Below are 57,671 nucleotides of genomic sequence, written 5' to 3'. Positions count from 1 at the left end.
AACAATTACACCCGCAAAAAAGACCAAGCATACCCAGCACATGATAATACCTAACGGCATTTTGTAGGTGGAATTGGCATGCAACTTAGGCCGCGTTTTCCGATATTTAAGATAAGAGCACAGGATGATGCTCCAGATAAACATGAACAGAATGGCGGAAACCGTTGTGACCAGCGTAAACACGGTCATCACATTCGGAATCAGGTAAATCAGCACAACGCCACTGAGCAGACAGATGCAAGAGAACAGTAGTCCTGTTGCAGGGACAGCGCGTTTTGACAGATGTGCAAAGGCCGCAGGTGCATCGCCCTGTTTTGCCAATCCGAACAGCATCCGGCTGGTAGAGAATACGCCGCTGTTGGCGGAAGAGGCTGCCGAAGTCAGTACGACAAAATTGATCACGCTGGCGGCGGCGGGGAATCCGACCAATACGAACATCTCTACGAAGGGGCTACGGTCGGCGGCAATCGCGTTCCACGGCGTAACGGACATGATCATGATCAGCGAGAAGACGTAAAACATGATGATACGGATAGGTATGGCATTCATGGCTCGCGGCAGCACCACTTGAGGGTTTTTGGTTTCCGCGGCGGTAGTACCGACCAGTTCGATCCCGACGAAGGCAAAGACCGCTATCTGGAACCCGGCAAAAAATCCGCTTATCCCTTTCGGGAACATGCCACCGTGATCCCACAGGTTAGTGAAAGAGGCGACTGAACCTGATGGGGAAGGGAAGTGCATGAAAACCAACACCGCACCGAGGATAATCAGAGCGACAATTGCCACGATCTTGACCATGGCAAACCAGAACTCCATTTCTCCGAACAGTTTGACCGTCGCGAGATTAAGCGTGAGCAACAGCAGCACACACAATAAAGAAGACACCCATTGCGAAAGTTCGGGAAACCAGAACTGGGTATAGGCGCTGATGGCGACCACATCGGCGATGCCCGTCACCACCCAACAGAACCAGTAGGTCCATCCGGTGAAAAAGCCTGCCCAAGGTCCCAGCAGGTCAGCGGCAAAGTCGCTGAAGGATTTGTATTCGAGATTGGAGAGCAGTAATTCGCCCATTGCGCGCATAACGAAGAACAGCATAAACCCGATGATCATATAGACGAAGATGATCGAAGGGCCTGCCAGGCTGATGGTTTTACCCGACCCCATAAATAAACCGGTGCCGATAGCGCCACCGATAGCAATAAGCTGTATATGCCGGTTGGTCAGGTTGCGCCTTAGGCCTTCATCATGGCCTGAGGTAAGGTCGTCGACCTCTTTGACGTTATCTACCATGTGTTAAATTTCCTGTTTTTGTCGGTGATGTTGTGTTGAGCTCTTGAATGGCTCTCTGATGATAGCGATAGGTATATATAGATCCTGTTAAACCAACCTGGTAATGCCGCGCATGATACCGAGGACGTGGCATAGAGAAGGTGAACATTCGCACGTTTTACGTCTGTGTATTTTCTGTTCGAACAAGGCTGGCATACTAGGAATTGAGATGACGGATATAAACGTGGGCAAGACTAACAAAATCGGCTTTTGTCGACAATCGGATTTTCATGGTTGGGAGCGAAAAGAAAAAAATCGAATTAACCGTTTGACAGCGGCAGGCAACGGGAGAATAATCCACGGCGTTGGGTCGTTAGCTCAGTTGGTAGAGCAGTTGACTCTTAATCAATTGGTCGCAGGTTCGAACCCTGCACGACCCACCAACATTTCATACTGCTTTATTTCCCGCGATTTTATCCGCTATTTATAATAAATGATTTTCGGTGGAACGTTATTTATTGCTTTATTTATATCCATGAGTTGACATATTCACCTCTTATTTATGTACCGTTTATTCCTCTGTTGCCTGATTAAATAATCCTCCGGTTACTGAATTATTGTTTCTATGTTGTCATGGCTTGATGATTACGCACAAAGCGTTGTTTCTGTCGCGGCGTGGATCACTGACGGAGTGTCTTACGCATCCTGTTCTATGTAGACCTGCTATACTTTTCGCACTACGGCTTGCACGTTGTTAAGCGCTGTTTGCCTTGATGCATCGCGTAGCGCTCCAGATATGTCATGCAACAACTTCATTCAATCAGGAGGGGTTCATGGGGATAGAAAAACTCTTGGCAGTGGTTGAAACAAGCTATCAGGATCCGAATGCCGTAATCCCACTTTCGGCCCTCAGTCAGGTAATCCATGAGATTATCTGTACCGAACAGTCGTCGGAGTACAAGATTAATGGGTGTTACAGTGAGTTAAAGTCGCTGGTAGATGAAATCAAGCAACTTTCCCGAAAACGCCTGTTCGATAAGGTTTATGTTCTGGATTTGACGCACTATAAATCGATGGAACACGCGTTGTTGCTCAAATTGCAAACGCTGATGGGTGAACGTCAGGTCTGACATTGAGACGGTGTGCGGAGATAGAAACGGCCAGAAGGATCTGGCCTCCAGACTTAACCTGCTGTGGTTATTGGCGATAAGCGTGTTTAATCTGTTTCAGCGTGGTGGAAAAGACTTCTGCCTGCGCGGGATCGTCGAGTTGAGCGATCTGTTTTTCCATATTGATGATCACTTTTCCGGCATCTGCCTGACCGATGGCTTTTAGCAGGAGCGTAATCATTGCTTTTAAACAAGTTACTTCATCTGCCAGTGTTTCAACGGATTTGCCAGTAGAAAAATCTACGTTGCTCATGCGCTCTCCTTAACAAGCACAATAGTGTGGAACGCCTTATTCTGCGCTAAGCATGATGGCTCGTTTGCGCAGTGGGGCTTTGGAATGCGCGAGAGTATAACACAGTGCGTTACGCGGTGGTGTTGGATCGATTATGCCAGGGAAGTAATGATGCTTTTCTGTTCGCAGTGCAACTTTTTTATCTTTTTTAACTAACAAGGTTCGCATTATGTATTGTAAATGTTGCGAGGGATACATTTCATTTCAATTGTATCTGCCATCTTACCGGCATCTAAATGGGAATAAGGAATGACAGCGCGATGAAAAGAAAATGTAAGGGGTGTTTAAATTAACACATGTGTGCTTTTTATTGCCGTGTATAGCAACAGTCCAATACCACGCCAATGAACATTGCGTGCGCAATCCACTGAATAACGAATAAAACCACTCTCTTACCGCTGTAACATCAAATTTATGTGGCATGGCTGTGACTGATGTGTATCATGATGTTTTAGGTATTTTGTCGCTCTGATTCAGCGACATTGGGTTATTGTTGCTATATACGTCGATATACCCGTCATACTTCACGTTGCACGCGCGGTCGCTACGTCTGTTGCTCCCAATCACTGACTTGAGAAAGTGTCAGGATTAATGAACTTCGTTTCTGACGTTCACCTTTCGGCCACGTGCAGAGGCTGCTCGAATGTGTAACAAACATTCTTTCTCGTTTGTCGCTGTCCTGCAACGTGAATTATTTAGGGTATAAGCGTGAAATGTCGCTGTTTTATAATTTTTTCAAAAAATTGTCGCTTCCATCTGCGGTTGCGTGGCGTTCAGCGTTACACCCTTTTCGGAGAATAATTTTTGATTAGCGTTTTTCTTGTAGATGACCATGAACTGGTGCGAACAGGGATCAGGCACATTCTCGACGACACCAAAGGGCTAAAGGTAGTTGGCGAGGCGCACTGTGGTGAAGATGCGGTTAAATGGTGCCGTCAGCATCCTGTCGATGTCGTCTTGATGGACATGAACATGCCAGGGATCGGTGGACTTGAAGCCACGCGCAAGATAGCGCGTTTTGCGCCTGCAATTAAAATTATCATGCTAACCATTTACACCGAAAATCCATTACCTGCTAAAGTCATGCAGGCGGGTGCTGCGGGTTACCTCAGCAAAGGGGCTGCGCCGCAGGAAGTGATTTGTGCTATTCGCGCGGTGCATGCGGGTAGTCGTTATATTGCTTCTGATATTGCACAACGTATGGCATTGAGCCAGTTGGCTCCGCACACCGAAACCCCGCTGGCATGTTTGTCTGAACGTGAATTACAAATTATGATGATGATCACTCAGGGGCAAAAGGTCACGGAAATCTCCGAACGGTTAAGCCTGAGTCCGAAAACCGTAAACAGTTACCGTTACCGCATGTTTAGCAAACTGAATGTGAGTGGTGATGTTGAGTTGACTCATTTGGCTATCCGCCACGGATTGTTTAACGCGGAGCCGTCCATGAGCAGTGAATAACAGGCAGTGAGCGAAGGTTAAGCAGTGAGTGAACATTTCGATTCCCCCGCATTTTTGAAAACCGTCACCAGCCAGCCTGGTGTATACCGTATGTATGATGAGAGCAACACGGTCATCTATGTCGGGAAAGCAAAAGATCTAAAAAAGCGCCTCGCAAGTTACTTCCGCAGCAACGTTGCCAGCCGTAAGACGGAAGCGCTGGTGAAGGCTATTCACCAGATTGATGTCACCATCACCCATACCGAAACCGAAGCGCTGCTGCTTGAACACAACTATATCAAGCTTTATCAGCCGCGCTATAACGTATTGCTGCGTGATGATAAATCGTACCCGATGATCTTTCTCAGTGGCGATACTCACCCACGGTTAGCCGTCCATCGCGGTGCCAAGCACGCTAAAGGGGAGTATTTTGGCCCTTTTCCAAACGGCAATGCCGTGCGTGAAACGTTGGTGCTGCTGCAAAAGCTTTTCCCTATTCGCCAGTGTGAAAACAGCGTGTATCGAAACCGCTCGCGGCCTTGTCTCCAGTATCAGATTGGGCGCTGCCTTGGCCCCTGTGTTACCGGGCTGGTCAGTGAAGAAGGCTACCGCCAGCAGGTAGAATATGTGCGGCTTTTTCTCTCAGGTAAAGATCAGCAGGTGCTCAATCAACTGGTGGCGCGTATGGAAGCCGCTAGCCGCCAGTTGGATTTTGAAGAGGCGGCCCGTATTCGCGATCAGATTCAAGCGGTGCGTCGCGTCACCGAAAAGCAATTTGTTTCGGGCGATGGCGAAGATCTGGATGTGATAGGCGTTTCCTTCGATGCCGGTATGGCCTGTGTGCATGTGCTCTTTATTCGTCAAGGCAAAGTGCTGGGAAGCCGCAGCTATTTCCCCAAAATACCGGCCGGAACGGAACTGGCGGAAGTGGTTCAGACGTTTGTCGGTCAATTCTATCTGCAAGGCAGTTTGTCGCGCACGCTGCCGAGCGAAATCTTGTTGGATTTTGCGTTGCCAGAGAAAGAAGTATTGGCAGAATCGCTGTCTGAGGTCGCGGGGCGACGTATTCATATCCAAACTAAACCGCGCGGCGATCGCGCCCGCTATTTGAAACTGGCACGCACCAATGCGGCCACGGCATTGGTCACTAAACTCTCGCAGCAGTCCACTATCCACCAGCGCTTAAAGGCGTTAGCGGATGTACTTCATCTGGAAAACATCGGGCGGATGGAGTGTTTTGATATCAGCCATACCATGGGGGAGCAGACGGTAGCATCCTGCGTGGTGTTTGATGCCAATGGGCCGCTGCGTTCGGAGTATCGCCGTTACAATATCACTGGCATCACGCCGGGGGATGACTACGCGGCCATGAATCAGGTTCTGAAACGTCGCTATGGTAAAGCGTTAGAAGAGAGCAAAATTCCCGATGTGATTGTTATCGATGGTGGAAAGGGGCAATTAGGGCAGGCGCTCGCGGTGTTCGATGAGCTGGATGTGCCGTGGGATAAACGCAAACCGCTGCTGCTTGGCGTTGCCAAAGGGACAGAGCGCAAGGCGGGATTGGAAACGTTGTTTTTCGAAGCGACCGGGGAAGGGTTCGCCTTACCCGCGGATTCGCCAGCGTTGCACGTTATTCAGCATATTCGCGATGACTCGCACGACCACGCTATCGCCGGGCACCGCAAGAAACGGGCAAAAGTAAAAAACACCAGTTCGCTGGAGCTGATTGAAGGGGTGGGCCCAAAACGTCGTCAAATGCTGCTGAAATACCTGGGAGGAATGCAGCCACTGTTAAATGCCAGCATTGATGATATTGCGAATGTGCCAGGAATTTCGCATGCATTGGCAGAAAAAATCTTTCATGCATTGAAACACTAGGGACAATGTAGCAACATATCCACCAACCGATACCAGCCAAAGTAGCCAATCCCTATGCAATTGAACATACCAACATTGCTAACTCTGTTTCGTGTTGTCCTTATTCCCTTCTTTGTGCTGGCGTTTTATCTTCCTTTTAATTGGGCACCGCTGCTGTGCGCTTTTATTTTTGTGGTCGCGGCGGTGACTGACTGGTTTGATGGTTTTCTGGCGCGTCGTTTGAAGCAAACCACGCGCTTTGGCGCCTTTCTCGATCCTGTGGCTGACAAGGTGATGGTTGCAGTGGCGCTGGTGCTGGTGGCGGAGCATTACCATGCATGGTGGATAACCTTGCCAGCCGCCACGATGATTGCGCGAGAAATCATTATCTCCGCCCTGCGAGAATGGATGGCTGAGATTGGCAAACGCAGTCACGTCGCGGTTTCTTGGGTGGGTAAGGTGAAAACAACGGCGCAAATGCTGGCGTTGGTTGGACTTCTCTGGCGCCCTGAGCGTATGGTCGAAGGCGCGGGCATTATTGCGCTCTATATCGCCGCTGTGTTGACCTTTTGGTCCATGTTCCAGTATTTGAGTGCCGCGTGGCATGATTTGCTGGATTCCTGACCTCTGCGTCGTAAAAAAACAGCAATTGATGAGCGTTAAGGGATAATTTTATTGACTGGTCAGGGTAGGTCAGTAAAATGCTCGCCATGGACAGGTTGGTGGTCAACGCTAACCAAGTAAAAATGTCTATCGATTTTATACAGTGTCACGATGCCTACTATTTGTAGCATGATGCGGGAATAGCTCAGTTGGTAGAGCACGACCTTGCCAAGGTCGGGGTCGCGAGTTCGAGTCTCGTTTCCCGCTCCAACATTTAAAGAACCGAAAGGTTCTTTTTTTGTTTTTGTCTTATCACCGCGCCGTTCATCCCATTATTCTTTCACATCCCCTCGGGGAACTGCCCTCAGGGCTTGTCTTCTGCATCAGAAAAAATCTTGATCGTTGTCATCCTCGTTAGCTATACCCTCTTATTCTAGCCATCGTAGTTTCGAGGGGCTTTCTTTATAAAACGGCAAAAGGAATTGACATGATGGATAAGAACTTGCGGTTTGCCTGCGGCAAATCTGTTGGCAAACCGAGCAATAGCGAGGATTTCGTGGCTCGAGAGCGGCGTAACTTTATTAAAGCCGGATTAGCAGCTACCGCTGCTGTGGTGTTACCCGGTTTTGCCACCAGCGCTATTGGCGCGGTTCAACCTCGGGTAAAAAACGTGCTTATCATCAATGCACATCAGACTTATTCTGGTCTCAGCGAAGGCGCGCTGAATCGAGAGTATGTAGCGTTGATTAAGGATGAAATGGATAAAAAGGGATACCACATTCAGCAAACCTATATCGAAAAGGGCTACAACATTAACGAAGAAGTTCAGAAACACCTTTGGGCAGATATTATTATCACTCAGTCACCGGTGTTCTGGTTTGGTACCCCCTGGATTTACAAGAAATATGTTGATGAAGTCTTTACGGCAGGAATGCGTCAGCAAAGCTTTTTGATCGATGATGGGCGCATACCGAACGACCCGAGTAAACAATATGGATCGGGTGGCAAGCTGCACGGTAAAAAATTCCTGCTTTCGCTGACCATGAACACCCCTAAAGAGGCATTTGATGATCCAGCCCAACGGCTCTATGCTGGGCGCTCCCTGGAGGATTTGTTCTCCTCAACGACCTCCGTCTATAAATTTTGTGGCTTTGCCATATTGCCGGTGTTTGGCTCATTCGATGTAATTAAAGCGCCGCAGATAGCCGAGGATAAAGCTCGGCTTATACGCTATCTGGCGGAGTTGTAGCTCACGCGCAGGATAGCTGCGCGTGAGGTATTGTGAGGAGTGAATCAATAATAAGGGTTCACTCCTCGGTGCTTGCGTGTCAGCCAATTATGCTGTGCGCGCTGATAACATCAATTTAGAATTTATAGCTGATACCGCCATAAATTGTCCGACCTGACAGGAAATAGTCATTAGCGGTAGCCACATAATCGCGCTTTTCATTAGTGATATTGGTGACACCCACTTTCAGATCAACGTGTTTAATTGGCGTATAGGTCGCGCCCAGATCGACGGTATTGAACCCTCGGGTTTTCTTCGACTGCTTGTCGAGCAGATACTGATTGCCCGTGTATTGATAGGAGAGCGACGTAGCAAGGTTGTCCAGCACTTGCCACGTTAACTGAGTATTGACCGTATTTTTAGGCGTCTGTTTCAGGCGCATTTTGGTGCTGCGATCTTCCGCATCGACGATGGTCCAATTGGTGGCCCAATTGAGGTTTTCAGTCAGATCGACCCATACGGAGGTTTCAATGCCCCGGATGCGTGCTTTATCCACATTTTCATAGGTGAGCTGTGTCGCGACACGGTCCCAGGTTTGCACCTGAATCATATCCTTGATGTCGTTATTGAACAGAGTTAGGCCCGCACCGTAATGCTCAGCTTCATAGGCAGTGCCCAACTCATAGCTGACAGCGGTCTCTGCCTTCAGGTCAGGGTTCCCTACCGTTTGGCATTGTCCTCGACAGGCGGCAACGGCATAGCCTGGGTTAAATTGCGCGATGGTCGGTGCTTTGAATGCTTTGTTTACGCCCCCTTTGACCACCCAGTTATCGCTGAGGCTGTAGGTGGCGTAGGCGCGTGGGCTAAATTCTGTGCCGTAAATTTCGTGCGAGTCGACACGACCGCCAAACGTCAGTGCCAGATCGCCGAGTTTAAATTCATCCTGCAAGAAAAACGCTTTCTGGCTTACCGCCACGTTGCCATTTCGCAAGTTCAGGCTGTGTTGTAATTCGGTGTTCCGATACTCACCGCCAGCCGTGATCAAATGATCGCCAAGGTAGTCGGAGACTTGCCCATCCAGGGTTTTATTATCCTGAGTAATGTAGGCTTTGCCGTTGTTAAGCTGCGAGTTATCCATCAAATCGACGCTTTCGAAATAGGCTCGTAAGCGAGTATCAACGTACTCCCAATTGCCATTGTGCGTCAGGCCAAAGCCAATGCGTTCCATTTTTTGAATATTGTGTGCCGAGGCGCCGTAGTTATTCCACAGCACATCACGATCGTCTTTTGCGTAAGTGGTGTCGAATTCAATATTTTGCCGGTCATCGATAAGCCAGGTCAGATTGGTCAGAGCATTGAATGTATCGCGGGCTTCCAGCGCATCCGAGTTGGGGTTGACGGATTGATGGGTGCGCCAGGCATCACGTTTTCCCCCGTCAACGATCACGCTGCCGAGCAGTTTATTGTCCAACAGCGGGCCGCTGAGATAGCCGCTCAGGCGATTATGTCCGCCGCCATCGCCTTCCGTGGGGGCTTCAAAACCGTAACCTATCTCACCCGCTGCCGTTTCACCCGGCTGACGCAAGATCACGTTGACGACGCCGCCCAGCGCATCGGCGCCATACAGGGATGACATCGGGCCGCGAATGACTTCAATGCGATCGATCGCGGAGACGGGGATCGTGGAGAGATCGAAATCGTTACCCATGTTGCTGGCGAGCGCTTCACGCGAGTTGATGCGTCGGCCATTGAGCAGCAACAGCGTATAGTCGGATTTCATGCCACGGATTTTGATCTCTTTGCGGCCGTAGGTAGTTGAAGGATTAATGCTGATACCGGGCAGTTTTCTGACAGCATCGGAAACGTCGTTAACCGACATTTTTTCCAGTTCGGCACGGGTGACGACTGAAACGCTGGCCGGTGCGCTGAGCGTGGTGTGCTTTGTCTGGGTGGCGGTAACAACAAACGTTTCATTTGTTACATTTTCCGCGATTGCTCCAGTGGAGAGGGCGGTCAATCCGGTGGCGAAAAGGGTGCGATACAAGGTATTAAAAACCAAGCGGCGTGGTGCATATTGCTGCATGTTAAAAAACTCCGTGGTTAACGCGCTCAAAGAAAAAATGTTTTGATTTTTTTATCGTTTTAAATCATTAGGATAGTGGTATTAATGGCCGGTTTGCGAGTGATATGCATTAAGCAGCAATGCATCCATGCCTGATGCTGGCAGCATCAAAGCACGTGCATTTCGGTTGAAAATAACATCCATATTAAATGCATCTTTTGTAATTATTTGAAATAACATGACGTATCTTAACGGGCACTTACTTTTTTTGAAAGTAAATGATAACCATTTTTATTATCAAGTGAGTGAGCGATCACAGGGAGATGCTCAGCGTGAGGCTCTCTTATCGAGAGCCTTTGTTGGTGGGATCAGGCGGAGAACAGGGAAGGGTGGATTTGCTGGTGCTCATCCAGTCCGAGGCGTTGCAGAATATCTTGTCGCAGCAGGTATTTCTTGATCTTCCCTGATGCGGTGCGCGGTAAACTCTCGACGATCACCAGATGCTCGGGATACTTGTACTTTGCCACACGTTTACGGCTGAAAAAGGCAATAATGTCTTCAAGCGTCAGCGTGTGGTAAGGGACGTTAAGCACCACGTAGGCGCATGAGCGTTCACCCAAACGTTCATCGGGCATGGCGACCACCCCCGCATCGCGGATGCGCGGGTGTTGCATCAGAATATCCTCTACCTCACGGCTGCTGATATTTTCGCCGCCGCGCACGATGATATCTTTCTTGCGCCCGGTGATTTTGATGTAGCCGTCGGCATCGATGCGGCATAGGTCACCGCTGTAATACCAGCCATTTTCATCCAGTGCGCGCGCTGTCAATTCCGGTTCGTCCAGATAGCCCATAAACACATTCGGGCCGCGCGACGCTTCTTCGCCTTCTTCACCACACTCAACGGTATTGCGCGCTTTGTCGACCACTTTGATTTCAACGCCCGGCGCTGCCTGCCCGTCAGTGTTCACGATTCGGGATGTGGGATCGTCCAGCTTCACTACGGCGTGTGGTGAGCTTTCCGTTGAACCGTACACGCTGAGCAGTTTGATACCCATCTGCATACAATCACGGGTGATCTTTTTGGGGATCGTGGTGCCGCCGCACAGGAAAAAGCGCAGCGAGGATAAATCGTAAGGTTTTTGCTGTACACAGCACAGGAGGTCGTAGACAAACGGTGTCGCGCCCAGCACGCAGGTACAGCGCTCCTGCTGTAGCAGTTCAAGGCAGTCTACCGGATTGAAAATATCCAGCAGTACGCTACGTGCACCAATGATAAAGGGGGCAGTAACCCCGTGTAAAAAGCCGGTGGCATGGCCCAACGGCGCAGGCATCAAGATAGTATCCAGCCAGGTCAGGTTCAAGCGCGCACAGTAAGCGCGTTCGCTGGCAAGAATGTTGTTATGCGTCAGCATTACCCCTTTGGGCACCCCCTCAGTACCAGAGGTAAAAAGCACGGCCGCTAATGCATCGCCATGCACAGGGATCGGCGTCTCCAGTGGTGCAAAATCTTGCAATAGTTGACTGAGTGCCAGCGTAGTGGGAGTGGCGGGAGCCAGTTTATCCAAGGCCACTATTTGTCGCAGGTGAGGCAACTGAGCACGCAACGGGATAGCCCTGTCGACAGGCTGAGTATTCTTGAACAAAGTGGGGGCGAACAGCACTTTTGCCTGGCATTTATTGAGGATCCATACCAGCTCGGTTTCACGGTAGGCCGGGAGTAGCGGTACGGATACCGCGCCCACCTTCAGACAGGCCAGATAGATAACCGTAAACTCGCACCATCCCGGGAGTTGAAAAGCGACGCGATCGCCGGGTTCGATTCCGCAGGTGAGTAAAAAGCGTGCAAGGCTGCTTGCTGCGCGGTCTAGCGCCGCGTAAGTGTAAGATGTCCCTTGATGGTCAATGACGGCAACCTTGTCCGGCATGGCGCGTTGTGTTTGATGCCAATAGTCAGCGAGTGAAGCGTCTCCCCAGAATCCTTGCTGACGGTATAACGCCCGACGTTCAGCGTTAAATGCTATTGAAACGGTCATGTATTTTGTCTCAGTGTTTGGCGGCCGCCAGTACGGCCGTTTATCACTTATGCGGAGGGATCAACCAAAGCGGAATTCGATACCGAACGTACCCTGCGGGTATTCCCATTGTTCCAGAATGGTTTCACCGCACAGTACCCGGCAGGTACCGCACTCCAGACAACCGGCTGAGTCGAAATGGATATTCCCTGCCTCATCCTGCTTGTAGAGCCCTGCTGGACAGGCTTTGAGTAATTTACGAAACTCTGCCATATCAGGGTTGTCGGCCAGAATAATGTGTGGGTGGCCTTCATCCACGTGGAACTTATTGACGCCCAGTTTGACGTCGACGTTGACGCTGTTGTCGCTACTCATAGCGCTGTCGCTCCTTTGATGCCGTCTTTCAACAGGTTTATCAGGCCAACCTGTTTGGCGCGCTTCATGATTTTTGCTCGCACTGGCACGTTGGGGCCGCCATCAATGATGAACAGGTCGCTCATGATATCGGCCACCATGCGCGGGTACTGAGTGAACATGCGTGGGTTTTCCATCATGGCGGGCACTTTGCGATAATTGTGCATATCGCGCAGTACGAAGCTGTGTTCCAAGGTGCGTTTGTATTCCATCAGGCTGCTGGAAGAGAAGTCCTGGCGCTGCTTTGCGGCGATCGCAGTGTTGGCGGCTGCCTGTGCAGAGGCGATGGCCAGATCCATACCGCGCACGGTGTAACCCAGATTGAGGCACAGGCCGGCCGCATCGCCGACAATCATCACGCCGTCATCCACCAGGCTGGGTACCATTTCAAGTCCGCCTTCCGGCACCATGTGTGCCGAGTATTCCAGTAACGTTCCTCCCTGAATCAATGGGCGGATCGTCGGGTGTTGTTTAAAATCTTCCAGCATCTGCGGCACACTTTTGCTGGCGTGGGCTATATCGCCTAAACCGCAGACTAATCCAAGCGAGATTGAGTCTTTATTGGTGTAGAGAAAACCTCCGCCCATCAATCCGTTGGAAGGCGAACCGGCAAACAGCCAGGCGGCACCTTCTCCCGGCGCCAGGTTAAACCTGTCTTCGATTTGCGCTGCGGGCAGGGCAATCAACTCTTTCACGCCGACCGCATAGTGATGAGGCGACGGGGGCGGAACCATACCGACGGAGCGACCCAGCAGTGAGTTCACGCCATCCGCAAGGATCACCACGTTTGCCTCCAGCGCATCTTCGCCTGCCTGCACACCGGTGACTCTGTTGCCTTCGCGCAACAAGGCATCGACGCGTACGCCGGGAATAAACTGCACACCGGCTTCTTCGGCTTTCTCCATCAGCCAGGGATCGAACCGGTTACGCAACACGGTATAAGAGGCTTTGGCAGGGATATCCGGTTGTTCGCTGTGGTAATCCATCGTGACGGCGCTTTCATCGGTGAGAAAGGAAATTTTTTCTCGCGTGACTTTGCGTTCAACCGGAGCCTGTTGCGCAAACCCGGGCATAATGCTCTCTAGGCTGTGGGCGTAAAGGCGTCCGCCGGTCATATTTTTACTGCCCGCGCTGTTGCCGCGTTCGATGACTAATATATCAAGCCCAGCTTGTGCCATGACATAACCGGCGACGCAGCCCGCAACCCCGGCACCGACGACGATGGCATCAAATTTTTCTTCCGACATGGTTCCTGCTCCCTATCCCGCCACCGTGGCGTAGCGGGATACGTGCTGTTAACGAAAAGACCAACAAATGAAGGATTACCGGGTCAACTGCTCAACCAACGCCGGGATCACTTTGTAGATATCGCCGACCAAACCGTAGTCGGCGTATTTGAAGATCGGCGCATTCTTGTCTTTGTTAATGGCGACGATGATTTTTGCGCCGTTGCCGCCCACCATGTGCTGGATTTGGCCGGAGATCCCCAATGTCAGGTAAAGGTCAGATTTCAGCAGCACGCCAGAGACACCGATATAGCGCTCGCGCTCCATCCAGTGTTCCCCTTCAGCAATCGGGCGTGAGCAGCCGACTTCCGCGCCCAATACCGTTGCCAGGTCTTGAACCATGCGCAAGTCTTCTTGCGACACCAATCCGCGGCCCACGCCGACAACGCGTTTGGCTTTGCTCAAGTCGACACTACTTAACGATTTAGCGCGGCGTTCTATGCACAGGATTTCCTGACGCGGTGCAACATAGTTAGCCTGATAAACCGGGCAATCAGACGGTGTGGTGGCGGTCTCGGCTTCGATGGCGCCCGGTGCCAGCGTAACTATGGCAATTGGGCTATTGATCTTCTCTTTGCCAAACGCCAGGCCACCGTACATGCGATGTTCGGCATACAACGCCAGCTGTTCTACCGTCAGGGTGGTGACATCGTTGACGACGGCGGCATCGAGCAGCACGCTCAAGCGGGCTGCTAGCGCCTTACCACGCTTGGTGGCTGCCAGCAGGATCAGCGTGGTGGGATAATCCGCCGTTGCCGGCTTTTCTATCAGGGATGCCAGCGTTTCGGCGTAGTTTTCGATACGCTGCTGCGCCGTTTTGCCCAGCACGTAGAGTCCCTGTGCGCCGAGTGGTTTAACGGCGGCAACCTGCGTGTCATCTTGCACGACAGCATAAACCTGCTGTCCCCACTGGCGTGCGCCCGTCATTAATTCGCTGTAGCGCTCAACATTATCGCTGAACACCCATACATTGGTTAATTGACTCATGATGATATTCTCCGGGTTAGTTCAGCGCTTTTTTCAGGTGTTCGGCCAGTTCGGCGATCGCTTCCGGCGAATCGCTTTCCAGAATGATGTGTTTACGCTCCGCCTGTGGTGGTACGCAGATCTGCGTCAGCTCGGTGTGGGGGGCTGTGCGCTGCCAACTGATATCTTCCGCTTTCCATTGCGTTACCGGTTTTTTCCCGGCACCCAGAATGGCCTTCATCGACGGAATTTTTAGCGCATTAATATCTGATGTCACGCAGAGCACGGCGGGCAGCGGCAGCTCAAGAATTTCCACTTCCTCTTCCAATGTGCGCTCCACGCGCACCCGGTTATCGAGCAGTTCTACCTGGCTTACGGCATTGAGGGTAGGCAGTTGCAACATTTCACCGACCAACAGCCCAACCTGCTGCGCATAGAGATCGCCGGAGCCTTCGCCGAACAGCAGCAGATCGAAGCCAATCTTACGGGCCGCAGCTGCTAGCACTTGTGCAGTATCTTTGGGTAGCGCGTTGTCTAACTGTGCATCCTGTACCAGGAACAGTTCATTGGGGCCGCGCGACAGCACATCTTTGCGTACTTTGGTGTTGTCCAGCAGGCTGCCGCCGACGCTCAGCGCGGCAACGTGCCCATCAGCGCCGGCCAACTGGGTGGCGGCTTCGATGGCATTCAAATCAAACTGACTGATTTTTGCATCGGCGCGGTCAAAATTGAGCGTACGTTGGGCGGTAACCACAATGTCTTGCTCTTCGGGCACCAGCTTGAAGCAGGTTATTATTTTCATGGCGTCTCCTATTGGTCGCTCGCAGGCGGGCATCGAAAAATAATATCGATGTGCCTCAGAGAGATATAAAAATTTGATGGGAGTAGTGTGCGGGGGATAGGGGTGAAAAACGACATGATAATATGTTTTAGTTACCAACAATCTTGCAAAAAAATTGTGCGCAACGGCAGATAAATATATTTCATGGCATCTTGCTTATGTGACATCCCCTTTAAACGTTACGCAGAAATCGGCTACTGCATATTCACACTGAAAACACAGGGTGAAAATAAGTTGTGATGCACATCATAAATGCGAGGCTTTTTTTTAATTGGAATTATTAACACGCTCATTGAATAAAGAGAATATCAGTGAATTGTGAATGTGATGTTTTGTGTATGTAGGCAATGCGTGTTTTAAATGAGAAAAAATACACAGTGTAATGCGTTAAAAAAATGTGCTTTTCAGGCTAAACAATCGGGCGGTGTAATCTTGCATGATATGCAAACAATCTTGTTTTGCGCGGTTAAAAACGTGATATACAGTACAGGTCGTTGCGCTACTTTACCCCTAAATAATTGGCTCACACCTTACTGTTCTCCGTGGAGGTTGTCATGTATCAGCGCTGGTTTGACAATAATACCGATACCTTGTTTGAAAAGGGAATGACGCCCAAATTGTCCCGCTTTGTGATCAGCGATGACCCAAACTGGGAGTCCGGTCACCATGTACATGATGCGGAAACGGAGCTGATCTATGTGAAAAGTGGCGTAGCTCGGCTTATCATCGATTCGTCCAATTATGTTGCACAGACCGGCGATATTGTGGTGGTCGAACGTGGCCGATTGCATGCCGTCGCCTCCGATAATGCGTCCCCGGCAACCACCTATACCTGTGCTGTTTACGGATTTAAATTTCGCGACAGGGATGAGAATCAGATCATGCAGGCCAATTCTTGCCCGGTGGTTTCAGTGGTGAAAGGAAAAGAGGTAATAAAAAGTATCTTTCACGAACTGGGGGTGATGTTACCACAGCAAAAAAACCTTTTATCCTCACCGGTCTACGATGCTTTCGGTTATGCTTTGACGGCGTTGTTTTATGAAAACTTTAAAAATGCCTACCGTTCTGAACCCGGTTATATTCGCAAAGAAGTGTTGGTGAAAGATATTTTGGTTTATCTCAATAATAATTATCGGGAAAAGATAACCCTGGATCAGCTCGCTAAAAAATTCCGCGCCAGCGTCAGCTACATTTGTCATGAATTTACCAAGGAATATCATATCTCTCCGATCAACTATGTGATTAAGCGCCGGATCACCGAAGCAAAATTTTCGCTGACCAACACCGAATCCAGTTTGAACGAGATTGCCATCCGCGTGGGGTATGACAATGTCGATCACTTTGCCAAATTATTCATGCGCCACGTTGGCTGTTCACCGAGCGAGTACCGCAAGCAGTTTAAAAATAGTCTGAATGGATTGGAGTATATAACGGAGTTTGGTGAGCGTTCAGAATTGCTGCTGTGATGCGGATAGCCGGTTAAGGCTCCCAAGTGAACGGGAGCCTTAACCCGTCAGTTATTTACTTTGATAATCTTTCAGGATCTGCCGTCCGGCAATATAAATCATGATTTCATCAGTACCGCCGCCAATCCTTTCGCAGCGCACGTCACGCCAGAAACGGGATACGCGTGCATCATCCGTATAACCCAGTCCACCCATGATCTGAATGGCATCATCGATCACTTCCAGTGCGGTGCGCGCGCAATAGAGTTTGCACAACGCGGCACTGGTGCGTAATGACAGCTCCTGATCCGCCTGCCAGGCACACTTCAGCACCATATTACGCATGTTCTCGATTTTGATGGCCATCAGCGCCAGCTTCTCCTGGATCATCTGGTTATGGCCAATCGGTTTGCCAAAAGCGATACGCTGGTTGGCATAACGGGCGGCATCTTCAAAGGCGCACTCGGCAAAACCGGTACTGCGCGCGGCATTGATCAGGCGTTCCATTTCGAAATTGTACATCACGTTCAGAAAGCCCATGCCTTCTTCACCCACCATGTCACTCTCTTCGACTTCGACGTTATCGAGATAGACTTCGCAGGTGGTCAGCATATGCCAGCCAATTTTGTGCAATGGATTGATTTTTATTCCGGGTTTGTCCGATTCCACCCACCACAGGGTAAAGGCTTTTTTCGGATCCTGTGGTTCAGGATCGCGCGCCAGCACCAGCATATAAGGGTACTCTTTGGCACCGGTGATAAAGGTTTTTTGCCCGTTGAGATACACCTTACCGTTTTTACGCGTGTAGCTGGTGGTCGCACTGCTGTTGTCCGAGCCTGCGCCCGGCTCGGTGAGGGCCAGCGAATAGGCCGGATCGCCGGTTGCCAGCGTGCTTTCCGCGGTTTTGCGCAATTGCTCGGCAGAACCAAAACGACGCATGCTGTGGATGCACTGACCGTTAGTGATCAGGAACGCCGGGGCGCCATTTTTAGATACTTCCATCAGCGCCAGCATTTGGGTGACATAGTCCGCCGGAATGCCGCCAAATTCTTCCGGCACGCCCAGCAGGGAAATGCCGTTATCGGCCAGCGCCCGCATAAATTCTTTCGGATAGGTACCGGTCTGATCGCAGGTTCTGAAATACTCTTCCGGGAAATCACTGGTGATCAATTCCCGAATACTGGCAAGCAGCAGTTCTTGCTCTTCGGTTAAGGCAAAGTCCATCGTTGTTACTCCTGTTATTGTTCAGCGTCTGGCAATACAAAGCCCATCACGGCATCGAAAAAGAGGCGTGTATCCATCAGTGTTAAGTCAGGCGAAATGACCGGGGTAAAGTCCATCTGTGCCAGAATGTCTTTTTCCAAATCGACGCCGGGTGCGATCTCAACCAGGTGCAAACCGTCTGCTTTTAGGGTGAAGACGGCGCGTTCGGTGATGTAACGCACGTCCAAGCCGCGTTCGAGCGCAATTTTTCCGCTGAACGTGATTTCAGGGATTTCCTGAATGAATTTTTTGACTTTCCCTTCCTGCACGATCGTCAGCTTGCCGTCGCCGACGTCAGTTTTTAAGCTGCCTGCCGTTAGGGTGCCGCAGAAGATGATCTTTTTCGAGGTGGCGCTGATGTCGATAAACCCGCCGGTGCCCATGATTTTTCCGTTGAATTTATGCACACCAACGTTGCCGTGTCGGTCGATTTCAGCAAAGCTCAGGTAACACACATCCAACCCACCGCCGTGGTAAAAATCGAACTGAGACGTCATGTCCAGAATGGCGCGGGTATTGACGTTGGCGCCGAAGGCCACGCCTTGTGTGGTGATCCCGCCGATAGGGCCGGTTTCCACCGTTAGCACAAAGTCATCGGCACAGCCCTCTTCGCGCGCTACCAGACCGATGTCGTCGGCGATACCAACACCTACGTTACCGACTGCACCCTTGCGCATTTCGAACAGCGCGCGGCGTGCCACCAGTTTGCGTTGGTTAAGGGGGATGGCCATTTTGGTGCTGTCATCCAGCACAAAATCACCGGAGATAAAGCGGTTGACGGGCGCTCCGCCGTACAGTTGGGTTTGCGTTGAATCCACCACCACAATGTCGACCAGATAGCCAGGAATACGCACGGATTTAGGATGCAGCGTGGCTTTTTTGACCATCTTCTGCACTTGCATCATCACGATACCGCCGTTGTTGTGTACCGCTTGCGCAATCACCAGCGCATCGAGATACATCACTTCATCTTCGAAAGAGGCGTACCCTTCGCTGTCGCAGGTGGTCGCGCGGATAAAGGCGACATTCGGGGCTATGGCCTTGTAGAACAGGTATTCCTGATTATCGATTTCGACCAGCTTGATCAGGTCGTCTTTGGTGACTTCATTCAGCTTGCCGCCCTGTTGACGCGGATCGAAAAAGGTACCAATACCGATATTGCTTAAAATGCCCGGCTGGTGAGCGGCAGAGGCGCGAATAGCTTGCGTCAGCACCCCTTGCGGGTAGTTGTAGGAGACGATCTTGTTCTGTTCTGCCAGATCGGAAATTCGAGGTGATTGTCCCCAGTGGCCGCACAGCGCCCATTTCACCAGACCTTCCTGTGCCAGTGGACTGATGCCGCGCTCGGCGCGATCGCCTAGCCCGGTTGGGCTGATCAGCGACAGGTCGCGCGGTGACTGCGTGGTTTTGTAGCGGTCGGCGAGGGCGGTGATCAGTGAGGTGGCTTCCAGAATGCCACCGCCAGCCCCCAATACGCACAGGGTGGCTTCATCGGGGATATAGTTAACGGCGTCCTGTGCGGAGAGCACCGGCACTCGGCCATTAATTCTTTTCGGTTTTTCCAGTTTCATTGCAACTCCTCGTGATAAGCAAATGAGCGTGTGCTGCTTTCAGCAGCGCAAACGGCTACAGCCGCGCCATCGCTATTCAGGATTGGTGTAATACCGTCAACACAGTGCGCAAATCTTTAACGGCAATTTGCCCTGGGGCAGAGGCCTTTTTCAGTGCGCCAAACGTGGCGGCTGAACCAAACAGCTCGCCGGAGAGACGGGAGATGACACCGGTTGTTGACATGGATATGGTGATGATCGGGCGGTCAGCGTGCTTCTCATGCATTTCCAGCGTGGCGGCCAGCAGGGTGAGCACATCGTCTTTGCTCTGCTGCATCAGGGCGATTTTCGGGATATCGGCACCCAATTCCTGCATTTTGCACAGGCGTTTGACGATCTCTTCTTTCGGTGGCGTTTTGTGGAAGTCGTGGTTGGACATGATGACCTTCACGCCGTGAGCATGCGCAAATGCCACGGTATCTTTCACCAGTGCATCACCGGTAAACAGCTCCAGATCGATCATGTTAACAAACCCGCTCTCCACGACTGCCTTGTTCAAGGCAATGTAGGCCTCGGCAGAGAGCACTTTTTCCCCGCCTTCTTGCTTGCTGCGGAAGGTAAACAGCAGGGGCTTGTCGGGGATGCAGTTACGCAGCGTGCGCACCGACTCCAGCACGCTGGCGATAGAGGACACGTCATCGAAATGATCGGCGGCCATTCCAGAACATCGACGTCACCGTCTTGATAATGGTGGGCTTCAGACTTGATGGCTGCGATGTCTTTGCCCATCAGCGAGACGATAATTTTTGGTGCGCCTTCGCCAAACACCCGATTTTTTACGGTTACGGTTTTCATGCTTTTCCTTTACGTCATCTTTTGCCACACGGTCTGATAAACGCGGCGTGAGGAATACGCCGCGTACCGACGTGTTTTAGGCGTTAAAGCCCATCACTTTTTTGATGTGTTCCAGCGGGAACTCTTTACCGGTCCAGAGCTTGAATTGCTCAGCCCCTTGCCACAGCAGCATGCCGTAGCCATCAATGGTCTTGCAGCCTGCATCCATGGCCATTTGCAGCATCTTGGTGATGTGCGGGTTGTAAACGCACTCGGTGACCAGCAGTTCAGGGCGTAGCATGGCAATATCGCTCACCACGCATTGGTCTTCGAGCGGCTTCATGCCGACTTTGGTGCCGTTGGTCAGAATGTCGGCGTGGGCAATGGCGTCGGCGAAGGCTTTTTGGTTCGCCAAATCACTGACGGTCACGGTGCAATCGGTGTTGTCATTCACGCGTTTGGCGAAGGCAAGTGCCTGTTCGTAGAATTCATCTTTGCGGTTGAACAGCTTGATCTCTTTAATGCCTTCAATCGCAGCCTGGGCACCAATGGCGGTTGATGCACCGCCCGAACCGACCAACACCATGGTTTTGCCTTGAATATCAAAACCGCTTTCTTTGATGGCACGAATATGCCCGGTGCCATCGGTGTTATAACCACGCAAATACCCGTTATCATTAACAATGGTATTAATCGCCCCCACCAATTTCGCAGCCGGTGTTAATTCATCCACATATTGGCAGGCTAATTGTTTATTTGGCATGGAAACGCCAGTGCCGCGCATTTTCAGCGCTTTCAGGCCTTCAATCGCTTTACCGAAGGTGGTGTTGTCCACCTCAAAGGCCATATAAGTGAAAGGCAAACCCGCTTTTTCCAACGCCTTGTTTTGCATTTCCGGCGAAAGGCTGTGTCTGATGGGATAAGCCATTAATCCAATCAGTTCATATTTTGCGGTAACATCCATTCTAAACTCCTTACACAAGGTAATAATAGGTGGTGCAGTTATTCAGGCAATAGGCGGGCGCATATCGCGCAAACGGTCGATTGCCGTTCTGTTCAGTTTTTAAAATCAATACTCACATTCTTGTGGCGTCGTTATTGAAAGAAACGTTCGCCGAACCGTAAATCGGTTTGCGGGATTTTGAACACTTTGTAGTAGCGAATAAAAACCACGATGGCAGTAACAAAAGCCAGCAGGGCAAAAGCAATGTCCAGCAAAATAATGTATTGCAGACCGATTTTTGACAGGTATCCAGTGATGAGCGGAATTAAGAAGTTAGCCAGGCCACCCATCATCATGTAAACGCTGGTGACTTTGGCTTTGCTTTTTGGGAAAAATTCGGACATGACTGAAACGCCGAGCTGCAATATCCCGCCTGCGGCTGAAAAGCCGATAACAAAGGCGCCCACATTACATACCAGCGGTGATGGGTAGAGATAAATAATCGTGGCAGTGATCACCGATACCCCGGTATTAAACACGTTGGCCCACACCGGGCGTACCATGCTTTTTAACAGCAGGGCGAATATAAATACGCACACCAGTGAACCCATGCTGTAATAGGAGATGGTTTTCAGCGCATCGGCTTCCGCCATACCGGCAAAGGCCATGGCGTATTTAGGCATCCAGACCACAATGACGTAAAAGGTGGAGAATGCGGCAACGCCAAAAATAATAGAGGCAACCCCTTCCAACCAGGCGAGCGGCTTGCTGTTCATTTGCGGCAGTTCTTTGGCAATGGTGGCATCCACCAACTGGCTGGGGAACTTGCTTTTTAGTAGCAGCAACGATACCAAGACGAAGAGAACACCGGGGATGATCATGGCATAGCCATACCAGATGTGACTGAGCAGCAGGTAGCTGACCAGCATCGGGTATAACATCTGGCCGAAGGAGATCATGGCTTTTAACAGAATGACTGCTGAACCTGACGTTTTGGGATAACACTCCATCAGTGCTGGATAGCCGCCGGTGTCCAATGCTGCATTGGCGACACCGACGCACACGGCTAGGCCGAAGGCGACAATCAGATTTGGGCTGGCGGGAATACCAAAGAAGAACAATATATATAAGCTGACGCCGAGCAAAATGACTGAGCGGCGACCAAATTTGTCAGAGATCACGCCAAAGAAGAGAATACTGACCAATCGGCCTAAGCCAATACCCGAAATCAGATAGGCAATACCCGCATTATCGGTACCAAATTTCTCCGCAAGGGATGTCATGTTTTGTGCCAGCGTAATAACGCTGACGCCATGTAAAAAATAACTGAGATAGATACCGACGACGGCTAATAAGAAGGGCGCATTGAAGGCCTTATTCTGGCTCATGCTTTTCTCCGCATTTCGTTAATGATTCTGCTTGTTGTTGATGTTTTTTATAACCAGGGATAGCGGTTTTCGTTTTTCCTGACCTTTTGTATTTCAATGAATGTCGATACTGCTTGAGATGTTTTTTATTCTCGTTATGTAATGTATTAAATGCGGATAATAATAAATACGTAATATGCCGTTTTAGTTGCCAACTTTATTGCTGTGCAATGTGAGGAAGTAGCGTAATTGGATGTTGATGAAATGTTTTTATTTCACAAGCTCCCTACAACAGCGCGATCCGGAAAAGGTGGTCTTGCATCACATTGTGTTTACGGTGAGTCGCTATTTTGTGATCTGACAGGCAGTATTATTTCCTCAATTTCTCGGGTGGCAGATATATGCTATAACGCAGTGTCATTCCTGTCCGATTTATGCTTTCACTCATTAACAATTGCGTTACGCTGCGCGTTTTTGTTGTGCTGACAGGCGTACCGCTTATATTGCACGGCACCGAAACAATGTTGCATTGGCCCGGTCTGACCGGCAGTTGCAACGGTAAAAGCGGGATATGCTGGCAGTAGGAATCTACCCATATCACTGCGTGCAAATGATGCCGTGATACCTTGCCAAGAGGTCGGTCATGAATTTAAAACAGCTCCACTACTTTAAACGCCTGGCTGAAAAGCAGCATTACACCGAAGCAGCATCAAGCCTGTTTATTACGCAGCCGTCGCTTAGCCACGCTATTGCAGAACTGGAGAAAGAGCTGGGTGTGATGCTGTTTGAAAAATCGGGCAGGAATGTACGTATTACCCATGCAGGTAAGCTTTTTTACCCTATGTGGACAATGCACTGCTTGAACTGGAGAATGGCCGACTGGCGCTGCGCCAGATGTGTGGCCAGCAGGATGACGTGATCAGTCTGGCATTTATCTACACCATGGGCGAAACCGTGGTACCGCGCCTGGTCGATCGTTTTGTCCATCAGCCCGGTAATGACAACAAACGCTTTTGCTTTTATCAGGGCACCACGTCAGCGCTGGTGGAAGATCTGAAGGCCGATAAATACGATATGGCTATTTGCTCGCTGGTGGCGGATGAGAATGAAATAGAGTTTTTGCCGTTGATAAGCCAGGAACTGGTGCTGGTTACCTCTTGCCAACACCCGCTGGCACAGCAAGCAAAGGAAGATATCTCGCTGGAAGAGGCCATCGCTTACCCATTTATCTTCTTTTCACGGAAAAGCGGGCTGAGTCAGTTTATCGATAAGATGTTCATGCAGAAAAAGCTGATCCCGGAAATTGCTTGTTACGTTGAAGAAGATACCGCGATGGTGGGATTGGTCAGTGTCAATTATGGCATTGCCGTGATGCCGCGCATCAGCACGCTCTCTCGTTCAGATCTGCATGTGATGCGTATTCGCGATCCTGGCCCAACGCGCTATATATATCTGGCTACACGTAAAGACAAAATGTTATCGGCGGCGGCACAGGGATTTAAAAAGTTTGTCTTCACCGCCTGCCAGACCCTGCAATTTTAGTGCTTAACGCCGCTGGAGCAAAAGCATAGCGGTGCGGCATCAGGATGGACGACGCAGCGCGCCGTCAACGTCCAGTTCATCCTCGGTCAGAAGGTTATCGCGCGTTTTCCGATTACGGTAGCCGATAAACAGCGCCAGCAAGAAACCGACGGCGGCAATCCCGGTATCAAACCACATAATGCTGGCAATGCTGGTTTGTGAAAGCCTGGCAGTGATAAGAGGGATCGTAAAGGTGGCGATACTGCCTGCGCTGTAGTAGATCGCGGTGGCTTTGCCTTTGGCATGGGGAAAGCGTACCGCCATCAGCGTCAGCCCCAGTTGCAGCACGCCCCCAGCAGCGGAGAAGCCAATCACGAAAGAAAACACGATAACGGTGTTTGGGCTGGGATACAGGCTCACGCCCAGCAGCGCCACCAACGAAATAAACGTGTAGAGCATCAGCAGCGAGGTGGAACTGACGGTTTTTCTCACTAAAACGGCGGAGATCACCACGCACAGCAGAGAGCCGACGGTGTAAATACTGAGCAGTTTGATTGACATGGTGTAACTCATGCCTGCGACAAACTGGCCGTATTGTGCCAGCCATTGGCTGATAAGGTAAAACGTTGCCATGGCGATATAGCCATATAGCGTATAACTGGTTAGATCCACCAACGAGCAGGCGTGTTGTGAGGTAGTGCGGACTACAGGGGCTTCGGCAGCCAAGGTTTCCCGCACCACTTTTCCCGGATGTGTCGGGAAAGGATAGCGGAACAGACAAATGCCGTTAAGCAGCATAATCCCTGCTGCGATGATAAACGACCAGCCAAACCACAGATCTGCCCATACCAACAGGCTGATGATCATAGGCAGCAGGAATTGCCCACTGGAGACAAAGGCCTTAATTAAAATGTTGGCCGTGCTGGGGGAAGAGGGGAAGGCTTCCATCAGCGATGGGTAGGTGCCGGAATCGAGGAAGCTGTTTGCCATCCCAGCGAGAAAGCCAAAGCAATAGGCGGCAGCAATGCTTTGCGAGCCGAGGATACCAAAGAAAAAACCGAGATAGCATACCATTCCCAGATACACGAACGGTTTACGGCCAAAACGGTCGGACAACATCCCTGCCAGCAGCAGCAAGCTCAGTCTGCCAATGCCCAGTGATGAAATGACGACAGACACCCCTGCGGCGTCGGTTTGCCACTGTTGCTCCAGATGCGGCATGTTCAGGCTGATTAATATCACGCCCATGCCATGCACCAGATAATTGAGATATAATCCGAAGGCGGTTGGTATATATTTGTTTTTCATAGTTAGCCTTGTGAGAAAACGCCTGGGTAAAAAGAAACCCTGTTGTTTTCTTGCCCCGATGCGTAATACCGGCCTTATCCTGGTATCCTGTCGTATTCGATTGACATAACCTACAGATTTACGTCCGGTTTTTAAGTTGTTTTGATGCTAACAATCCCTTCGGGAAATGAATAATTCCTTTTTTTTTATCAATTCATAGATTGTTTCTATCGGCAAACCCGATAAATGTTATTGATGTTAATTTTTATGCTGAAAACCCTGACATACCCTTCTATTTACTCAATGAAAAAGATACGGATATGTAACACCGGGCAGACGATGTGCTATAGATTAATTTCTCTTGAGGTAATGGTGATTTTCTCCCGCGTAATAAAGTGATTGATTTGTGATTTATCTCTCAATAGAGGGCTTGGGCGTGGTAAAAATAGATTTCTATTTATCATTTTGCTACAGATTATATCGGAACGCAGAGTGCGTAAATTTGTTGTAATACTTCGGTCTTATCTTTATTGGCATCAATGACGTAATGCGCACTTTCTTGATAAAGCGGATCGCGCTCTTTAATAATTCCGGTGATCTCTTCGGTAATAGACAGGCCGGTGAGAGAGGGGCGCTGACTGACCGCTGGGTTTGATTTCAGTCGAGCCACCACGGTGTCGGCAGAGGTGGCAAGGTAAAAGACAATGCCGTTATTTTTCATATAAAAACGGTTTTTTTCCGATATCACCATGCCGCCGCCCGTTGCTACCACGGCATCACTCAACATGACGTCTTCGAGAATCTGACTTTCGATTTCTCGGAAGCGATCCCAGCCATGTTCATCAACGATTTGCGCGATGGTTTTATTCGTTTGTTTTTGCACCAGATCGTCTGTGTCGATAAAATGTCGATGTAGCCGGGTTGCCAGCATCTTTCCAACGGTTGTTTTACCGGATGCGCGCGGGCCGACTAAAATAATCGAATGAGTCATCTATTATCCTTAACATAACCGTTCCAAGTTGTGTGCATAAAGTTCAGCGGCAACAGATTGGTATATTTTCCACTCAATATAATCACCTTCGGTATAGACGGTGCGAAAGTCAGCATAATCTGGGAAAAAACGCATAGTATTATTCCCGATGCGATTATTGATTTTTTCGATGATGGCATCGAGCCGTTGCTTACGTTTTTTGTTCATCAGCATTAAAGTGTCAATAATCTTTGAGGGTATTGGCTGCGATCCACTTTCCCATAAACGCCAGGTTTCGCTTTCAGTGCCGTTTGCAATATAGGTGGCCGCTTCATCAATACTCATAAAAAAGAGTTGACGTAACGCTTGTAGCTCTAAAGGGTTCATCATCATGCGACTCCACAACGCAAAGAATTATGCTGTCAGTAAATAACATTATTGCTTATTTATCGGCTTGATTACTGTCACACTATTTTGTGCAACATTGTTTATTTGCAGTGCCATACAGGTTGGCGTGATCTTTGCAGGACGAGCGCAGCCAGAGGAAGACCCGGTACTTGGCTGGTCGATGCTAGCGCGCGGTGAATGGACACGGGTGTTCTATCTGGCATAGACAGCTTTTAAAGAAATTCATCGCGCATTGCAGGCTCGATGATTGAACATGCGCTTAACCACGACAACGGTTACTGACAGCGACCGTGTCGACACTACTGTAATTGCTGGCGCAGTATCAATCCCAGTCGCCGAGTTTACGGGTGGTGGCGGATGTTGTACGCTTTGGCCGCTGTCCGACATTGCCGTTGAGCCAGGGTCATGATGTTACTGCGGTCTAGACTAGTGCATATTTGTCGACTAAACAGCCATTTTGCTGCTAAATGCAGCGAGAGTTGTAAATAATGAGCGTCCGTGGTGAGCTTTTGAGCGTTCGATTTTATCCTGGCGACAAAGGGCTTGCCATCAGCACGTAACCAGTCCATAATAGCGTCCATTCCTGAAACGGAAATGAAAAAATCTTATTTAATCAATAAGTTATAAGTAAGAATTTATTGATATGACCTAAAGTATCAGGTCGATAGGCAGAATAAAGGCGCGTTGGCAGAGTGGCCATGCAGCGGATTGCAAATCCGCCCACCTCGGTTCGACTCCGGGACGCGCCTCCAATTTTCGCCCGGGTGGTGAAATCGGTAGACACAAGGGATTTAAAATCCCTCGGCGTACGCGCTGTGCGGGTTCAAGTCCCGCCCCGGGCACCATCACCACATCAATGGACGTCAACAGACGTCTATTTTTTTGTCTAAAACCCACGGTTTTACTGGCTTTCCTTCATTCCTTACTCTCCCGACGTCAACACAATTCAACCTACATCAACTTGCTTATACGGGTACAATTGCGGGTATACTGCGGTATGGTAAATCCTTGTACCTTCAATAACGCTTTATTGAAGGAAAGTCACTATGGCACTCACGGACATCAAGGTACGTTCAGCAAAACCGGAAGAGAAGGCCTATAAACTCACCGACGGCAACGGTATGTTTCTTCTGGTCCATCCCAATGGATCAAAATACTGGCGCTTACGTTATCGTTCGGATGGCAAAGAAAATACGCTGGCATTAGGTGTCTACCCCGAGGTTTCACTCTCTGAAGCGCGTCAGAAACGCGATGAGGCTCGAAAACTTATTGCTGCTGGCGTTGATCCCAACGAGCATAAAAAGGCAGTCAAAACGCAACAACAGGATGATGAGCAAACTTTCGAAGTTGTGGCTCGTGCCTGGCATGCCGATAACAAGAAATGGTCGGGCTCACATGCCGAACGTATCCTGAAAAGTCTAAGCGACAATATTTTCCCCGCCATCGGTGGTACACATATCGCAGCGCTGAAAACTCGCGACTTGCTGACACCGATTAAAAGCGTTGAACGTTCAGGACGCTTGGAAGTGGCTAAGCGCCTAAAACAACGTGTGACTGCCATCATGACCTATGCGGTACAAAATGGCCTGATTGACTATAACCCGGCGCAGGATATGGCAGGGGCGATCATGCCCGGCAAAGTCGAACATCGCCCGGCATTAGAACTTGAACGTTTGCCTGAACTTCTTGGCCGTATAGATGGCTATAAAGGTCGTGAGTTTACCAAGTGGGTAATGAATCTTTCCCTACTGATCTTTATCCGTTCCAGTGAACTACGTTTTGCCTGTTGGCCGGAAATCGACTTCGAGCGTGCCTTATGGACGATTCCCTCTGAGCGTGAACCGATTCCCGGTGTGAAGTTCTCCGAACGTGGCTCAAAAATGCACACACCACACCTTGTTCCACTAAGCCGTCAGGCTGTGGAGATCCTTAAAAAGATTCGTGAGGTGAGTGGGCATTGTGAACTGGTTTTCATTGGCGATCATTCGTCGCGAAAACCTGTTAGCGAGGGAACGGTAAACAAAGCGCTGCAAACCATGGGCTACGACACCAAAACGGAAGTATGTGGTCACGGTTTTCGTACTATGGCCTGTAGTTCACTGATTGAGTCGGGGTTGTGGTCTCGGGATGCGGTGGAGCGACAGATGAGCCATCAGGAACGCAACGGCGTTCGGGCGGCGTACATTCATAAGGCGGAGCATCTCGACGAACGTAAGCTGATGCTGCAATGGTGGGCTGATTTTCTCGATGCGAACCGGGTGAGGGCGGTGAGTCCGTTTGATTTTGGGAAGTTACCTGCTGATTAGTAGGTAAATATGTGCAGGTTGTAACTCAGGTTGGACCGTGTACAGCTTGCACATTGCGATAAAAAAAATCATAAGCACGACACTGGATCTTGCCCCACATCTTTAACTGTAGGTAATAGTTTAAGGAATTTTAAGACTGGTGTAGATAACATGCTCATTTGTATAATATAGTTACATTTTTCTCTCCAAGACCAGATGGTTATGAGCGCAATCACATTACGTAAAGCGTTGGGTGTACTTGCGAAGTCATCTTCGTTTTCTGTAAGTACTGAGACTCATCGGAAAAAAGATATATTCGATGAATTAAAAGAACAACTCTTTGTTAAACAAGAGATTGAAGACGAGTTACAGCGTTACCTGGATATTGCGAAGCCTGGTGAGATCGTCTTTCTTTGCGGAAGTAGTGGGGATGGGAAATCCGAAATTTTAACCCGTTGTAAGTCAGAACCACGATATCAGCAGAGGTTTAGTTTCCATCTGGATGCTACGCACAGTTTTGCCCCTCGACAGTCAGCTATTGATGCATTGAATGATTTATTTGAAAATCATCATCAACAATCATACCCGCTTCTCATCGGTATCAACACTGGGATGCTCGCCAACTTTGCCAGAGAGGGTGCTGAGGATCATCAGGCTATCCGCTCTGCGATTGACTTATTCTTGTCAGAACAACAGAATGGGAATCGCCCTTACCGTAGCGGAAATTGTTCTTTTTTTGACTTCGAGCAGTATCCTAAGTTCAAGTTTGACGAAGATCGGCAATATTCACCCTTTATAAAAAACTTATTAAATCACTTAACAAGTGATGATGATAACAACCTTTTTTACACTATTTTTCAACGTGATGAGTTAACGCAGGATGATTTAAATACTGTTGCTAACTTCAAACTGCTCTGTATGCCTGGTGTTCAGAATGTCTTAATCACTCAACTCTTTAAAACCCGGTTAATTAAAGACCAGTTTGTTACCACAAGAACATTACTGGATTTTTTGCATCACCTGTTACTGGGGCCTGGCTACCTTTTTGATAACCTCTTCAATGGCGCAGAAAATGATCTGATTAAAAAGGTTTCTGATTTTGATCCCACCAGATTACATAACTATGAACTCGATCAATTCATTTTGCGCTATGAGCTTGGCCTTGTTGATCCCGATCTGGATGCTTTCCTGGCAACGCTTGAACATTTACATATTACGTTTGATCGCAAGTGCGTTAAGCCAGGTGATGCCGCCTCATTGATTCGACTCTTCTGGCTGCTACAACATGAGTCGCTGGGGAATAATTATCACCAGAAATTTCTGGCGTTCTTTAAAGAGTCATTGTTCGAAGATTATTCAGAAATCTGGCACTTACATAGAAATTACACAGCAGATCCGGAGCAAAAAAGATCACTGAATCGCTTTTACACCTCTGAACTTATCGCTGGGATCCAGCGCTATGCAAACCGTAAAGCACCGGAGTTGAGTAAGCATAAAGAAGAATTTTTTTTGGGGGAGTTTGGCGGGGTTAAAATAACTGCACCAGTAGCGCTGAAGCCTAACTGGAACGCTATCCGTAGTAAACATACTACTCATCCTACTGGCTTCGATGTTCATTTAAAAGTGGGTGAAGATCCATTACCCCCCATCCGTATCGGACTTAACCTATTCGAATTATTGAAAAAGTTAAATAATGATTATCGTCCGAATAAATACGATAAAAATGCTATTGTTCTATTAGACGAAATTATTGATTTAGTTTCTGATAAGATCAAGCTCAGTACTGAGATAAGATTTTATGATGGTATGCGCCGAGTTTATAGCGCAAGATTGGATGACGATATGATCTCTATTAGCGGAATGGAGGGGTAACAGAATGTATCCTATTTCAGAGATCTTGGAAGTAAGGAAAAATAATCCACAACCTAGCTATCTTCCTATACGAAATAAAAATAATAATATTAACTGGCAAATAGTGATTGGTTTGGTGCTAAGCTATTCCTTGAAACATAAAATCGAGGAGTCTTACGGGATTGAACAATTCAGAGATGATTGCAAAGCCCATTTTGAAAAAATAATCGACGAACCAGATTTCTGGGCCGTCTTGGAACGAATGTATTTTTCGAACCACGATATTTTTCGTGTTTCTCCTATGTTTTTATTGTTTCAATCCCAGTTTAACAATGAAAGAATAAACTCTGGTTCAGCAGCCGATAAGCGTCTTGGAGTTCTCTTCGCTAATTTGATGGGGGATTTTAATCTCAACTATCCAATGCCGGATAAACTGAATTTTATCGAAAAGCAACTTTTGAATAAGCTTGATGAAAAAGTATATGAGTTTTCTGGTGAAAGTCCATTTACCAAAGAACAACCTTATCTTCCCTTTATTGCGAAATGTTTTCAGTCCGATTTAGCATTTCTAGCGGAATATCCACAATATCTTCTACAGGAACTAGCCAATACTTTGCGATTGTATGCTTTTAGCTGGTGCGCTCAACTTGCGCTTAATCTAGATAATTGGCAAAAGGGGGAGCCGCAAAGCAAATCACTTTTTTTCATCCTTGACTCGGAAAAAGCCAGTGCAGAACGGGAAGGTGTGCAAACCTATGGTTATAAGCTTTTTGCTCGGCATAGTAAAAATCTTTTCCCGATGCTGTCTGCGCTGGAAGTTTTACAGTGGAATGATAAAAAGCACAAAGGGCAACCCAAACGCCCGCTATGGCAGGTTTATCAAGATTGTTTCAATTACTCAGATTCATCAAAGGTACTAAATTCGCTTAACAATTACTTGCAGGAGTTTATTGTCGCGCGCGAACTTCAGGTTTGTGAACGAGCTGCAAACTTGGATGAGGCCTTTAAGCAGCTAAAATCAGTTGCTGTTGGACAGTTTCAGAATAAAAGATCTGATAGAGCAAGGGTGAACCGAGATTACATTAATGAGCTTGAGAGCCAGATTTGTACTGATTTCATTCAGGTCCGTGGTCGGGCAGGGAAAGTGCTGGTGCTGAATCAGGATCGTCTTCTGTTACTGACCAATCTCACTGTGGGAAAAAATGACAAACTCCGCCTACATGAACTGCTGCGTGGTTTTGAACAGCGCGGTTTTTATCTGGACAATTAGTCGGCGCAAACGCTGGTGGCGTTTTATGAACGCATGGGAAATGTAGAGCGAATGAGTGATAGTGGAGACGCCGTGTATGTCCGTAAAACAGTATGAAACCTATCTGGCAGAAACCTTTATTGAATGGGTAGGTGGCATCATTCAGCCCGGCGAGCGCTACCAGTTCAAATCGCCCGATCCCGATAATGCCCTAAAACTGTGGGAAGCATTCGTCTCTCTGGCGGACAGCAATCAGTTGGAAATTGCGCCAGGGCAATATATTGATTGCCTCCCTTGCAATGGTGTTCAGCTTATTCCTGTACTGCACGGAGCCGAGGCCCCAGCATTCACAGAAAACTACATTTCTCATTTGCGCGATGAAGTTGCAGGGCGCAGCGGCGTTTTTGCCCAAACAGCGCTGTTGATTATTCACAACAGTATGCTCGATACCCTGATTAACAGCACGAAAGACGTGGCGGCACCGGATGCTATCTGGTACCCACAAACATTCAGTCATCAACTGGAAAAGCTCATTACTACTAATAGTAACCGTTCGGAATTGTCCCGCTGTTTGCTGGAGGATCAACTGGCGACGGTACTGGATGAAGGCGCGACCGTATTTGGTTTCTCGTCGCTGTATCGCTTGCTGGATGATGGCAATCTGGATTTCTCTGAGCTTCATCTGTTTAAAGATGATGAACTAATGAACTATAGCCAGAAGCAGCTACGCACCCGACTGAATGAAAACCGGAAATTATATCGCCAGATAGAAGATAGTGTTGAACGCTACAGTGGACAGCTGGAGAATGTGCTGCCTGAGTTTAGTACAAAATTCATTCAGGAGCATTTTTACGATAAAGATGACTGGCGTGAGCTCGATTTCTCCGACTATAGGAAAGAGAAAGAGCAGAATAGTGAACAAAAGCTGGTGCTGGAGAACGTCTCCGTCGAAAACGGTGAGGTTTGGCAACGGGCGAAAAGCGCCAGTAAGGCAGGCAAACGTGACATCAGTCTGTTGGTGCAGGTGCTGCCAGGGCAATCAAAGGCTGAGCTGGAGTTCAGTTTTCAGGGTAATGATCTTCAGGATAACCAGATAAAGATTGCCCATAATCGCCGGTTAAAGAAAGCACATTTCTGGCGCACCAGCCGGGCGGGAGGCAAGACTTCACGCATTATGGCATCGGTGCCTTTTGACGGGCATCCTTGCTTCTTTAGTCTCGAACTGACCAACCGCAATAATTCAGCTGAAGAGTATAAATTTCGCCTGTTGTTGGTCGAGCAGGGACAATTCTGGCTGAACGATATTCAGCACTGTTACCGCATTGAGCCAGGTAAAGAACAAATAACCCTGCAACTGGAAGATAACACGCTGCGTATTGCCGAGTCTGGCAACCTGACCTGTACGTTGAATGACGAGAGCGAAGACATAGACTGCCAGCATTATGCTCAGGTGAATTTTGAGACGTTGGCAAATCAAAGTGACCTGGTTCAGTTTGCGATCGTGTCTGGCGATTCCCGTCTGTCGTTTAACATAGAGGGACCGGGAGCAGAAGAGGGGCTAACGCTGCCACTGCTTTTTGACCAAAGCCGTTTCAACAAATTGTTTAAGGAAGAGGGCAATGCAACCTGGAACCGACTAAAAGGGCGCATCATACTCGATAATACTGAACATAAGGTCGTCGGTGTACGCCAGCAGTTGTTGATATTGGAAGCCTCATTAATTGAGCAACGTCTGCTGGGTACGGGAAGTGACGATAGCGAGTTTGCGTTGGATGAACTTCTTGCTAGCTACCCCGATCTCCATAACGCTTATGAGCAGTTATTTGCCTACTATCATCGTCGTAACACCCTGCCGAGTCTGGTGTCGTGGTCAGCGGAATATCGCGCACTGGTCAGCTACATTGTTACTACGTTTGAACAGTCACTCCAGCAAATAGGTCTGAGCAGAGCGCTGACAGCGCAAGAGAAACGTCTTCTGCATCTTGGGATCTGCCGCAATGATAGCCATGAGCGCCTCTCTCCGCTGCATCCTCTGGTGCTGGCCTACCACCTACAACTGGCAGAAACTATCGTTGCGGAGTCGGAACAGCACGATTCGGCATCATTTGCTGCACTACCGCCAATCACTCTTGATCGCTTGATGGTTTCCGGGTTAGTGCCATTTGTTTATCACAGTGAGCATGAATACGCGCAATTACAGCCGGTGGATGAAAACCGCTTCTGGATTGATGTGGTTCCCCAGCGGCAGGTCAGCCATGACTACGTTAAACGTCTGGTAAAAGACAAACTTAATGAGTTCACGGACGCTTACGCCCGGTTGTTCCAGAGCGCAGAAAACAGTGCGTTGATTATTAATGCCATTAATCAAGGGAACGCCAAAGAACTGTTTCTGGGATTAGTAGAATATTTTAAGCAAGAAAAAGAGCCAGCCCAACACCACAACTCATTCTTATCGCTATACAGGCAGCCATTCGAACCTCTTCTGTTGCCGCTTTGGAACTCGCAACAACATTGGCGGCCAGCGTTATCACCGCACTCGGCGGGATCGCCACTTGGGGAACCGTGTTCGTTGCGTCTCGCGCCCTTTCAGTTCTCGCTGGCCCCGTCGGTTTAGCGCTCAGTTCAGCCTGGATGCTGTCGGATATTGCGGGCCCGGCATACCGAGTCACGATCCCTGCCTGCATCGTTATCGCCTGGCTACGTCAGAAAAACCTTACCAAATATTAATTTATTCCGTGTATGCCAAAAAGGATGCACGGAATTTATACAGGAATTATCACTATGCCTGAACAGGGAAAACGTTACGACCGGCTCGCCAGTCGCCTGGCTATTTTAGTCAGCAGGCTCTTCATGGGGGAGTCTCTGTCAGTCAAACAACTGGCTTTAGAATTCAATGTCTCGGAAAGGACGATTCAGAGAGATTTACGACAGCGGTTACAGTATCTGGATACCGAATTAAAAGATGGATACTTGCGTCTTTCTGATGCGAGGGGGCCATTTCGTACCGATCACGATATCATTACGTTTGCACGTATCACCCATGTGGCACAATTTTTCCCTGCACTGGATAAAAAGTTACTTTCCGTTTTGCTGGATGCAGGACAGGACTCTCCCTATATCGTCTATAACGCACCGCCACGGAATGTCCCTTCTTTGTTCGGTGGTTTTTATGCCATTACTCAGGCTATTGTTAAAAATCGATTAATCAACTTTTTACATAATGGTCGCAGACAAATCGCGATTGCCCCCTATCGCCTTATTTACTTTGATGGGGAATGGTATCTGGCGACAGAAAAGCAAAACCACATAAAAGTATTTAATCTGGTGGCAATTACGGATGTAGCGATGACCATTAGTTCATTTAGTAAAAAGGAGGAAATGAGACGAATTTTTCAGGATAAACGATTCATTACAGCGTTACCACACTTTCAATATATCTGTGAGCTCATACGTGAATAAATGAGATGAACAATGAGTATAGTCAAACTCATTCACATTTATTAAATCACTACTTTACGCAATGAGATATTATACGCATTTTATAAGGAGTTATTGCATGAATCATTCAAAATGGTTGTTACCCGCATTGTCATTCCTCTTCTCTGGAATGGTGATCGGTGCGCAAATACCAGTACCAATAAAGGTAATGGCATATAACAATGTCCATGTGGCGGGAAATCGCTACGTTGATGTCGTTGTCACCGCTCAAACCGATACTGTTCGCATCAATAATATCAGTGTCAATCGTGGTAATTGCCGTATCGGAAATCTGAAATACTTCGGCACCAGTAATAAGGAAACCATTATTCCGGCAACACTGCGCTTTGGTGAATCAGTAAAAGTCCCTTTTTACAATAATTGTGTTGCCTCAGAAGTCCAGGTGGATACAGACAAAGGCGGTTGGACATTCACTTTTGATTGAAATAACACATCAATATCTCACTGAAATATAAGGATATGCCACATGAAATACTTAAAAGGTGCCGTATTGGCGATACTGTTGCTACCCTTAGGCAGTGCTGTTGCGGCTGAGTGGACATACTGGTCATTGCAGGGATATGCAGGCGTTCATCTGAGTAATGACGATAAGCATTATCTTGAAATCAGCTGTGAATTATACTCCTCAAAACCGCCTGTTTTACGTGTACAGGCAGGGTTTAGCGGTGATTATTTTCAGCTACAGGTTGATGGCATGATGTATCACAACCCTTTCACTCATTAGATCGGATAAAAACAGAATGGGAGGCATTACGTCAGGCGAAAGTCATTCGCGTCAGTGATGCGACTGGAAAGTCATACACATTTAATGTTACAGGAAATAAAGACTTCCCCCCCTTTGATTCTGAGTACTATCCCTGTGATAAGGAATGACTTTCAAATATTATCGATAAAGGTCAGGCATTATGTCATTACTTAAAATGTTAATTGCTGCATTAGGTAAAGTAATTACCTGGTATTCAGGTGCTCAAGCTCAGGATTTTGTGGCTGAGCACTTACGGCAGGCAGGTTATAATGACGAAGAAGTTGAAGCAGCCCGGGAGGCTGCTTTTTTATTGGTAGGTGCAATAACCACTACAATAATGAATTTTATTCTTCGTACTGTTTTTACTGCCTGAAATATGAAATCCATTCTTTCATTAATTATCATTTCAACAAGATGTGCCAGGGTCATTCACTCTGGCACATAAGGAGTTTTTATGCCCAAGTTGACCTCGCGCTTTGGCGCGGTAAATATTATTCGCCGTGACCGTCCATTAACCCGTGATGAACTGGCGCACACGGTTCCCAGTGTATTTAGTGAAGACAAGCATGGTTCGCGTAGCGAACGGTATACTTATATTCCCACCATTACCCTGTTGGATAACTTACAGCGTGAAGGTTTTCAGCCATTTTTTGCCTGCCAAACCCGTGTACGTGATCCGGAGAAACGGGAGCATACCAAGCACATGCTGCGCTTGCGCCGGGAAGGTCAAATTACGGGCAAACAGGTGCCAGAGATTATTTTACTGAATAGCCATGACGGATCCAGCAGCTATCAAATGTTGCCCGGTCTTTTTAGACAGGTTTGCCACAATGGTTTAATTTGTGGTGAATCCTTGGGTGAAGTCCGTGTTCCCCATAAGGGTGATGTGGTTGGCCGTGTTATTGAGGGGGCTTATGAGATATTAGATACATTTGAGCGTATTGATGAAAAACGTGATGCCATGCAGTCTTTACTATTACCACCACCGGCACAGACTTCCTTGGCTCAGGCTGCGTTAACCTACCGATTTGGTGAAGAGTATCAACCAGTGACAGAGGCTCAAATCCTGTCTCCTCGCCGCTGGCAGGACGAAAGCAACGATCTATGGACCACTTACCAGCGTATTCAGGAAAATTTGATAAAAGGTGGACTATCAGGCCGTACAGTACAAGGTAAACGAGCTAGAACCCGTGCTGTCAAAGGGATTGATGGTGACGTAAAACTTAACCGCGCCCTATGGATATTGGCCGAAAATATGCTGGAGCTGGCATCCTAATTTTCCTCCTTTTGTTTATTCTCCCTTATTACCTCACTTCAAGGACTTACCATGTCATGTAATTCATTGACAGGCAGCATTGCGTCCAAAGAGCAGCGCATTATCCAGATGGCGCTGTGCCTGCTGGAAAAGCGAGTGCGTAAAAATACACGCCAGTTCAAAACTTCAGAGGACACCAAACGCTGGTTACTGCTGGAACTCAGTAGCCTGGAGCGCGAAGTCTTTATGGTGCTATATCTGGATAACCAGCATCGCCTGATAGAAAAGGAAATTACCGCGCTGGGCGGTATCAACAGCACCGAAGTGCATCCGCGTGAAATCCTCAAAGCCTCACTGCGTCATAACGCCGCTGCCGTGATACTGGCACATAACCATCCTTCCGGCTGGGCCGAGCCCAGTCAGGCCGATCGCCATATCACCGATACACTGAAAAATTCCCTCTCACCGCTTGATATCAGAGTACTTGATCACCTGGTTATTGGCGGCACTGAGGTGGTGTCGTTCGCTGAACGTGGTTGGCTGTGATGCCCACATTTACCACCGTGTTTTTATAAGGAAGCTATCATGCCATCGTCTGATACCCTGGAATGGGGACTAAAACGCGCTATTACTCCACAGTTCGGAGCTAGGCTGGTTCAGGAAGGCCACTATCTTCATTATCTGGCAGACCGGGCCAGCGTTGTCGGTACGTTCAGCGAAACGGAAGCCCGTCATCTGGAACAGAGCTTTCCTGAACTGATTAAGCAGTTGGAACAGAAGCTACGCACGGGGGAACTGAATCCCCGTCAGCAGGGCTGCATCACGCTGCATTGCAACGAATGGACCTGTGAAGCCGATACGCTGGGCAGTTTTGGCTACGTGTATATTGCTATTTATCCCTCTTCGGCGGCAGCACAATAATCCGCAGCTTCTCTCCCCATTCTGAACATTTCCCTTATTTTATCGACCTAACCTGAAGCGAGTATTCCCATGCAAACATCACCTGCAATCCCATCACGGGAGGATCAGTCTTGCCCGTCACCTGTAGCCGTCTGGCAGCGACTTCTGGCCTATCTATTGGAAAAGCACTACGGACTCACGCTGAATGACACACCGTTCTGCGAGGAAAACGTGATTCAGGAGCATATCGATGCTGGTGTCACGCTGGTAAACGCCGTGAATTTTCTGGTGGAGCGTTACGAACTGGTACGCATCGATCGCAATGGCTTTAACTGGCAGGAGCAATCGCCGTTTCTCTCCGCCGTTGATGTTCTCCGCGCCAGACGTACAACGGGATTACTTAAGTCATAAAGGCTCAGAACTGCTTTCCAGTAATACCACACCAAACCTATTTCTCATTCTCCCCACTGCATAATGCACCAGCCCTTACCGGCTGGCGCATTTGCTTTTATCTATGGACTACAAACTATGCAAATTGAACCCGAGGTTTTGACCGAACACACCGAGCTGATTTGCTCGACCAATATCGAACGCATCGTCACCGGACGTGATGCCGCGCTGCAACAGATAGAACAACTCCTTAATCAGGTACGGGCGATCTCCACGCTAACAGCGACTATTGGCGGCGGTACAGTTGAAGACTGGGGACTGAAGCAGGGGCATCGCTACGATTGTTGGCTGACGGAAACGCCTGATAAAGCGATGCCTGCTATCACCCGTATGCTGGATCGCAATATCTGGCGTGACCTGATGCTGAAATCCGGCATGCTGTCGCTGATGGATGCCGAAGCACGTAGCCAGTGGCATAAAAATCTGGATGAAGGTGAGCTACCCGCCGTCAGTGAAGCCAATATTCTCAGCACCTTTGAGCAACTCCACCAAAGTAAGCAGGAGGTATTTGAGCGTGGGGTGACCAACGTCTTTAAGGGGCTGTCGTGGGATTACAAAACCAATCACCCTTGTTATTTCGGTAAGAAAGTCATTATCAATAATTTGGTGACATACAATCGTTGGGGCTTTGGTCTGAATTGGGGTTGGCGACGCGATCAACTGGCCGATCTGGAACGTATGCTGTATCTGCTGGATGGCAAACCGATCCCCGACAACCGAGGCGATTTAACCATCCGACTGATGGACCATATCCGCGATAACCCCCATCAGCAGGAATACGAAGATGAGTATTTTAGCGTCCGTTACTTTCAGAAAGGCACCGGACATCTCACCTTTAAACGCCCTGACTTGATCGAGCAGATGAACGATATTATCGCCAAACACTATCCGGGGATGTTGGCGGCAAGGTGAGTAACTCAATAACGCTGGCTGCGTATATCCCATTGACATATCCCATCAATACTCTATGCTTCCTATAGCACAAAGTTTATCCAAGGAGATCGCCATGGAAAAAACCACAGTATTCAAAAGCAACCGTAGCCAGGCAGTACGGCTTCCTAAAGCCGTTGCACTGCCCGATGATGTGAAGCAGGTTGATATCGTTGCGATTGGCCGCACGCGTATCATCACTCCGGCAGGGGAAAGCTGGGACAGTTGGTTCGAAGAACAAGGAGTAACACCTGACTTCATGATCACCAGAGAGCAACCGGATGATCAGATCAGGGAAGATTTCTGATGCTGAAATATCTACTCGATACCAATATCTGTATTTACACCATCAAGAACAAACCACAGGAAGTCCGGGACGCTTTTTATCGTCATTACGGGCAGTTTGCTATCAGCGCTATCACGCTGATGGAACTGATCTATGGCGCGGAGAAATCGGTAAATCCAGAAAAAAATCTGGCCGTGATAGAAGGGTTTTCTGCACGTCTGGAAGTGCAAACTTATGGCTTTGACGCTGCCGTACATACTGGTCAAATTCGTGCGGAACTGGCAAAACAAGGAACACCCATTGGCCCGTATGATGCTATGTTAGCCGGTCACGCGCGGTCCGCTGGTTTGATTCTGATAACGAACAATGTGCGTGAGTTTGAACGTGTGCCTGGATTACGTGTAGAAAACTGGGTCGGTAGTTCGGCTGACAATAGCCAGCCTTTGTAATATGCTGTCGAAGTTCAACAACTGGCGTCACTGCTTGGTATCGTAGCGAACGGCAGGATAGGGAATGAAACAATTTGGGTTGTGGGTACAAATGCGGGTACATGTGAGTTGGATTTTAAGGTAACGCCTTTAAATTCAACGATGATGTCATGTTTTTCAAGTCCCGCCCCGGCACCATCGTTTAAGTTAATAAAAACAATTAGTTATAAATATTATTACGCCACCGCAAGGTGGTTTTTTTGTTTTTTAAATTTCGCAGTGGCAGCAGAGTGGCGGCATCGGTTTTGCGTGGTTAAGCTCAGGGTTGGCAGAGCAGGGCGCATTATTAAGTCATCATGAACAATTCAAACAGCAAAAAGCTCTGCTATTGATTACAGAGCTTTTACGCACAAATCATATTACCTACTTGGGGACTCCTGCTCGAAGTGCTGAACATTGTTAAAGAAAAACCGGGGACCATTCACTCCAACTTGTGTTGCTAGTCATTCCGCCCTGTTGCAATTGGATGCGTACGTTATCAGTAAAAATGTCACCAGACCAACTACGCATTGAGCCAGAACCATTGCCTGTTAAATTGGTCAAAAAATAGTATTCTGCCAAATTTCTCATAGAAATATTTTCCCATGCAAGTATTTGATTTAATTGAGAAATTAAAAACCCCATTGGCCTGAAGTGTCCATCTTGCCTCTCATCATTGAGTATGTGACCGAGATATGCAGTATTTATTGTGAGAGCGTCTTGATGTATGGATACTGAGTGTTTCTGTCCTTCTGAAGGGGGAATGCTAGATTTTACGAATGCCATTTTACTAAATTGCCATGCGCCTAAGTCTGCAACACATAATAAGTCCAACGCATAGCGAGGGTGTGAAATTAGTTTTCTATCTTCACTTATAAGTTTGTTGATAATAATTTTCTCTGGTTCAGATTGTTCACCTTTCCAAGAGTGGGAATGAGCTAATAGTCCGTAAATAATGGGAGAGTGTAATTCCCTATAGGGTGTTCCTCCACGCGGCTTATAAAGATTTTTTATTTTTATACTATTTTCTATTACTTCAGTGATATGAGACGCTTTAAGCGTTGTTTTGCATTCAAATGCTGCTGCTACACCTGCTGCTAAAAATAATTTTTTATTTAACAACTTTGATGGATACGAAGCATGCAGGATAAGAATATCGATTTGAGGGCTAGTCTCACCATCTTGGCTAATAATTCTTCCTTTTGTAACGATATGATACTCTTGTGGGAGCCAATCCCTTAGGATTTCGGCCCAATTCTCTTCACCTTGATCTCCTGCTGTCCCTGGGTCTTCTGACACTCGTTTTTGAATTCGAGTATATTCACTTGCCATTTCAGCACTGATTTGATTCATAAAATCATGTAAATCATGAGTTTTTTTCATTGATTATGCCCTTTTTACTGTGAATGCATTGCTATGTTAATTATTTTTTTTGTGTACATTATAATTTGTTAATCTAAGTTATTGTATTTAGGATGTTATCATTAAAAATGCAAGGGTTAGCATCTGCTGTCGCTAAAGTCAATAATACATTTCAAAATATAATATTCTGATTGTGTGATAGGTCTTTTCAAAAAATAATATTCATTATCCCGATAAAAGGCCCCGCGATTTAACTCGAGGGGCCTTTCGTTACAGCGCCAAATTTAACTGATCCCGCATAGTGCGATGTTGGAAACGCATCCTGCGGGATAAAGTCAGGCGGCAAGGGCTCCTCTCGGGCGCGCTTAGACACCCGGTGTTCTACGGTGTTAAGCGTGGTAAAGGTTTCGCTGCATTCCTGATGTTGACACTGATGATACTGGCGGATAGTCATTTCGTTTAGGCGGCGACTGGTACGGGGGCGGGCTACTGCACCGCAAAATGGACAAGTGAACATAATGATCTCCCCTGCGGGAGTTGAACTCACGGTTATTCTATTCACTTTCTGCAATCCAGTCAGATATTTTCGCTTCCAATTCCAGACGCGTGGTAAAACCGCTGTCGCCAATCACATGCTCCTCACGTGAAATAATCCATTCCTGATTATCTATCTCCGCTTTAAAGCTGGTAACGGTGACGTGCATTTCCGGGTACAGATCAGCTCGGCCACGCGCCAGGGTGATAGAGAACTCGGCGGCTCCCCGCTGAAGCTGTTGCCATTTTGCTGCCGCTGCAGGTTTGGCGGCGGTTTCATTTTGGTAGGTTTTACGCAACACATACACGTTGCCGTCGGTCCCTTCCATGTATTCGCCCTCGTGGCTGCTGTTTTTCTCCTTTTTCGGTTTGGACTTGGTTCTGCGCCGTTTTACGCTGACTTTCTTTTTTTGCCAAAGTTGAGATCCAGCCAATAGGCGCGCACGCCACTGTAAGCATCACGATCCACAATCGCGCGGCCTCATCGACGCGTTGCCGCCACAGCAGTTCACGATAGGCGTTTTCCTGTAGCAGCTTGACCAGTGGCTCCGATTCCAGCGCGCAACGGCGGTGCGCTAGTCTTCCGGGTAGAGCGACAACAGCACCGCTTTGCGCTCGTTGTAGATGGTTTCGTAATCCGGTTCTTCCACCACAGCCGGGGCGGGAAGCTGGCTTAAATCAATGGTTGCCATGGTGTCAGCTCACAGGAACAGAAAGAGAAAAGGCGGGGCTATCGGTCAGCACGCCCACAAGATCGACGGCCAGCTTGCCGTCGTAGGTCGATTCGAGCGTGATGCCCGTCAGCGTGATGCGTGGCTCCCAGCGCAGCAGCGCCATGTAACACGCGGCCATCACCTGCAATTTCACCGCCGGGCTTTGCGGCTGGTCGATAAGGGCGGACAGCAGCGAACCGTAATCATTGTCCATCACGTGTGAGCCTATCGGTGTGATCAGAATGTCGCGCACGCTTTGGCGAATGTGCTCAAGGTCAGCCAGCGCGGTGCCGTTATCGTGGCTCATGCCGCTATCGCGCGCGGTCATAGTGGCGTTCCTGTGGTGCCGCCGCTGTCGCCAGGGTGTTTGTAGGTGTGCAACACTTTGCCATTGGACGACAGCGAACCGCCGGAATGCTGGATATTGCCGCGCATTTCTCCGCCTTGCTGTACTTCCAGCGTTCCGGTGATCAGCTTGTTGGTGCAGAGCACTTCCGGCGAATCCAGCGTGATGCGGGTAGCGGCTTTCACCAGTACCAGCGGCACGGTCGCAGTAAGGGTTTCAGAGGCGGTGACGTCGGCGGTTTTGATGCCGCTGACGGTCAGCGCGCCGTTTTCAGGTTCGTACTCGATCACCGCACCGTCGGAAAAACTGATATGCAATGCATCAGCAGAGGCCGACGGCGCCGGGTTGTCATCGGAATAGATGCCGGGCAGCACAAAGGCGGTATCCCGTTCGCCGCCGATAGACAGAATTAACACCTGCTCACCGATAGACGGGGCCCATCAGTCGCGGGAACGCCCGGCACGACGGGTCAGCCAGTTCAACCAGTCGGTTGTCATGTCTCCGGTTTGCACCCGGCACAGGGCATCTTTGGTGTTGACGTTGGTCACGACGCCGACACGGATCAGATTGCGCAGCAGACGCTGGATTTCGGTAAGGGTGGCTCGTGTTTTCATAGGGAAAGGATGCCGTAGGGAATTATTTTCGGCAATTAACTGTAGTGCGGTAGGGCCTGTTGACAATCATCGCCAAGAACCTGTTTTTTTGTAAAAGAATCTGTTTACATTCTGTCTTTTTTGGAAAAGCAGAATGCCAAGATTGATGCTCAGTGATGACCAATACGAACGGATTAGCCCGTTTTTGCCGGGAAAGGATTCGGATCCGGGACGAACAGCAGCAGATAATCGGCTTTTTGTCGAAGCGGTTTTATGGATCGCCCGAACTGGAAGCCCATGGAGAGATTTACCACCCGATTTCGGACTCTGGAACAGTGTGTACAAACGCTTTGCCAGATGGTCACGGGCAGAAATATGGCATTCCGTTTTTGCTGAACTTGCGGGCGATGCCGATTTCGAGGAAATCTTCATCGACAGCACTATCGTACGGGTTCATCAGCATGCAGCGGGCGCTCCCAAAAAAACGGTGACCAGTCGATTGGTCGTTCTCGCGGGGGATTGACAACCAAGATTCACGCTCTGGTTGATGGGCTGGGCATGCTTGCCCGTTTTAGTTTGACTGGTGGTCAAAAGAGCGACACCAGAGAAGCATTGCCTTTACTTGGTGAATTGAAACCTTCAAGCTTGGCTGCAGACAAAGCCTACGATACGAATGTGATTCTACAATATCTGGAGTCGGTAGGCATTCAGGCTGTCATCCCCAGCAAAGAGAATCGCCGTGAGCAACGCCCACTGGACAAACATCTTTACGCTTCACGCAATTTGATCGAACGTTTCTTTTGCCGTATCAAGCAATTTCGACGCGTAGCTACACGCTTCGACAAACTCTCAAAACGCTTCGCATCATTCGTTGCGCTCGCTGCTGCATTCGTCTGGCTGTGTTAATTGTCAACAGCCCCTAGTACTTAGCACAACAAAATGCACATTAAGACTATTCTTAGGCTCAATTATTTTTTATGCTGGAGATGCTTCTAAACATTTAAATTCTGGGATGAAAAATGGATGAAATTGAGTTTTACAAAGGTGGTAATGTAAGCATTACAAATGCAAGATTTTTAGTTGGCTCGACTACATACGCGATGAATGGCGTCACCTCCGTTAAGCGTGGCAAGACAGACCCTTCAAAAGCAGCACCTGTTATTGCTGGATTAATAGGTTTAGCAATGGTATTTGTTGCGACAACATTTTTGTTCAAAGCTATCGGCGTGGGATTATTCCTATTGGCTGTTGTATGGTTTAGATCAATTAAGCCTGAATACATTGTTGTTTTGAATAGTGCATCAGGTGAGTCTCAGGCGTTAAGCAGCCAAGATGTAAAGTATATTAATGATGTTATTAATGCGTTAAATGAAGCAATCATCCACCGCGGCTAGATTTGCTGTGCCCCATTTTCGGGGCACTTCTTAATGACGAAAGTGTTCAAGCACCAGCGTCTCAATCAGATTGCTCTCTTCCTGAATAAACCCCAGCAGCAGCCTTGCCTCATATTGCACATCATCACTGTTGCGGTTAGGCCGATCGCGCAGGCCATAGTGATGCACACGCGCCATGCGCTGCACTCGCTCGACAAACTCCACGCTGGCTGCATCGGCAGTGCTTTTGTAAGCACCTATGAGGACATGGGGCATGGCCCTGACTGATATGAAAGTGCGCACGGCAAAACCAGAAGAAAAACAGTATTCACTGACGGACAATGGTGGGATGCTTCTGTTAGTTCACCCCAATGGCTCAAAATACTGGCGGTTGCGTTTTCGCTTTGGCGGTAAGCAGCACCTTCTGGCGTTAGGGGTTTATCCTGATATCTCTCTGGCACAGGCGCGTCAAAACACGATGAAGCCAGGAAACTGGTTGCTGCGGGAATGGATCCCCGAGAGTATAGGAATGCGGTAAAGGCCAAGGAAGAATACGATGGCAAAAACTTCGAGGCCGTGGCCCGTGCCTGGCATGGCGACAACTAGAAATGTTACGAAAAAAAAGCACCATCACCACACTACACTCCTCTGGCAAGATACGCGGTACAAGCCGCATTGATTTCGTCCATCAGCGTTTTGGCCAAGGGGGTTAATCCTAACTGCTGTTTGTAGATCAGCGTATACTCGGCATCAGGCAGGGTTTCTTTGATAGGCACAATCGATACGATATCTTTGATGTGATCAACATTGAGAATTGCCTTGGGACCAATAAACAGATAATCCTCATTGGTCACCAACTGTTCACCAATTGTCATTGAGTCACCATAAATGATGCGAGAGTCAGCCGGCTTGCCGTTGGGGAAAATATGTTTTTCGAGCTCCTTGTAGTATCCCGTTCTGGAATTTGGGAAATACCATTTACACCCTTGCAATTGGATGAGTGTGGTGCTGCCCGCTAACGGATGCCCATGCCGTGCCATAATGCAAAATTCTGCTTTGATAGCATTCTCGATGAAAAACTCATTCATGGCTATTTCTGGTGAAGCAATGCCAAGGTAGAAGTCTATTCTCCCTAAGCGTAACGACGTGATCAGTTCAGATAATTGTCCTTCTATAATGGTGATCGTGGCATTCGGGTGTTCTTTTTGAAATTTGTTGATCAATGCGGGCATGATACTGAAGGCGGGCAAATGTGAGCAGCCAAACACAACGGAACCTTGTGATATTTGGCTAGCCTGGTGCAGTTCATCAACGGCCCTTTCCAGATCGTTAAGCAGCATCGCCACTCTGGGTTCAAAAATGCGGCCCATCTTGGTTAGCACCATGCCTTGAGGCCCTCGGGCTAACAGGGTAACGCCCAATATTCTTTCTAACTCCTGAATACTGCGTGTCATGGCCGGTTGCGTTTGAAACAGCGCTTGTGATGCCGTTCTGATGCTTCCATAGCGAATGATTGCCTGAAAATTCCGGAGTTGATTAATTTTGGGAAGCTCTTTCATGGGTCACCATCAGCAATATTGGACGCGTCTTTTCTAAGTTAGCCGGATTTTTGATGTTGGCAACAACACATTGAACAAACGGTTGTATTGACCATGTCAAGCTGAAGATGCGCCATTAAATACCATGGTTACGGACAAGCCATGGCCGGGTTTGCCGTCAATCATATCTTTTTTTAATCCGCAGTATAACCCTTGCGTAAAGCACTGTTGGTAGAGGACGGGAATTTGTACACTTGGCGAGGGGCGAAACTGTAGTGACCTGCATTTGAATAAAAAGTATTAACTATAATTGACGAAAAAAAGAGCGTTTTTGATTTCGGACATCGGTGTTGAAACCATTAAACCCAGTGATTGTAGTGAAGTAATTTTTATCACTAATAAGAAAATGGCATCATCAAAAATAAATGGTTATTAATCAGTCTAATCGTGTTTATTCTTTAAACGATCGTTCATGATGCAGTGCCTTGACGACTGCAATAACAGGGTAAGATGCGCGTGTTTTACCCCTTTTTGGTCTTCCTATAAAGTGTGGTTCAATGTAAATCTGTTTTTAATTTGAAAGCTTTTGTGTTTTTCTGTCAGGTTAAAATGAAGATATAGCATTAGTTTATCACTGATAAAAATAACTTCCTTTACCATGCTGTCTGGTGGGATTTATAGTGAATCCCGCAAGTCAATGTCGGTGTGGTTTTTTACTGTTTTATTTCTCTGGAAATCTATTAAAACACCCGGGTGACTAAATAAACGTTTTTCATGTTTATGGCTAACGTCTACTCCTTTGAATGAAAATATTTAACTCATCGTCATGTGAATATTCAGTCGATATTTAAATATCAGTAATGATGAATTATAACCAGTAAGGTATATGTAAATGAAAAAGATCGTTTTCTCCTCCATTGCTATCTCAATGATGTCTGCTGGCCCGGTACAGGCGGCGTCAACCGGCACCATCACTTTTAATGGACAACTGAATTCAAATACCTGTGATGTAGTGGTTGATGGCCAGTCTGCGGATGCTACCGTGGTGCTGCCGACTATTGGAACGAAACAGCTGTCTACCACCGGCCAAACGGCGGGGGATATGGGCTTTACCATGGCGCTGAATAACTGTGCGGGCACATTGGAAACCGCATCTGCATTCTTTGAAGCAGGGACTACGGTAGATTCTGTGACCGGGCGTTTGAATAACACCGGGACAGCATCCAACGTCAGCCTGCAATTGCTTGATGGTTCCAGCCCGTCTCGTGCGGTCATTGAAGCGGGTAACCAAAGTCAGGTTAACGGCAATACCTATGTCAATATCTCCTCGGGCAGCGCCAACCTGCCATATATCGTGCGCTACTTTGCAGAAGGTGCAACCACGGCGGGTACGGTTGTTAGCAACGTTGTCTACTCTATTCAGTATCAGTAATTGTTCACGGGAGGGGGAATGCCCTCCCAGTTTTCCGTCAGGAGTATCGTATGAAATATCCTTCTTTCAATCTTCAGCGGATGTGCTTACTTGCAACGGCGTTGTTTAGCATGACAGGGCAGGCCAGCGTCGTTATTAGCGGTACCCGGGTAATATATCCCGCTGATGCCAATGAAGTGAGTGTTAAAATCAATAATGGTGGCCCGTCGCCCGTATTGTTGCAAAGTTGGATCGATAACGGTGATGTCGATGCCAAACCTTCTGCCATTAGAGTGCCGTTTGTATTGACCCCGCCGATGAACCGCGTGGAGTCGGGTAAAGGGCAAACGCTGCGTATCAGCTATACCGGTGATACATTGCCATCTGACAGAGAATCGGTTTTTTGGCTGAACGTATTAGAAGTGCCAGCTAAATCTCAGGCAAAAAGCGAAGAGAACCGTTTGCAGATGGCTTTTCGTTCACGAATCAAACTGTTTTATCGCCCGGTGGGGCTGGAAGGTAATGCGAATGAGGCTGCAAAAGCCATTACCTGGAATGCTCAGGGGAATCGCATTCAAGCGACCAACCCAACGCCATATTATGTTTCTTTGGTCAATATTACTGTAAATGGCAAGAAACAGGATTATGCGATGGTTGCACCGCGCAGTACCATGATGTTGGAATTATCTGCCAGTGCCGGAAATAAGATTAGCGGTAGTTTTGTTAATGATTATGGGGCGGTGCATGGCTTTGAGTCTGTAGTGAAATAATATTCTCCGCGTAATAAATTTTAATTTATAGCCATCATCATTCAGGAAAAGGGTGTTGACAGGAATCATTATGTCAAAATATTTTCAAGCCGAACCCAACAATAAGTTGCTGCAATTGAGTGCGGCTATTATATCTGCACTATTTATGGGTAATGTTAGTGCTGAAATGAAACCTGGCATGCCTGTGGGGAACGCTAATGATTTGGAGTTTGATGCTTCTTTCCTGAATGTTGATAATGCTGCTTTGATCGATCTTAGCCGCTTCGCGACGGGTGCTTCAGTGTTGCCGGGGGTTTATAAAACGGCAGTCTATATTAATGAACAGTGGATCAGCAATGTAGATGTCGAGTTTAAAGCACATACAGATAAAACGGTATATCCGTGTCTTTCGATCGATTTGATGAAAAGCATTGCGTTTAATTATGAGAAATTGCCGTCGGATTTTTTCGGCTCACAGAATCTGGGCGAACAGTGTGTCGATTTGCAGCAAAAACTTCCTGAGGCACAGATTAATTATGACAGTAACGAGCAACGGCTAGATATCGTTATTCCGCAGATATACATGCAGAACACGGCACGCGGCACGGTGAGTCCGGAATTATGGGATGACGGTATCTCTGCGTTACTCATGGGTTATAACGTCAATGGCTACACCAGTGAATCGCAGGGTAAGACCTTTAATTCGTTATTTGCTGGGTTGAATGCCGGGCTCAACGTTGGCCCCTGGTATTTACGGCACAACGGCGCTTATACCCATATGGATAACGCGCCCAGTACATACAACAGCATCAATACTTACCTCCAGCGCGACATCCCAACGCTGAAAGCACAGATGCTGATGGGGCAATCAAATACGGTTGGGCAACTGTTCGATACGCTGCCCTTTACCGGTGCGCAGTTGATGACCGATGAGCGGATGTTACCGGAGTCCCAGCGCGGTTATGCCCCTGAGATTCGTGGTATCGCTCGCACCAATGCGCGGGTCACCGTGCGACAAGGTGGGCAGGTTTTGTATGAAACCACCGTCAGTCCCGGCGAGTTTCTGATCAATGACCTCTATCCCACTGGTTATGGTGGCGATCTGAATGTCACGGTGCGGGAGTCTGATGGCACTGAGCAACATTTCAGTGTGCCTTATGCGTCGGTGGCTCAGTTGCTACGCCCTGGCTCATCACGCTATGCGATCACTGGGGGAGAAGTGCGCAGCGATAATTTGCGCGATAAGCCATCGCTCTATCAGGCGACGTATCAACGCGGTTTGACTAACGCGATTACGGGGTATGGCGGCGTGCAAGCCAGTGAAAATTATTCCGCAGTGCAGTTAGGGGCTGCGGTAGGTACGCCGATAGGTGCGCTTGCGTTTGATGCTACTCAGGCGCGTACACGGTTGGATAATCCAGCCAGTGCGGAGAGTCAATACCGGGCGGGAGGCGCTTTTAATGGGCAAAACTATCGCGTGAGCTACAGTAAACTTATCAGTGAAACCAACAGCAACCTGTCGCTGGCGGCATACCGTTTTTCGACGGATGGTTACATGGATTTTATGATGGCGATGCGTACACGCAATGCGGCGGCTGAGGGATATTCACCAGAAGCGATCTCAAGAGCGAAGCATCGTGTTACGGTCACTGCCGGGCAAGGGCTGCCTGTGAATTGGGGACAGATATATTTCAGCGGTTCGTTGCAGAACTACTGGAATGACGCGGGCAGCGAAAAGCAGTATCAGATGGGCTATAACAATCGTTATAAAAATCTTTCTTACGGCGTGAGCGTTAATCGTAGCTTCTCCAGTCTGGGGGCCGCGCAGACGAACTACCTGTTGAGTTTCAGCATGCCCTTGGGCCGAAATGATGCTTCTCATACGCCCTATTTGCGTATGGATCTGTCTCACGACAGCAGCGGCCGTTATGGTCAGCAAGCAAGCGTGTCGGGCGCTGTGGGAGCCGATAATCCGCTGAGCTATGCGGTGACGGCGATGTATGCCAACCAGAATAGGGGATCCAGTGGGGCCGTGAGCGGTAACTACCGTAACGCGGCGACAGCGGTGAGTGGCGCCTACAGTACCGGCAAGGGATATCACAGTGCGTCTGCCGGGATGAACGGTACGGTTATTGGCCATGCGGGCGGCCTCACGTTCACGCCGTACACGTCGGATACCTTTGCATTGGTGGAAGCCAAAGGTGCAGAGGGTGCCAGCGTGTCATCGTATCCGGGCGTAAGTATTGATTCACGCGGCTATGCCGTAGTGCCGTACTTGAGCCCCTATCAGATGAATGAGATCAACATCGACCCCAAAGGTGCGTCAGCGAATCTGGAGCTGGATAGCACCAGTATGAAAGTAGCTCCGCATTCCGGTGCGGTGGTGAAGGTGAAATACAACGCCAAGAGCGGTACACCCATTTTGGTTAATGCCACCTATCAGGGAGAGCCCGTGCCTTTTGGTGCCGATATTTTTGATAGTCAAGGCAACAGCGTGGGTGCTGTCGGACAGGGCGGTCAGTTATATGCGCGTGTGTCACAAGACAAAGGGCAACTGCGCGTGAAATGGGGAGACGATCCTGATATGTCGTGTACGGTTGGCTACTTGCTGATGCCAATGGCGAAAGGAAAAGAACAGCGGCAGATTCAGCAATTCAATTCTGTGTGTAAATCTGCAGTGGCTTCTGCATAGCCAGAAGCCACATTGGCCAAAAGTAGCACAGCAACACGCGTTCATAACCGGTGATGGCAGTGACATGCTGCCTGCCCTTTTCGGTCGATGCCGGAAGTTGGAGAGACAGTATGAAATATTTGAACAACTCTTTTTTAACGCTGCTTGGCACGATGTTGCTTGCGATAGTCAGCAGCAACAGTTGGGCCGCAATATCTTGTGATTATAAAGCGGGATTTGGCACGTCTTCGATCAGCGTGCCGTTAAGCCCGCCGATCATATCGGCCGGTGCAGATATGCCGATAGGTACCATTATTTATCAGGGGCGTTGGATGAATGCACCCTCGGTAGAAATTGAGTGCCGATCGCCTGGTGGCGGCTTTCCCTTCAACTGTGCGGTTGGGATTGAACAAGCGTCACAGCCGCTGAGCGGATTGAATAGTGGCCCGTTTGCCGGAGCGGTGTATCAAACCAATATTCCAGGGATCGGGGTCGCGATATCACGTCATAGTGAAAGTGCTGCCGCAACGCTTGGGACATTTGGCTATCGTAACGATGACGTTATTTTCGGTAGCGATCCATATGGTGGTGTGACGCTGGGAGCCGCAACACGTTATATCTCGCTGATTAAAATTGGTCCGCTGACACCAGGAAGCTATGCTATCTCAGCATCCAGTTTCCCTGTGGCAAGTGATAATATGGTGAGTTCGCGTTCTGGAGAACAGATCCAAGGATTACCACTCCAATTAAACCGCGTCACCTTTACCGGAAATCTGACGGTAACGGCGCAAACCTGTACCACGCCGGACGTAAATGTTGCGATGGGAGCCTATGATATCCGACAACATTTCAGAGGTATCAATTCCGCGACGCCGTGGATTGATGCATCGATTTCTCTGCAAAACTGCCCGACATTCCATGGCTTTTATAATCAAACCAACACCACCACATTGATGGATTTTAATACCGGCAGTGCGGCTGCAACAGCATCCATCAATAACAGCATTGGTGTGCGATTGACGCCAACAACAGCAGTGAAAGATGCTGCCAATGGGATCATGGATATCGACTCATCGCTGCCCGGTGCGGCTTCAGGCGTCGGTATTCAGATCGGCTGGGGGGCGAATAATCAGACACCAACGCCGTTTAATTTCTCGTCGGAGCACGCCATGACGTTACTGAAAGACGGCAGCCCGACGATCCGGGTTCCGTTATCCGCACGCTATATTCAAACAGATACCGTTGCGACTGCCGGGAGAGCCGATGGTAAAGTGGTGTTTACCATTAATTATTACTAGCTGATGCTGCTCGGATACATACCCAGTAGAAATGCAATGCGACGGCTATAAACATCGCATGGCTTTCGCTAAGGTCCCTTTGCGGGATTTGAGTTTAGTGGCCACCTCCTTCGGTAAAGAAGGCCAGATATTCAGATGCGGTTTGGTTTTCGCTTCTATCTCGTTAATGGTGACTTGATAGTGACAGATATTGGCGGCTCGTGGGGTATCCTGATCCATGATAAATGCAGCAAATTCGCCAGTTTCCGGACGGTTGCCGGTGAAAATAACCTTCCAATAACCGCTGGGGATCTCAACGTCAGGGGCTGCTGGCAGCGTGGCTATCTTGCGCGTAAATAAAGGGCCGGTAACCACGTAAACGGGGGGCGGATTTGGGCGACTTGCCAGCAACCGTTCTTGCAATTCCAAACGGGCCCAGGGACTTTGGTTTAAGGCTGATCTCTGTGGCGTGATATTTGATAAATAGTTGAGTGCTTGCCAATCGGATGAACCAGCAAGCCCCGCGAGCGGTGCTTGATGCCCACGATCGATAGACAGTGCAGCATTTGCACCGGTGTAGGCCGCTGGGGCCAGCGTGTCCGATTCGGGTAGCACAGGGTCGCGCCTCCAGTTTCTGGTGCCGCCACTGGCAATACTGTCATGGGTGACTTTATAGGCTACCCAATTGGCGAACCGGGTATTGCGATTATTGTTTAATGTATAGGCTTCACGTATCACAGTTTGTTGGCTTCCCCCTACAGGACATCCCACCGCACAGTTATCAATCTCTGGTTCATCTTCCGATACGCTCATGGGTGAAAATGTGTTTGATGCTACCGGCTCAGGCTGTTTTGTTGTGGTACAGGCTGCGAGAAAGATGACTGGGAGCAGTCGAGAAAAGGTATATTTCATGGTGTCGTCCAAGTGCTGGCAACATGGGGATAGAGGGACAAAGGCGTTCCCATATACGTTTCGCTTAACGATAAGGTGACATGAGTTTTTTAAACGGCAGTTTAATATCCATCAATGCAATAAAAACAAATGATGATCTTGAGAGGGTTATTCCAGACGGAAATAGTTTTTGCGGCGACGCGCTCATAATGCCGTCACCGAAAGGGGGACTTCTAAATTGAGGTACTCATTTAGTTCGTTAGTCGATTAATCGTTGGGAGGGATGCGGAATCCTTTCAACGAAATAACAAACATCCCTGCTTTTTTGCTGATCTTTGCACCTTGTGCACACCATGCATCAGCGATTCTGAAAAAATCGTCAGTAGTCACAGAATAATCAAGAAGCACTTTGCTGGTGGTGCCGGACGCGAGTAACTTTTCAGCTTCACTCGTACTTTTGGCATGAATGGTTATCATTTTTTCATCTCCAGATGGCCGTGCCACTATTATGTGTATAAATGATGACACTATGATGACGAAGAGATGGGTAGCGCGAGAAATAAAAAAGCCAGCGCGTTGCTGGCTTGATAACGGCAGATTAATGGAGACGTTTAGCCGCGCAGGCGTGCTGCAACGGCGGCAACACGTGCCCCATACTGCTTTGCGGTCTCCAAATCACCGGAAGGAATATCATCTGCCGGGCCATCGGAAGGGGATTGCACCAGAAGGCCTACTGAGCCACCAAGGTTGTTAACATCCTCACGTGTCGCCGTTTTGGTGTTAGCGGGCAGTAAGCCCAGGCTCACCCACAGACCACCGTGTTGCGAAGCCAGTGTTTGCATCCAAATCAGGCTAACCTGCTTGTCGCCGTTCAGGCTGGCACTGTTGGTAAAACCGCCAAAAACCTTATCCTGCCAGGCACGAGTAAACCAGGCTTTAGAAGAGGCATCCGCGAATTTTTTAAACTGCCAGGGCACCGAACCCATATAGGTGGGAGCACCAAAAATAATGGCATCTGCGGCGTTCAGCGTATCCCACTCATCAGCGGTAATATCACCGTTTTCATCCACGGCGATACGCGCTGCATCAGCACCTTGTGCAACATATTCTGCGACACGTTGGGTGTGGCCATATCCTGAGAAATAAACAACAACAGTCTTACTCATGTTCACTTTTCCTTTCGTCAGTAATAACAGGGACGGATGCGGTGGTCTTGTAAGCGATTGAAGAAAGCATCAGTTTTCCATGGAAAGATAGTATATATGGTATACTTCGTTGACAAGAAGGCACCTGAACGATACCAGGTTTCCTGGAGGATACTATGCAAATACACCCGACTCAGGGCGATACCGCGCCCGGTTACAGCGTATATTCATCGCACTGCCCGGCGCGCCAGTTTTTGGAGCGGCTGGCAGACAAATGGACCATACTGATTATTGGTCGTTTGAAGTCAGGTGAGACGCGATTTAATCAATTACGCCGGGACATCGAAGGCATTACCCAAAAAGTCTTGTCGCAAACGCTGAAAAAGCTGGAGCGGGATGGTTTGGTCGCTCGTCGTGTGTTTGCTACGGTTCCGGTTACCGTAGAGTATTCACTAACGCCGGTGGGGTTGACGTTGGTGGAAACATTCGAAAGTTTGGCGCACTGGGCAGAATCCAATATTGAATCAGTGCGGTTGGCACAGGAACAGTATGACCGTTTACACGCTGTGACCAATAGTTAACGACGACGTTGAGGGCTTACGCCGTGAAAGTGAATGATATCGTTACAGTAAAAACCGACGGCGCAGAGCGACGGGAAGGCGTGGTGTTAGCGGTCGAACCGTTTCTGGAAGGGACGATGTACCTTGTTGCCCTGCCGGACTATCCGGCGGGAATCTGGTTTTTTAATGAAGAAGAAAATCCGGAAGGTATTTTTGTGGAACTGAAACGGTAAGGCGCGCATCGCTAGTCGAGCAGGTCTGCAAGCAGACCTGCCCGGTCAGTCAGCGGTTAGAAGGTTTCCCAATGCTCGCTGCTGTTAGTGGCTTTTTTATTTCCGAGAGGCAGTGCTGCTGGTGCGCTTTTGGCTGATGCCAGCGTGTATGACGCGGGTGTCGGCGTTGCACGCTGTTCTTGTAATTTGAACACGGCCACGGCGCGTGTCAGCAGAGCAGCTTGTTCTTCGAGCGAAGCGGCGGCAGCCGTAGCTTCTTGCACTAACGCGGCGTTTTGCTGCGTGACGCTGTCCATCTCGGCAATCGCTTGTCCCACCTGACCAATACCACGGCTTTGTTCGTCAGACGCGGAGGCAATCTCCCCCATGATGTCGGTCACATTGGTAACGGCATCAACAATCTCTTTCATGGTTTGTCCCGCCTGATCGACAAGCGTCGAACCGCTGCTCACCAGCGATACCGATTCAGAGATTAATGTTTCAATCTCTTTTGCCGCCTGCGCACTGCGTTGCGCCAGACTACGAACTTCGCTGGCGACCACGGCAAAGCCACGACCTTGTTCACCGGCACGTGCGGCTTCAACGGCAGCGTTCAACGCCAGAATATTGGTCTGGAAGGCGATACTGTTAATCACGTTGGTGATTTCAGAAATCTTGCGCGAACTGCCGGAAATGCTGTCCATTGTTTCAATCACATTAGAAACGATATTGCCCCCTTGCTTGGCTTTATTGGAGGCGTTGGCTGCCAACTGGCTGGCGTGGTGTGCGTTTTCGGAGTTCTGCTTAACGGTTGCTGTCAACTGTTCCATGCTGGCGGCCGTTTGTTCTAACGCGGCAGCCTGCTGCTCCGTGCGAGATGACAGGTCCGTGTTGCCAGAAGAGATTTCGGTTGAACCCTGATAAATGGAATCTGCGCTTTCACGTACGGTGGCGACCGTGTTGACCAGTGAGGCCTGCATGTGTTGCACATTATTGCCTAACGTGCCGATTTCATTCGAGCCGTAGTTCACTGAGTGCTGCGTGAGATCGCCCTGAGCAATGCGTTGAATCCGCGCTACCAATGCGTTCATCGGGCGGATCACGGCGCCGCGCAGGAACGTAAAGGTCAGCAACGAGAGCAACAGGGCGATACCAAAGCTGGCACCCATCAAGGCATACCCTAAGGTGGCGTTCTCTGTTGCTATCTTATTGAGTTGCTGTGCACGCTCGGTGCGGTAAGCGACCGCATCCAGCAGCGGTTTGTTATAGTTAGCATCAAGAACGCGAACTTCTTCAGCCTCATGACTCAGAACCTCTTCAAACAGGCCGTCCTTTGCCGATGCCATC

General features: G+C 48.7%; 51 protein-coding genes, 4 tRNA genes and 9 pseudogenes (2 of these 64 cut by a window edge). 35 read left to right on the top strand and 29 right to left on the bottom strand.

Annotated features, from left to right (window positions below):
- A protein-coding gene (cycA, locus tag K6K13_RS13590; RefSeq protein ID WP_222157498.1) for a D-serine/D-alanine/glycine transporter crosses the window boundary here: on the bottom strand, positions 1-1,293 show its 5' portion. 111 nt of this gene lie to the left of the window's left edge; 1,293 of the gene's 1,404 nt are visible here — the first part of the coding sequence; its start codon is at positions 1,291-1,293; its stop codon lies off the left edge, out of view.
- Positions 1,294-1,639: 346 nt separating this feature from the next.
- Here cycA and K6K13_RS13585 point away from each other — a divergent pair.
- Both K6K13_RS13585 and K6K13_RS13580 read left to right on the top strand, forming a co-directional pair.
- Positions 1,640-1,715: transfer RNA gene (locus K6K13_RS13585), tRNA-Lys, on the top strand.
- 390 nt (positions 1,716-2,105) lie between these two features.
- Positions 2,106-2,402 (top strand): hypothetical protein, encoded by a 297-nt coding sequence (locus K6K13_RS13580; protein WP_222157497.1) that lies wholly within the window; start codon positions 2,106-2,108, stop codon positions 2,400-2,402.
- Positions 2,403-2,469: 67 nt separating this feature from the next.
- On the opposite strand, the gene K6K13_RS13575 is transcribed toward K6K13_RS13580, so the two are convergent.
- Complete coding sequence (locus K6K13_RS13575; RefSeq protein ID WP_222157496.1) at positions 2,470-2,694, bottom strand: DUF2594 family protein; 225 nt, start codon at positions 2,692-2,694, stop codon at positions 2,470-2,472.
- Positions 2,695-3,537: 843 nt separating this feature from the next.
- On the opposite strand from K6K13_RS13575, the gene uvrY reads away from it, so the two are divergent.
- From uvrY to K6K13_RS13550, 5 genes are all read left to right on the top strand, one after another.
- Positions 3,538-4,194: a UvrY/SirA/GacA family response regulator transcription factor gene (gene uvrY, locus K6K13_RS13570; protein WP_222157495.1), complete on the top strand. Its 657-nt coding sequence runs from the start codon at positions 3,538-3,540 to the stop codon at positions 4,192-4,194.
- A 24-nt stretch (positions 4,195-4,218) separates the two neighbouring features.
- A complete protein-coding gene (gene uvrC, locus K6K13_RS13565; RefSeq protein WP_222157494.1) occupies positions 4,219-6,051 on the top strand; it encodes an excinuclease ABC subunit UvrC in 1,833 nt (610 codons plus the stop codon).
- A gap of 54 nt (positions 6,052-6,105) precedes the next feature.
- Complete coding sequence (gene pgsA / locus K6K13_RS13560; RefSeq protein ID WP_222157493.1) at positions 6,106-6,654, top strand: CDP-diacylglycerol--glycerol-3-phosphate 3-phosphatidyltransferase; 549 nt, start codon at positions 6,106-6,108, stop codon at positions 6,652-6,654.
- Positions 6,655-6,827: 173 nt separating this feature from the next.
- A tRNA-Gly gene (locus K6K13_RS13555) sits at positions 6,828-6,903 on the top strand.
- Positions 6,904-7,120: 217 nt separating this feature from the next.
- A complete protein-coding gene (locus tag K6K13_RS13550) occupies positions 7,121-7,882 on the top strand; it encodes an NAD(P)H-dependent oxidoreductase (RefSeq protein ID WP_252120285.1) in 762 nt (253 codons plus the stop codon).
- 115 nt (positions 7,883-7,997) lie between these two features.
- On the opposite strand, the gene K6K13_RS13545 is transcribed toward K6K13_RS13550, so the two are convergent.
- From K6K13_RS13545 to K6K13_RS13520, 6 genes are all read right to left on the bottom strand, one after another.
- Entirely contained in the window at positions 7,998-9,944 is a 1,947-nt protein-coding gene (locus tag K6K13_RS13545; RefSeq protein WP_222157492.1) for a TonB-dependent receptor domain-containing protein, read from the bottom strand.
- Positions 9,945-10,291: 347 nt separating this feature from the next.
- Positions 10,292-11,959, bottom strand: coding sequence for a medium-chain fatty-acid--CoA ligase (gene fadK / locus K6K13_RS13540; protein WP_222157491.1), 1,668 nt, complete (start codon positions 11,957-11,959; stop codon positions 10,292-10,294).
- Between the two features lie 60 nt (positions 11,960-12,019).
- A complete protein-coding gene (locus K6K13_RS13535) occupies positions 12,020-12,313 on the bottom strand; it encodes a ferredoxin family protein (protein WP_222157490.1) in 294 nt (97 codons plus the stop codon).
- On the bottom strand, positions 12,310-13,599 hold the full coding sequence (locus K6K13_RS13530) for an FAD-dependent oxidoreductase (RefSeq protein ID WP_222157489.1): 1,290 nt from the start codon (positions 13,597-13,599) through the stop codon (positions 12,310-12,312). Before K6K13_RS13530 ends, K6K13_RS13535 begins: the two co-directional genes overlap by 4 nt.
- Before the next feature lie 75 nt (positions 13,600-13,674).
- Positions 13,675-14,625 (bottom strand): electron transfer flavoprotein subunit alpha, encoded by a 951-nt coding sequence (locus K6K13_RS13525; RefSeq protein ID WP_222157488.1) that lies wholly within the window; start codon positions 14,623-14,625, stop codon positions 13,675-13,677.
- Between the two features lie 16 nt (positions 14,626-14,641).
- Complete coding sequence (locus K6K13_RS13520; RefSeq protein ID WP_222157487.1) at positions 14,642-15,406, bottom strand: electron transfer flavoprotein; 765 nt, start codon at positions 15,404-15,406, stop codon at positions 14,642-14,644.
- Positions 15,407-15,999: 593 nt separating this feature from the next.
- Here K6K13_RS13520 and K6K13_RS13515 point away from each other — a divergent pair.
- Entirely contained in the window at positions 16,000-16,911 is a 912-nt protein-coding gene (locus K6K13_RS13515; protein ID WP_222157486.1) for an AraC family transcriptional regulator, read from the top strand.
- A gap of 51 nt (positions 16,912-16,962) precedes the next feature.
- Here K6K13_RS13515 and K6K13_RS13510 read toward each other — a convergent pair whose 3' ends face one another.
- The 5 genes and pseudogenes from K6K13_RS13510 to K6K13_RS13490 form a co-directional block, all read right to left on the bottom strand.
- Positions 16,963-18,114, bottom strand: coding sequence for an acyl-CoA dehydrogenase (locus tag K6K13_RS13510; RefSeq protein WP_222157485.1), 1,152 nt, complete (start codon positions 18,112-18,114; stop codon positions 16,963-16,965).
- Positions 18,115-18,128: 14 nt separating this feature from the next.
- Complete coding sequence (locus K6K13_RS13505; RefSeq protein WP_222157484.1) at positions 18,129-19,724, bottom strand: acyl CoA:acetate/3-ketoacid CoA transferase; 1,596 nt, start codon at positions 19,722-19,724, stop codon at positions 18,129-18,131.
- A gap of 76 nt (positions 19,725-19,800) precedes the next feature.
- A pseudogene (gene aroD / locus K6K13_RS13500) lies at positions 19,801-20,558 on the bottom strand (type I 3-dehydroquinate dehydratase).
- A gap of 76 nt (positions 20,559-20,634) precedes the next feature.
- Positions 20,635-21,501, bottom strand: a complete 867-nt coding sequence (ydiB, locus tag K6K13_RS13495; protein ID WP_222157483.1) for a quinate/shikimate dehydrogenase — start codon at positions 21,499-21,501, stop codon at positions 20,635-20,637.
- A 131-nt stretch (positions 21,502-21,632) separates the two neighbouring features.
- Positions 21,633-22,868, bottom strand: a complete 1,236-nt coding sequence (locus tag K6K13_RS13490; RefSeq protein WP_222157482.1) for an MFS transporter — start codon at positions 22,866-22,868, stop codon at positions 21,633-21,635.
- Positions 22,869-23,490: 622 nt separating this feature from the next.
- On the opposite strand from K6K13_RS13490, the pseudogene K6K13_RS13485 reads away from it, so the two are divergent.
- Positions 23,491-24,389, top strand: a pseudogene (locus tag K6K13_RS13485) (LysR family transcriptional regulator).
- Between the two features lie 39 nt (positions 24,390-24,428).
- On the opposite strand, the gene K6K13_RS13480 reads toward K6K13_RS13485, so the two are convergent.
- From K6K13_RS13480 to K6K13_RS13465, 4 genes are all read right to left on the bottom strand, one after another.
- The gene (locus K6K13_RS13480; RefSeq protein WP_222157481.1) at positions 24,429-25,676 is read right to left on the bottom strand and encodes an MFS transporter; all 1,248 of its coding nucleotides are present in this window, start codon (positions 25,674-25,676) and stop codon (positions 24,429-24,431) included.
- Positions 25,677-26,130: 454 nt separating this feature from the next.
- Positions 26,131-26,646, bottom strand: a complete 516-nt coding sequence (gene aroL / locus K6K13_RS13475) for a shikimate kinase AroL (protein WP_222157480.1) — start codon at positions 26,644-26,646, stop codon at positions 26,131-26,133.
- A 9-nt stretch (positions 26,647-26,655) separates the two neighbouring features.
- The gene (locus tag K6K13_RS13470; protein ID WP_222161088.1) at positions 26,656-27,012 is read right to left on the bottom strand and encodes a YdiL family protein; all 357 of its coding nucleotides are present in this window, start codon (positions 27,010-27,012) and stop codon (positions 26,656-26,658) included.
- 362 nt (positions 27,013-27,374) lie between these two features.
- The gene (locus tag K6K13_RS13465; protein WP_222157479.1) at positions 27,375-27,602 is read right to left on the bottom strand and encodes a hypothetical protein; all 228 of its coding nucleotides are present in this window, start codon (positions 27,600-27,602) and stop codon (positions 27,375-27,377) included.
- A gap of 109 nt (positions 27,603-27,711) precedes the next feature.
- On the opposite strand from K6K13_RS13465, the gene K6K13_RS13460 reads away from it, so the two are divergent.
- From K6K13_RS13460 to vapC, 17 genes and pseudogenes are all read left to right on the top strand, one after another.
- Positions 27,712-27,785 (top strand) — tRNA-Cys (locus K6K13_RS13460).
- Between the two features lie 6 nt (positions 27,786-27,791).
- A tRNA-Leu gene (locus K6K13_RS13455) sits at positions 27,792-27,878 on the top strand.
- 201 nt (positions 27,879-28,079) lie between these two features.
- Positions 28,080-29,339 carry a tyrosine-type recombinase/integrase gene (locus K6K13_RS13450; RefSeq protein ID WP_222157478.1) on the top strand — a complete coding sequence of 420 codons (1,260 nt, stop codon included), beginning with the start codon at positions 28,080-28,082 and terminating at the stop codon, positions 29,337-29,339.
- 201 nt (positions 29,340-29,540) lie between these two features.
- Positions 29,541-31,190 (top strand): DNA phosphorothioation-dependent restriction protein DptF, encoded by a 1,650-nt coding sequence (gene dptF / locus K6K13_RS13445; RefSeq protein WP_222157477.1) that lies wholly within the window; start codon positions 29,541-29,543, stop codon positions 31,188-31,190.
- Positions 31,191-31,194: 4 nt separating this feature from the next.
- Positions 31,195-32,535: pseudogene (gene dptG / locus K6K13_RS13440) on the top strand (DNA phosphorothioation-dependent restriction protein DptG).
- Positions 32,516-34,909 (top strand): annotated as a pseudogene (gene dptH, locus K6K13_RS13435) (DNA phosphorothioation-dependent restriction protein DptH); the annotation flags it as partial. The pseudogenes dptG and dptH, both read left to right, overlap by 20 nt.
- Positions 34,910-35,199: 290 nt before the next feature.
- Positions 35,200-35,877 carry a WYL domain-containing protein gene (locus K6K13_RS13425; RefSeq protein ID WP_222157476.1) on the top strand — a complete coding sequence of 226 codons (678 nt, stop codon included), beginning with the start codon at positions 35,200-35,202 and terminating at the stop codon, positions 35,875-35,877.
- Between the two features lie 97 nt (positions 35,878-35,974).
- Positions 35,975-36,340, top strand: a complete 366-nt coding sequence (locus K6K13_RS13420; RefSeq protein ID WP_222157475.1) for a hypothetical protein — start codon at positions 35,975-35,977, stop codon at positions 36,338-36,340.
- A 42-nt stretch (positions 36,341-36,382) separates the two neighbouring features.
- Positions 36,383-36,640 (top strand): hypothetical protein, encoded by a 258-nt coding sequence (locus K6K13_RS13415; protein WP_222157474.1) that lies wholly within the window; start codon positions 36,383-36,385, stop codon positions 36,638-36,640.
- Between the two features lie 181 nt (positions 36,641-36,821).
- Positions 36,822-37,034, top strand: coding sequence for a hypothetical protein (locus tag K6K13_RS13410; RefSeq protein ID WP_222157473.1), 213 nt, complete (start codon positions 36,822-36,824; stop codon positions 37,032-37,034).
- 81 nt (positions 37,035-37,115) lie between these two features.
- Positions 37,116-37,937, top strand: coding sequence for a DUF932 domain-containing protein (locus K6K13_RS13405; protein WP_222157472.1), 822 nt, complete (start codon positions 37,116-37,118; stop codon positions 37,935-37,937).
- Between the two features lie 51 nt (positions 37,938-37,988).
- Positions 37,989-38,462: a RadC family protein gene (radC, locus tag K6K13_RS13400; RefSeq protein ID WP_222157471.1), complete on the top strand. Its 474-nt coding sequence runs from the start codon at positions 37,989-37,991 to the stop codon at positions 38,460-38,462.
- A 39-nt stretch (positions 38,463-38,501) separates the two neighbouring features.
- On the top strand, positions 38,502-38,837 hold the full coding sequence (locus K6K13_RS13395) for a type IV toxin-antitoxin system YeeU family antitoxin (protein WP_222157470.1): 336 nt from the start codon (positions 38,502-38,504) through the stop codon (positions 38,835-38,837).
- Between the two features lie 69 nt (positions 38,838-38,906).
- Positions 38,907-39,227 carry a TA system toxin CbtA family protein gene (locus K6K13_RS13390; protein WP_222157469.1) on the top strand — a complete coding sequence of 107 codons (321 nt, stop codon included), beginning with the start codon at positions 38,907-38,909 and terminating at the stop codon, positions 39,225-39,227.
- Between the two features lie 117 nt (positions 39,228-39,344).
- Positions 39,345-40,178, top strand: a complete 834-nt coding sequence (locus K6K13_RS13385; RefSeq protein ID WP_222157468.1) for a DUF4942 domain-containing protein — start codon at positions 39,345-39,347, stop codon at positions 40,176-40,178.
- Between the two features lie 94 nt (positions 40,179-40,272).
- A complete protein-coding gene (gene vapB, locus K6K13_RS13380; protein ID WP_039360473.1) occupies positions 40,273-40,503 on the top strand; it encodes a type II toxin-antitoxin system VapB family antitoxin in 231 nt (76 codons plus the stop codon).
- The gene (gene vapC / locus K6K13_RS13375) at positions 40,503-40,931 is read left to right on the top strand and encodes a type II toxin-antitoxin system tRNA(fMet)-specific endonuclease VapC (RefSeq protein WP_222157467.1); all 429 of its coding nucleotides are present in this window, start codon (positions 40,503-40,505) and stop codon (positions 40,929-40,931) included. The genes vapB and vapC overlap by 1 nt, the downstream gene beginning before the upstream one ends.
- A gap of 438 nt (positions 40,932-41,369) precedes the next feature.
- On the opposite strand, the gene K6K13_RS13370 is transcribed toward vapC, so the two are convergent.
- The 6 genes and pseudogenes from K6K13_RS13370 to K6K13_RS13345 all read right to left on the bottom strand — a co-directional run bounded on the left by K6K13_RS13370 (position 41,370) and on the right by K6K13_RS13345 (position 44,518).
- Positions 41,370-42,332, bottom strand: coding sequence for a DUF6602 domain-containing protein (locus K6K13_RS13370; RefSeq protein WP_222157466.1), 963 nt, complete (start codon positions 42,330-42,332; stop codon positions 41,370-41,372).
- Positions 42,333-42,581: 249 nt separating this feature from the next.
- Positions 42,582-42,828, bottom strand: a pseudogene (locus K6K13_RS13365) (Ogr/Delta-like zinc finger protein).
- A 37-nt stretch (positions 42,829-42,865) separates the two neighbouring features.
- Positions 42,866-43,317: pseudogene (locus tag K6K13_RS13360) on the bottom strand (phage late control D family protein); the annotation flags it as partial.
- Positions 43,284-43,537: pseudogene (locus K6K13_RS13355) on the bottom strand (baseplate assembly protein); the annotation flags it as partial. The pseudogenes K6K13_RS13355 and K6K13_RS13360, both read right to left, overlap by 34 nt.
- Positions 43,538-43,541: 4 nt before the next feature.
- Complete coding sequence (locus K6K13_RS13350) at positions 43,542-43,886, bottom strand: GPW/gp25 family protein (protein WP_222157464.1); 345 nt, start codon at positions 43,884-43,886, stop codon at positions 43,542-43,544.
- Positions 43,883-44,518: pseudogene (locus K6K13_RS13345) on the bottom strand (phage baseplate assembly protein V). Before K6K13_RS13345 ends, K6K13_RS13350 begins: the two are co-directional and overlap by 4 nt.
- A gap of 133 nt (positions 44,519-44,651) precedes the next feature.
- Between K6K13_RS13345 and K6K13_RS13340 the strand changes: the two are divergent.
- Positions 44,652-45,403, top strand: a protein-coding gene (locus tag K6K13_RS13340; protein WP_252120266.1) for an IS5 family transposase whose coding sequence is annotated in 2 segments (ribosomal slippage) — positions 44,652-44,985 and positions 44,985-45,403 — 753 coding nt in all. Because the reading frame shifts where the segments join, the coding sequence is not laid out codon by codon here.
- Positions 45,404-45,516: 113 nt separating this feature from the next.
- Entirely contained in the window at positions 45,517-45,891 is a 375-nt protein-coding gene (locus K6K13_RS13335) for a DUF6232 family protein (protein ID WP_222157463.1), read from the top strand.
- A 30-nt stretch (positions 45,892-45,921) separates the two neighbouring features.
- Here the strand turns inward: K6K13_RS13335 and K6K13_RS13330 are convergent, their stop codons facing one another.
- Positions 45,922-46,146, bottom strand: a complete 225-nt coding sequence (locus K6K13_RS13330) for a phage virion morphogenesis protein (RefSeq protein ID WP_222157462.1) — start codon at positions 46,144-46,146, stop codon at positions 45,922-45,924.
- Between K6K13_RS13330 and K6K13_RS13325 the strand changes: the two are divergent.
- Positions 46,145-46,473: pseudogene (locus tag K6K13_RS13325) on the top strand (Arm DNA-binding domain-containing protein); the annotation flags it as partial. The gene K6K13_RS13330 and the pseudogene K6K13_RS13325 overlap by 2 nt on opposite strands.
- Positions 46,474-46,508: 35 nt before the next feature.
- On the opposite strand, the gene K6K13_RS13320 reads toward K6K13_RS13325, so the two are convergent.
- Positions 46,509-47,429, bottom strand: a complete 921-nt coding sequence (locus tag K6K13_RS13320) for a LysR substrate-binding domain-containing protein (RefSeq protein ID WP_222157461.1) — start codon at positions 47,427-47,429, stop codon at positions 46,509-46,511.
- A gap of 871 nt (positions 47,430-48,300) precedes the next feature.
- Here K6K13_RS13320 and K6K13_RS13315 point away from each other — a divergent pair.
- From K6K13_RS13315 to K6K13_RS23275, 4 genes are all read left to right on the top strand, one after another.
- Positions 48,301-48,840, top strand: a complete 540-nt coding sequence (locus tag K6K13_RS13315; RefSeq protein WP_222157460.1) for a fimbrial protein — start codon at positions 48,301-48,303, stop codon at positions 48,838-48,840.
- Positions 48,841-48,920: 80 nt separating this feature from the next.
- The gene (locus tag K6K13_RS13310) at positions 48,921-49,589 is read left to right on the top strand and encodes a fimbrial biogenesis chaperone (protein ID WP_252120521.1); all 669 of its coding nucleotides are present in this window, start codon (positions 48,921-48,923) and stop codon (positions 49,587-49,589) included.
- Positions 49,590-49,659: 70 nt separating this feature from the next.
- A complete protein-coding gene (locus K6K13_RS13305; protein WP_252120283.1) occupies positions 49,660-52,260 on the top strand; it encodes a fimbria/pilus outer membrane usher protein in 2,601 nt (866 codons plus the stop codon).
- 110 nt (positions 52,261-52,370) lie between these two features.
- A complete protein-coding gene (locus K6K13_RS23275) occupies positions 52,371-53,537 on the top strand; it encodes a fimbrial protein (RefSeq protein ID WP_252120282.1) in 1,167 nt (388 codons plus the stop codon).
- Positions 53,538-53,582: 45 nt separating this feature from the next.
- On the opposite strand, the gene K6K13_RS13295 is transcribed toward K6K13_RS23275, so the two are convergent.
- The 3 genes from K6K13_RS13295 to K6K13_RS13285 form a co-directional block, all read right to left on the bottom strand.
- Entirely contained in the window at positions 53,583-54,428 is an 846-nt protein-coding gene (locus K6K13_RS13295) for a DNA/RNA non-specific endonuclease (protein ID WP_222157458.1), read from the bottom strand.
- A 246-nt stretch (positions 54,429-54,674) separates the two neighbouring features.
- The gene (locus tag K6K13_RS13290; RefSeq protein WP_222157457.1) at positions 54,675-54,884 is read right to left on the bottom strand and encodes a hypothetical protein; all 210 of its coding nucleotides are present in this window, start codon (positions 54,882-54,884) and stop codon (positions 54,675-54,677) included.
- A 134-nt stretch (positions 54,885-55,018) separates the two neighbouring features.
- Positions 55,019-55,573 carry a flavodoxin family protein gene (locus K6K13_RS13285; protein WP_222157456.1) on the bottom strand — a complete coding sequence of 185 codons (555 nt, stop codon included), beginning with the start codon at positions 55,571-55,573 and terminating at the stop codon, positions 55,019-55,021.
- A gap of 155 nt (positions 55,574-55,728) precedes the next feature.
- On the opposite strand from K6K13_RS13285, the gene K6K13_RS13280 reads away from it, so the two are divergent.
- Positions 55,729-56,133: a winged helix-turn-helix transcriptional regulator gene (locus K6K13_RS13280; protein WP_222157455.1), complete on the top strand. Its 405-nt coding sequence runs from the start codon at positions 55,729-55,731 to the stop codon at positions 56,131-56,133.
- Positions 56,134-56,156: 23 nt separating this feature from the next.
- A complete protein-coding gene (gene dsrB, locus K6K13_RS13275) occupies positions 56,157-56,345 on the top strand; it encodes a protein DsrB (RefSeq protein WP_222157454.1) in 189 nt (62 codons plus the stop codon).
- 56 nt (positions 56,346-56,401) lie between these two features.
- On the opposite strand, the gene K6K13_RS13270 is transcribed toward dsrB, so the two are convergent.
- Positions 56,402-57,671 carry the 3' portion of a methyl-accepting chemotaxis protein gene (locus K6K13_RS13270; protein ID WP_222157453.1) on the bottom strand. The gene runs 452 nt beyond the window's last position, so 1,270 of the gene's 1,722 nt are visible here — the last part of the coding sequence; the start codon falls outside the window, past its right edge; its stop codon occupies positions 56,402-56,404.

The sequence above is a fragment of the Symbiopectobacterium purcellii genome, from assembly GCF_019797845.1.
GTDB lineage: Bacteria > Pseudomonadota > Gammaproteobacteria > Enterobacterales > Enterobacteriaceae > Symbiopectobacterium > Symbiopectobacterium purcellii.
This window is presented reverse-complemented; position numbering and strand designations above follow the sequence as displayed.

What these genes read in the sequence shown, in the direction of transcription:
- K6K13_RS13580 (WP_222157497.1), top strand. Translation starts at nt 2,106, where the DNA reads ATGGGGATAGAAAAACTCTTGGCAGTGGTTGAAACAAGCTATCAGGAT.
- K6K13_RS13575 (WP_222157496.1), bottom strand. Translation starts at nt 2,694, where the DNA reads ATGAGCAACGTAGATTTTTCTACTGGCAAATCCGTTGAAACACTGGCA.
- pgsA (WP_222157493.1), top strand. Translation starts at nt 6,106, where the DNA reads ATGCAATTGAACATACCAACATTGCTAACTCTGTTTCGTGTTGTCCTT.
- K6K13_RS13550 (WP_252120285.1), top strand. Translation starts at nt 7,121, where the DNA reads ATGATGGATAAGAACTTGCGGTTTGCCTGCGGCAAATCTGTTGGCAAA.
- K6K13_RS13545 (WP_222157492.1), bottom strand. Translation starts at nt 9,944, where the DNA reads ATGCAGCAATATGCACCACGCCGCTTGGTTTTTAATACCTTGTATCGC.
- fadK (WP_222157491.1), bottom strand. Translation starts at nt 11,959, where the DNA reads ATGACCGTTTCAATAGCATTTAACGCTGAACGTCGGGCGTTATACCGT.
- K6K13_RS13535 (WP_222157490.1), bottom strand. Translation starts at nt 12,313, where the DNA reads ATGAGTAGCGACAACAGCGTCAACGTCGACGTCAAACTGGGCGTCAAT.
- K6K13_RS13530 (WP_222157489.1), bottom strand. Translation starts at nt 13,599, where the DNA reads ATGTCGGAAGAAAAATTTGATGCCATCGTCGTCGGTGCCGGGGTTGCG.
- K6K13_RS13525 (WP_222157488.1), bottom strand. Translation starts at nt 14,625, where the DNA reads ATGAGTCAATTAACCAATGTATGGGTGTTCAGCGATAATGTTGAGCGC.
- K6K13_RS13520 (WP_222157487.1), bottom strand. Translation starts at nt 15,406, where the DNA reads ATGAAAATAATAACCTGCTTCAAGCTGGTGCCCGAAGAGCAAGACATT.
- K6K13_RS13515 (WP_222157486.1), top strand. Translation starts at nt 16,000, where the DNA reads ATGTATCAGCGCTGGTTTGACAATAATACCGATACCTTGTTTGAAAAG.
- K6K13_RS13510 (WP_222157485.1), bottom strand. Translation starts at nt 18,114, where the DNA reads ATGGACTTTGCCTTAACCGAAGAGCAAGAACTGCTGCTTGCCAGTATT.
- K6K13_RS13505 (WP_222157484.1), bottom strand. Translation starts at nt 19,724, where the DNA reads ATGAAACTGGAAAAACCGAAAAGAATTAATGGCCGAGTGCCGGTGCTC.
- ydiB (WP_222157483.1), bottom strand. Translation starts at nt 21,501, where the DNA reads ATGGATGTTACCGCAAAATATGAACTGATTGGATTAATGGCTTATCCC.
- K6K13_RS13490 (WP_222157482.1), bottom strand. Translation starts at nt 22,868, where the DNA reads ATGAGCCAGAATAAGGCCTTCAATGCGCCCTTCTTATTAGCCGTCGTC.
- K6K13_RS13480 (WP_222157481.1), bottom strand. Translation starts at nt 25,676, where the DNA reads ATGAAAAACAAATATATACCAACCGCCTTCGGATTATATCTCAATTAT.
- aroL (WP_222157480.1), bottom strand. Translation starts at nt 26,646, where the DNA reads ATGACTCATTCGATTATTTTAGTCGGCCCGCGCGCATCCGGTAAAACA.
- K6K13_RS13470 (WP_222161088.1), bottom strand. Translation starts at nt 27,012, where the DNA reads ATGAACCCTTTAGAGCTACAAGCGTTACGTCAACTCTTTTTTATGAGT.
- K6K13_RS13465 (WP_222157479.1), bottom strand. Translation starts at nt 27,602, where the DNA reads ATGGACTGGTTACGTGCTGATGGCAAGCCCTTTGTCGCCAGGATAAAA.
- K6K13_RS13450 (WP_222157478.1), top strand. Translation starts at nt 28,080, where the DNA reads ATGGCACTCACGGACATCAAGGTACGTTCAGCAAAACCGGAAGAGAAG.
- dptF (WP_222157477.1), top strand. Translation starts at nt 29,541, where the DNA reads ATGAGCGCAATCACATTACGTAAAGCGTTGGGTGTACTTGCGAAGTCA.
- K6K13_RS13425 (WP_222157476.1), top strand. Translation starts at nt 35,200, where the DNA reads ATGCCTGAACAGGGAAAACGTTACGACCGGCTCGCCAGTCGCCTGGCT.
- K6K13_RS13420 (WP_222157475.1), top strand. Translation starts at nt 35,975, where the DNA reads ATGAATCATTCAAAATGGTTGTTACCCGCATTGTCATTCCTCTTCTCT.
- K6K13_RS13415 (WP_222157474.1), top strand. Translation starts at nt 36,383, where the DNA reads ATGAAATACTTAAAAGGTGCCGTATTGGCGATACTGTTGCTACCCTTA.
- K6K13_RS13410 (WP_222157473.1), top strand. Translation starts at nt 36,822, where the DNA reads ATGTCATTACTTAAAATGTTAATTGCTGCATTAGGTAAAGTAATTACC.
- K6K13_RS13405 (WP_222157472.1), top strand. Translation starts at nt 37,116, where the DNA reads ATGCCCAAGTTGACCTCGCGCTTTGGCGCGGTAAATATTATTCGCCGT.
- radC (WP_222157471.1), top strand. Translation starts at nt 37,989, where the DNA reads ATGTCATGTAATTCATTGACAGGCAGCATTGCGTCCAAAGAGCAGCGC.
- K6K13_RS13395 (WP_222157470.1), top strand. Translation starts at nt 38,502, where the DNA reads ATGCCATCGTCTGATACCCTGGAATGGGGACTAAAACGCGCTATTACT.
- K6K13_RS13390 (WP_222157469.1), top strand. Translation starts at nt 38,907, where the DNA reads ATGCAAACATCACCTGCAATCCCATCACGGGAGGATCAGTCTTGCCCG.
- K6K13_RS13385 (WP_222157468.1), top strand. Translation starts at nt 39,345, where the DNA reads ATGCAAATTGAACCCGAGGTTTTGACCGAACACACCGAGCTGATTTGC.
- vapB (WP_039360473.1), top strand. Translation starts at nt 40,273, where the DNA reads ATGGAAAAAACCACAGTATTCAAAAGCAACCGTAGCCAGGCAGTACGG.
- vapC (WP_222157467.1), top strand. Translation starts at nt 40,503, where the DNA reads ATGCTGAAATATCTACTCGATACCAATATCTGTATTTACACCATCAAG.
- K6K13_RS13370 (WP_222157466.1), bottom strand. Translation starts at nt 42,332, where the DNA reads ATGAAAAAAACTCATGATTTACATGATTTTATGAATCAAATCAGTGCT.
- K6K13_RS13350 (WP_222157464.1), bottom strand. Translation starts at nt 43,886, where the DNA reads ATGACCGCGCGCGATAGCGGCATGAGCCACGATAACGGCACCGCGCTG.
- K6K13_RS13335 (WP_222157463.1), top strand. Translation starts at nt 45,517, where the DNA reads ATGGATGAAATTGAGTTTTACAAAGGTGGTAATGTAAGCATTACAAAT.
- K6K13_RS13330 (WP_222157462.1), bottom strand. Translation starts at nt 46,146, where the DNA reads ATGCCCCATGTCCTCATAGGTGCTTACAAAAGCACTGCCGATGCAGCC.
- K6K13_RS13320 (WP_222157461.1), bottom strand. Translation starts at nt 47,429, where the DNA reads ATGAAAGAGCTTCCCAAAATTAATCAACTCCGGAATTTTCAGGCAATC.
- K6K13_RS13315 (WP_222157460.1), top strand. Translation starts at nt 48,301, where the DNA reads ATGAAAAAGATCGTTTTCTCCTCCATTGCTATCTCAATGATGTCTGCT.
- K6K13_RS13310 (WP_252120521.1), top strand. Translation starts at nt 48,921, where the DNA reads ATGTGCTTACTTGCAACGGCGTTGTTTAGCATGACAGGGCAGGCCAGC.
- K6K13_RS13305 (WP_252120283.1), top strand. Translation starts at nt 49,660, where the DNA reads ATGTCAAAATATTTTCAAGCCGAACCCAACAATAAGTTGCTGCAATTG.
- K6K13_RS23275 (WP_252120282.1), top strand. Translation starts at nt 52,371, where the DNA reads ATGAAATATTTGAACAACTCTTTTTTAACGCTGCTTGGCACGATGTTG.
- K6K13_RS13295 (WP_222157458.1), bottom strand. Translation starts at nt 54,428, where the DNA reads ATGAAATATACCTTTTCTCGACTGCTCCCAGTCATCTTTCTCGCAGCC.
- K6K13_RS13290 (WP_222157457.1), bottom strand. Translation starts at nt 54,884, where the DNA reads ATGATAACCATTCATGCCAAAAGTACGAGTGAAGCTGAAAAGTTACTC.
- K6K13_RS13285 (WP_222157456.1), bottom strand. Translation starts at nt 55,573, where the DNA reads ATGAGTAAGACTGTTGTTGTTTATTTCTCAGGATATGGCCACACCCAA.
- K6K13_RS13280 (WP_222157455.1), top strand. Translation starts at nt 55,729, where the DNA reads ATGCAAATACACCCGACTCAGGGCGATACCGCGCCCGGTTACAGCGTA.